This is a genomic window from Pseudactinotalea sp. (assembly GCF_048594945.1).
Classification (GTDB): domain Bacteria; phylum Actinomycetota; class Actinomycetes; order Actinomycetales; family Beutenbergiaceae; genus Pseudactinotalea.
Map to the genome: position 1 here is coordinate 1 of NZ_JBMDXJ010000357.1, position 45,835 is coordinate 45,835.

General features: G+C 71.4%; 33 protein-coding genes. 18 read left to right on the forward strand and 15 right to left on the reverse strand.

Annotated features, from left to right (window positions below):
• Positions 1 to 187: 187 nt before the first annotated feature.
• From ACOJSN_RS16105 to ACOJSN_RS16165, 13 genes are all read left to right on the forward strand, one after another.
• Positions 188 to 4,675, forward strand: a complete 4,488-nt coding sequence (locus tag ACOJSN_RS16105) for an FtsK/SpoIIIE domain-containing protein (protein ID WP_420113505.1) — start codon at positions 188 to 190, stop codon at positions 4,673 to 4,675.
• On the forward strand, positions 4,672 to 7,986 hold the full coding sequence (locus ACOJSN_RS16110; protein WP_420113506.1) for a fibronectin type III domain-containing protein: 3,315 nt from the start codon (positions 4,672 to 4,674) through the stop codon (positions 7,984 to 7,986). The genes ACOJSN_RS16105 and ACOJSN_RS16110 overlap by 4 nt, the downstream gene beginning before the upstream one ends.
• On the forward strand, positions 7,983 to 8,954 hold the full coding sequence (locus ACOJSN_RS16115) for an AAA family ATPase (RefSeq protein ID WP_420113507.1): 972 nt from the start codon (positions 7,983 to 7,985) through the stop codon (positions 8,952 to 8,954). Before ACOJSN_RS16110 ends, ACOJSN_RS16115 begins: the two co-directional genes overlap by 4 nt.
• A 133-nt stretch (positions 8,955 to 9,087) precedes the next feature.
• Entirely contained in the window at positions 9,088 to 10,251 is a 1,164-nt protein-coding gene (locus ACOJSN_RS16120; RefSeq protein WP_420113508.1) for a DUF58 domain-containing protein, read from the forward strand.
• Positions 10,248 to 12,431: a transglutaminase-like domain-containing protein gene (locus ACOJSN_RS16125; RefSeq protein WP_420113509.1), complete on the forward strand. Its 2,184-nt coding sequence runs from the start codon at positions 10,248 to 10,250 to the stop codon at positions 12,429 to 12,431. The genes ACOJSN_RS16120 and ACOJSN_RS16125 overlap by 4 nt, the downstream gene beginning before the upstream one ends.
• A 119-nt stretch (positions 12,432 to 12,550) precedes the next feature.
• Positions 12,551 to 14,329 (forward strand): protein kinase domain-containing protein, encoded by a 1,779-nt coding sequence (locus tag ACOJSN_RS16130; protein ID WP_420113510.1) that lies wholly within the window; start codon positions 12,551 to 12,553, stop codon positions 14,327 to 14,329.
• Between the two features lie 215 nt (positions 14,330 to 14,544).
• Positions 14,545 to 15,678, forward strand: a complete 1,134-nt coding sequence (locus ACOJSN_RS16135) for an ROK family protein (protein ID WP_420113511.1) — start codon at positions 14,545 to 14,547, stop codon at positions 15,676 to 15,678.
• Between the two features lie 23 nt (positions 15,679 to 15,701).
• Complete coding sequence (locus ACOJSN_RS16140; RefSeq protein WP_420113512.1) at positions 15,702 to 17,183, forward strand: sulfatase-like hydrolase/transferase; 1,482 nt, start codon at positions 15,702 to 15,704, stop codon at positions 17,181 to 17,183.
• A complete protein-coding gene (locus tag ACOJSN_RS16145) occupies positions 17,180 to 18,499 on the forward strand; it encodes an extracellular solute-binding protein (protein WP_420113513.1) in 1,320 nt (439 codons plus the stop codon). The genes ACOJSN_RS16140 and ACOJSN_RS16145 overlap by 4 nt, the downstream gene beginning before the upstream one ends.
• Positions 18,500 to 18,653: 154 nt before the next feature.
• A complete protein-coding gene (locus ACOJSN_RS16150) occupies positions 18,654 to 19,589 on the forward strand; it encodes a carbohydrate ABC transporter permease (protein ID WP_420113514.1) in 936 nt (311 codons plus the stop codon).
• Positions 19,586 to 20,431: a carbohydrate ABC transporter permease gene (locus ACOJSN_RS16155; RefSeq protein ID WP_420113515.1), complete on the forward strand. Its 846-nt coding sequence runs from the start codon at positions 19,586 to 19,588 to the stop codon at positions 20,429 to 20,431. The genes ACOJSN_RS16150 and ACOJSN_RS16155 overlap by 4 nt, the downstream gene beginning before the upstream one ends.
• A gap of 23 nt (positions 20,432 to 20,454) precedes the next feature.
• Positions 20,455 to 22,104 carry an alpha-L-arabinofuranosidase C-terminal domain-containing protein gene (locus tag ACOJSN_RS16160; protein ID WP_420113516.1) on the forward strand — a complete coding sequence of 550 codons (1,650 nt, stop codon included), beginning with the start codon at positions 20,455 to 20,457 and terminating at the stop codon, positions 22,102 to 22,104.
• Positions 22,105 to 22,164: 60 nt separating this feature from the next.
• Positions 22,165 to 23,142: a ribose-phosphate diphosphokinase gene (locus ACOJSN_RS16165; protein WP_420113537.1), complete on the forward strand. Its 978-nt coding sequence runs from the start codon at positions 22,165 to 22,167 to the stop codon at positions 23,140 to 23,142.
• 1 nt (position 23,143) lies between these two features.
• Here ACOJSN_RS16165 and ACOJSN_RS16170 read toward each other — a convergent pair whose 3' ends face one another.
• The 5 genes from ACOJSN_RS16170 to ACOJSN_RS16190 all read right to left on the reverse strand — a co-directional run bounded on the left by ACOJSN_RS16170 (position 23,144) and on the right by ACOJSN_RS16190 (position 27,311).
• Positions 23,144 to 23,992 (reverse strand): ABC transporter permease, encoded by an 849-nt coding sequence (locus ACOJSN_RS16170; RefSeq protein WP_420113517.1) that lies wholly within the window; start codon positions 23,990 to 23,992, stop codon positions 23,144 to 23,146.
• A complete protein-coding gene (locus ACOJSN_RS16175; RefSeq protein ID WP_420113518.1) occupies positions 23,985 to 24,803 on the reverse strand; it encodes an ABC transporter permease in 819 nt (272 codons plus the stop codon). Before ACOJSN_RS16175 ends, ACOJSN_RS16170 begins: the two co-directional genes overlap by 8 nt.
• Positions 24,800 to 25,768: an ABC transporter ATP-binding protein gene (locus ACOJSN_RS16180; RefSeq protein WP_420113519.1), complete on the reverse strand. Its 969-nt coding sequence runs from the start codon at positions 25,766 to 25,768 to the stop codon at positions 24,800 to 24,802. The genes ACOJSN_RS16175 and ACOJSN_RS16180 overlap by 4 nt, the downstream gene beginning before the upstream one ends.
• Before the next feature lie 344 nt (positions 25,769 to 26,112).
• Positions 26,113 to 26,712: a GNAT family N-acetyltransferase gene (locus ACOJSN_RS16185; RefSeq protein ID WP_420113520.1), complete on the reverse strand. Its 600-nt coding sequence runs from the start codon at positions 26,710 to 26,712 to the stop codon at positions 26,113 to 26,115.
• Positions 26,709 to 27,311, reverse strand: a complete 603-nt coding sequence (locus ACOJSN_RS16190; protein ID WP_420113521.1) for a TetR/AcrR family transcriptional regulator — start codon at positions 27,309 to 27,311, stop codon at positions 26,709 to 26,711. The genes ACOJSN_RS16185 and ACOJSN_RS16190 overlap by 4 nt, the downstream gene beginning before the upstream one ends.
• 71 nt (positions 27,312 to 27,382) lie before the next feature.
• On the opposite strand from ACOJSN_RS16190, the gene ACOJSN_RS16195 reads away from it, so the two are divergent.
• Positions 27,383 to 28,303 carry an LLM class F420-dependent oxidoreductase gene (locus ACOJSN_RS16195; RefSeq protein WP_420113522.1) on the forward strand — a complete coding sequence of 307 codons (921 nt, stop codon included), beginning with the start codon at positions 27,383 to 27,385 and terminating at the stop codon, positions 28,301 to 28,303.
• Between the two features lie 3 nt (positions 28,304 to 28,306).
• Here ACOJSN_RS16195 and ACOJSN_RS16200 read toward each other — a convergent pair whose 3' ends face one another.
• On the reverse strand, positions 28,307 to 28,555 hold the full coding sequence (locus ACOJSN_RS16200) for a hypothetical protein (protein ID WP_420113523.1): 249 nt from the start codon (positions 28,553 to 28,555) through the stop codon (positions 28,307 to 28,309).
• Positions 28,556 to 28,612: 57 nt separating this feature from the next.
• Between ACOJSN_RS16200 and ACOJSN_RS16205 the strand changes: the two genes are divergently transcribed.
• Positions 28,613 to 29,638 (forward strand): LLM class F420-dependent oxidoreductase, encoded by a 1,026-nt coding sequence (locus ACOJSN_RS16205; protein WP_420113524.1) that lies wholly within the window; start codon positions 28,613 to 28,615, stop codon positions 29,636 to 29,638.
• Between the two features lie 157 nt (positions 29,639 to 29,795).
• Complete coding sequence (locus ACOJSN_RS16210; RefSeq protein ID WP_420113525.1) at positions 29,796 to 31,130, forward strand: MFS transporter; 1,335 nt, start codon at positions 29,796 to 29,798, stop codon at positions 31,128 to 31,130.
• 155 nt (positions 31,131 to 31,285) lie between these two features.
• Here the strand turns inward: ACOJSN_RS16210 and ACOJSN_RS16215 are convergent, their stop codons facing one another.
• On the reverse strand, positions 31,286 to 32,641 hold the full coding sequence (locus tag ACOJSN_RS16215) for a Gfo/Idh/MocA family protein (RefSeq protein WP_420113526.1): 1,356 nt from the start codon (positions 32,639 to 32,641) through the stop codon (positions 31,286 to 31,288).
• Between the two features lie 67 nt (positions 32,642 to 32,708).
• On the opposite strand from ACOJSN_RS16215, the gene ACOJSN_RS16220 reads away from it, so the two are divergent.
• Positions 32,709 to 34,667 (forward strand): alpha/beta hydrolase family protein, encoded by a 1,959-nt coding sequence (locus ACOJSN_RS16220; RefSeq protein ID WP_420113527.1) that lies wholly within the window; start codon positions 32,709 to 32,711, stop codon positions 34,665 to 34,667.
• Between the two features lie 146 nt (positions 34,668 to 34,813).
• On the opposite strand, the gene ACOJSN_RS16225 is transcribed toward ACOJSN_RS16220, so the two are convergent.
• The 5 genes from ACOJSN_RS16225 to ACOJSN_RS16245 form a co-directional block, all read right to left on the reverse strand.
• Positions 34,814 to 36,676, reverse strand: coding sequence for an ABC transporter ATP-binding protein (locus tag ACOJSN_RS16225; RefSeq protein ID WP_420113528.1), 1,863 nt, complete (start codon positions 36,674 to 36,676; stop codon positions 34,814 to 34,816).
• A gap of 2 nt (positions 36,677 to 36,678) precedes the next feature.
• Positions 36,679 to 37,839, reverse strand: a complete 1,161-nt coding sequence (locus ACOJSN_RS16230) for an ABC transporter permease (RefSeq protein ID WP_420113529.1) — start codon at positions 37,837 to 37,839, stop codon at positions 36,679 to 36,681.
• Positions 37,840 to 37,842: 3 nt separating this feature from the next.
• On the reverse strand, positions 37,843 to 38,835 hold the full coding sequence (locus tag ACOJSN_RS16235; RefSeq protein WP_420113530.1) for an ABC transporter permease: 993 nt from the start codon (positions 38,833 to 38,835) through the stop codon (positions 37,843 to 37,845).
• Positions 38,836 to 38,871: 36 nt separating this feature from the next.
• Positions 38,872 to 40,812 (reverse strand): ABC transporter substrate-binding protein, encoded by a 1,941-nt coding sequence (locus ACOJSN_RS16240; RefSeq protein ID WP_420113531.1) that lies wholly within the window; start codon positions 40,810 to 40,812, stop codon positions 38,872 to 38,874.
• A 93-nt stretch (positions 40,813 to 40,905) separates the two neighbouring features.
• The gene (locus tag ACOJSN_RS16245; protein ID WP_420113532.1) at positions 40,906 to 42,129 is read right to left on the reverse strand and encodes a Gfo/Idh/MocA family protein; all 1,224 of its coding nucleotides are present in this window, start codon (positions 42,127 to 42,129) and stop codon (positions 40,906 to 40,908) included.
• Positions 42,130 to 42,276: 147 nt separating this feature from the next.
• Between ACOJSN_RS16245 and ACOJSN_RS16250 the strand changes: the two genes are divergently transcribed.
• Positions 42,277 to 43,260, forward strand: coding sequence for a LacI family DNA-binding transcriptional regulator (locus ACOJSN_RS16250; RefSeq protein WP_420113533.1), 984 nt, complete (start codon positions 42,277 to 42,279; stop codon positions 43,258 to 43,260).
• A gap of 88 nt (positions 43,261 to 43,348) precedes the next feature.
• Here ACOJSN_RS16250 and ACOJSN_RS16255 read toward each other — a convergent pair whose 3' ends face one another.
• From ACOJSN_RS16255 to ACOJSN_RS16265, 3 genes are all read right to left on the reverse strand, one after another.
• Positions 43,349 to 44,110 carry a copper homeostasis protein CutC gene (locus ACOJSN_RS16255; protein ID WP_420113534.1) on the reverse strand — a complete coding sequence of 254 codons (762 nt, stop codon included), beginning with the start codon at positions 44,108 to 44,110 and terminating at the stop codon, positions 43,349 to 43,351.
• Between the two features lie 72 nt (positions 44,111 to 44,182).
• Complete coding sequence (locus tag ACOJSN_RS16260) at positions 44,183 to 45,388, reverse strand: N-acetylglucosamine-6-phosphate deacetylase (RefSeq protein ID WP_420113535.1); 1,206 nt, start codon at positions 45,386 to 45,388, stop codon at positions 44,183 to 44,185.
• Positions 45,389 to 45,414: 26 nt separating this feature from the next.
• Positions 45,415 to 45,835, reverse strand: a 421-nt coding sequence (locus ACOJSN_RS16265; RefSeq protein ID WP_420113536.1) for a 6-phosphogluconolactonase, incomplete at its 5' end; no start/stop codon positions are given.

Genomic DNA, 45,835 nt, shown 5'->3' on the forward strand with positions numbered 1-45,835 from the left:
CCGGGTGGTCGAGACCGAGGCTTGCGGCCGACACCGAGTGGTGCGCCGCTCGGTCTCGGCGGTGAGCCTCGGTCTCGGCGGGAACGGGCACGGGAGATGGCGGAAGTTTCCACCCCTGCTGCGCTGGCTCCGGAGACCACCGCTCCCTAGCGTCGTGGTGTACCGACGATCGAGGAGGCCGAACGAGATGTGGCGACTGAGTGTGCTGCCGACACCGGAGAGCAAGCTGGCTCCGGTGGATGTCGTCGTGGACGCCGGCGAGGGCTCCACCGTGGCCGATCTCGCCGCCGGGCTCGGAGAGCACCTCGGCGGTCGCGGCACGCTGCTCGCCCCCACGAGCGAGGGCCGCACGTGGCCCGCCGACACCCCGCTCAGCGAGGCCGGCCTCCGCGACGGCGACGTTCTCGAGGTCAGCTCGGTGCCTGCCGACTGGCGCACCCGCCCGGGGCCGCGCCGCGCTCCGCGCGCCACGATCCATGTGGTGTCAGGGCCCGACGTCGGATTGGTCGCCGACATCACCGGCGATGCGTTGGTCGTCGGTCGCGCGGCCACGGCCGGGCTGCGGCTGCGGGACCCGCTGGTCAGCCGGGTGCACGCGCGCATCCTGCTCGCGGAGACGCCGGTGGTGCTCGACCAGGGGTCGGCGCACGGCACCGTGGTGAGTGGCCGCACGATCACCCGCTCCACACCGGTGGCGTACGGCGAGCGGATCACTTTCGGCGACACGGTGGTGGTGGTGCACGCCGGCGACGGCGAGGCCGCCCGGGAGCGCGGGGTGCTGCGCTCGCCCCGCTTCGGCGACTCGGTCGCCGACGCCGAGCTGGACACCCCGGCACCGCCGAGCTCGCAGCGCAAGACGCCGCTGTCCTGGCCGATGATGCTGATGCCGGTGCTCATGGGCGGCGCGATGTTCAGCTACACCCGCAGCCCGATCTCGCTGGTCTTCATGATCGGTTTCCCCTCGATGATGCTGCTCACGTGGCTGATGCAGCGCCGCGCCGCGAAGAAGGAGTTCGCGGCGGAGACGGCGATCTGGCGGCAGGACATGCGCGAGCTGCTCGCCGCGCTCGACCTTGCCGCCACCACCCAGCGCGCGAACGCCGAGGATGACGAGCCCGATCTCGACGTGGTGCTCGCCCGTGCGGTGGCGCGCGACCACCGGCTGTGGGTCCGGCGCCCTGACAGCGACGACTTCCTCACCGTGCGCGCCGGCCGTGGCCCGCGTGACGCGCTACTGACGGCAAAGAAGCTCAGCAACGGTGACCGCACGCTGCGCGCCGAGGGCAGCAGTGCGATCGCGGATCGCGCCACGCTCGCCGACCTGCCCGTGCCGCTCGAGCTCGCCGAGGCCGGACTGGCAGCGGTGACCGGCAGCCTGGCCGACGTCGACGCCTGGGTCCGCGCCGCAGTGCTCCGGCTGGCGGTCACGCACTCCCCGACCGATCTGCAGGTCGCGGCCGTACTCGGACCGAACCGCGCGCACATCGAGTCCTGGCTGCGCTGGCTCCCGCACGCCGCTCCCCGCAACGGCGGGATGGCGTGCGTGGGCATCGGCGCGACCGAGGGGCAGGCGCTGCTCGAGGAGCTTGCGAGCGCCGACGGCGGCACCGCCCACACCCTCGTGCTCGTGGACGAGGGCGCAGGGCTGCCACGCCGCCTGGTCGAGGCCGTCGCCGCGGACGCGGTGGAGCGCCGGCTGCACCTGCTGTGGATCGGCTCGGACGTGAACACGGTCCCGGCGACCACGGCCACGGTGGTCGACCTGCGCGCGGCGGGCGCCGCCGAGATCGCGGTAGCGGGTCGAGATCGCGGTTCTGAACCAGCGATCTCGACCCAGAACAGCGATCTCGGCGTTGGGGGACTGGGCGCCGGGGTGCTGCTGCACCGGGATCGTGGCGGGGTGGAGGTCCTCACCAGTGTGGAGGCGCTCGGGCTGACCGAGGTGTGGCGGGCGGCGCGGTCGCTGTCCGGCTATCGCGACGAGGCAGCGGTGCTCGCGGCCGAGTCGATGTTGCCGCCGCAGGTGCGGCTGCCCGGGCTGTCGGGCGACCTGTCGAACCCCGACGACGTCGAGCGCCTCATCGAGCGCTGGGCCACCTCGAGCGGGTTGCGCGCCCAGCTCGGCATGGGCGGCGAGGGCGTGGTCACGATCGACCTGCGCGAGGACGGCCCGCACGGCCTGGTCGCCGGCACCACCGGCGCCGGCAAGTCCGAGCTGCTGCAGTCGCTCCTGTGCTCGCTGGCGATGAACAACCCGCCGTCGCGGATCACGTTCCTGCTGGTCGACTACAAGGGCGGCGCCGCGTTCCGGGAGGTGGCAGAGCTGCCGCACAGCGTCGGCTACATCACCGACCTCACGCCCGCGCTGGTGCAGCGCTGCCTGACCTCGCTGCACGCCGAGCTGACCTCCCGCGAGCACCTGCTGGCCCGGTACGGGGCCAAGGACCTGCAGGCTCTGGAGCGCAGCAACCCCGAGGCCGCACCCCCGTCGATGCTCATCTGCGTCGACGAGTTCGCCGCCTTGCTGGCCGAGGTGCCCGAGTTCGTCGAGGGCATGGTCTCGATCGCGCAGCGCGGCCGCTCGCTCGGCATGCACATGCTGCTCGCGACCCAGCGCCCCGCCGGCGTGGTGACCCCGCAGATCAAGGCCAACACGGACCTGCGGATCGCGCTGCGCGTGGCCGCTCCGGACGACTCGATGGACGTCATCGACGCCCCCGACGCCGCCCACATCTCCCGCCGCACCCCCGGCCGAGCCTGGTTGCGGCGCACCGGGCACGGCACCCGCGAGCTGGTCCAGGTCGCCTGGGTGGGCGCGCGTGAGGAGATCCACACCGACGGCGGCAAGGTCCGCATCAGTCCGTTCACCGCGCGCGAGCTCACCGGCGGCAAGCGCGCCGGCCGCACCCGCGTGCACCACGACTCGGACCTGGACCGCATCGTGGCGACCACCGGCACCGCGTTCCTGCGCACCGGGCGCCCGGCGCCGAAGAAGCCGTGGCTGCCGCCGCTGCCGGAGCAGGTGCCGATGGTGTGCGCCGCCCCCGGCCGCCTGGTGCTGGGCGAGGGCGCCCACGACGAGGCGCTCGTCGCGGGCACGCACGCCGACACCCACACCGTCACGCAGGACTCCGGGCAGGCGACCCTCGGCCTGATCGACCGCCCGGCCGAGCAGACCCAGCTGCCGTTCGTGGTCGATTACGCACGGGCCGGCCACCTGCTGGCGTTCGGCGCCTCCGGCTCCGGCAAGTCCGAGCTGCTGCGCACCGTCGCCGCCGCGGTGACCGCCGGCACGGAGTCCGGCGTGCCGGCCTGCGTCTACGGGATCGACGCGGGCGGTGGCGCGCTGTCGGTGCTGGAGCGGATGCCGGCCGTCGGCTCGATCGTGCTCGAGCAGCAGCAGGAGCGGATGCTGCGCCTGCTCCGGATGCTGGCGAAGTCGATCGAGGAGCGCAACGCCCTGCTGGCCGCCCGGGGTGCCGCGGACGTCGACGCCCTCAGCGCGCTCGGCGTCCCGCTGCAGCGGATCCACCTGCTCATCGACAACCTGCCTGCCGTGCTCGACTCGCTCGACGGCGGTGGCCCGATCCGCCGCCAGCACGCTGAGCACCTCATCACGATCCTTCAAGAAGGACGCCGCTGCGGGGTGCACGTGACGGCCACCAGCCCGCAGCGCACCGGCATCACCTCACCCGTGCAGGCCACGTTCGGGCAGCGCCTGGTCCTGCGGATGACCGTGGCTGACGACTACGGGATGCTCGGGGTCCCGACCCACGTGCTCGACGGCGACTCCGCCCCCGGTCGCGGACTGGTGGGCAAGGACGAGGTGCAGATCGCGACCGTCGGCGGCGCCGGAACCCCGCTGCAGGCCGAGCGCCTCGACCAGCTTTGCGAGGTGGTCGCCAAGCGTTACGCCGAGCCGCACGGCGCCCCGTCGACCCCGGTGCCGGCGATGCCGATCCGGGTGCCGCAGCACCTCGCGCCCGCCCCGGAGCGCGACGACGTGTGTCTCGGTGTGGAGGACGGTTACGTCAGCGCGGTGACTCTGTCGCTGCTGGAGGCGCCGCTGCTGATCGCGGGCCGCAGCCGCAGCGGCCGCACCACGGCGCTGCTCGGCATCGGCCAGGTGGCGCGCCGCTCCGCGCAGCCGCCGGCGCGCGTCACCCTCATCGGCCCGCGCGCCACCGGCCCCGCCGCGATCCCGGGCGGCCTGCTCGAGCCCGGCGAGGTCGCCGACGAGGTGCTCACCGACCCCGAGGCCGTCGCCTCGTGGGCGGCGAACCTCACCCCGCCCGACGGCGGATGGCACCTCGTGCTCGTCGACGACCTGCACGAGTGGGAACGAGCCTGGGAGAAGAACGGACCCGAACGGGCCGCCGTCGAGGCACTCATGGCGAGCCTGCAGACCACTCCGGGAGTCGCCGTCGTCGTGGTCTCGGACTCCGACGACGCACGATCGCGACAGCACGTGCCCGGCCTGACCCAGGCGCTCCGGCGGCACCGGCGAATCGCGCTGATCGCGCCGGAGATGTCGGATGGTTCGCTCGCGTCGGTGACGATCCCGATGCACACCGCGGAACCGTTGTCCGGTATGGGCAGAGCTCTCCTGATCGCGGGCGGCATGACGCACGTGGTCCAACTACTATCGGCAAGTCGACCAGGGGATGCCCGATGAGCACGAAGAAGATGTCATGGTGGCGCCGTCGGCTGCGTAAGGCCGGCCGCGAGCGCGGGATGGTCGAGGCGGGGATCGCCGCAGCCGGGGGCCTGCTCGTGGTGGGCGCGGTCGTGGGCAACGGCGTCGCGGCCGCGGCGATGGACATGTCCGACGGCCAGACCTGGCTCGGCGGCGACGACGGCTCGGTGGTCCAGATCAACCCCGCGACCGGGCAGCCGGAGTACCGGCTGGTCATCGGGGGCGACGGCGACCGGATGGAGGTCACGCAGAACGACGGTCTGCTCGTGGTCACCAACCTGGAGACGGGTGTGGTCACCGCGATCGATCTCGCCGGCCTGGTCGCCGGTCAGGGGCGACAGACCGACGGCGAGACGATCGTTCTCGTGGGCGGTGGCCACGTGATGCTGGCGGAGATGGAGCCGGGCTTCGTGCAGGTGGTCGACCCGCTCACGATGGCGAGCCTCGGTGCGCCGTACCGCGCGGGTGTCGATCTGAGCGACGCGGTGATCGACGGCGACGGCACGGTCTGGCTGATGACCGAGACCGGCGAGCTGCGCGAGCTCGACTGGCTGGGCGAGGAGGGTGAGTTCTCGGTGTCGTTGGAGCGCCCGGTCGCCGGAGCGGGTCCGGGCACGCGGCTGGTGCCGCACGCCAGCGGCGTCACGGTGTTCGCACCCGACGGTGGCGCGGTGCTGCAGATCGGTGTGGGTGCCGACTACGTGCAGCAGGTGCCGGCGCTGCAGGGCGAGGTGCAGGCGGCGAAGAAGTCGCCCGCGGACCTGGCACCGGCGTCGGCGACCGATGCCGGCCTGGTGTTCATGATCAGCGGGCGGCAGCTGCTCACGGTCGACGTGGCCGGTATCGGCTGCGTGGACCCGTTGCGGCCGGCGGTGTTCGAGCGGCGTGTGTACGTGCCGTGCGGCGGCGAGGGCCGCGTGATCGTGCTCGACGAGAACGGCGGGCGGGCAGCCGGTCCGGACATCATCGTGCCGGGTGGCGGCGACCCCGAGCTGACGGTCGACGACGGCCGGTTGTTCGTGCACGACCCCGAGGATGGCCGCATCGTCATCGTGCAGCAGGACGGCAGCACCACCGTGACCGACGTCGACGGCGCCGAGATCCCCACGGGGGAGACCGAGCAGAACGAGCCGTTGCCCCCGGTCTCGACCGGCACGACCACCCCGCCGCCGGGCGACGGCAGCACCACACCACCGGTGCACATCGACCCGCCGTTCCCACCGGACCCGACGCAGGACCCGACCGACGACCCGACGGACACGTCGACCGGGGGTGGCGGATCGACCGACGACCCCACCGATGACCCGACCGACGGGTCGACGGATGGCGGTGGGTCGACCGACGGGACCGACGGTGACGAAGACCTGGCGCCCAGCGACGTCACCGCGGTGCTCGATGCGGACGGAACGGTCGTGCTGAGCTGGACCCCTGCCGTCGTGCAGCCCGATGGCTACGTGGTGACCAGCTCCGACGGCGGGAGCCAGACCGTGGCGGCCGGTCGGACCAGCGTGCGGCTGACGTCGTTGACGTGTGGCACCACGATCCGGCTGACCGTGTACGGCCAGCACGGTGACCAGATGGTCGGCGCCGGCACCGACGTGGAGACGGCGGCATGCGTGAACCCGCCCGAGCCGGAAGAGCTGACGCCACGGTCGGTGGTGTCCGAGCGCGCCGGTGAGGACGTGGTGGTCGGCTGGACCGCGCCCGCGGTCACGCCCGACCGGTACGTGGTGACCGGGATGGGTCAGACCCGCACGGTCTCCGGCACCGCGACGAGCGTGGTGCTGCCGGACGTGGCGTGCGGCGTGATCGAGGTCGAGGTGACCGCGGTCCACACCGAGGCCGGCGAGTACTCGGCCAACGGCTTGCGCACCACCGAGTCCTGTGCGCCCGAGACCACCGACCCGGCCGACCTGCAGCCGCGCACCGTGACGCTCACCCGTGTGACGGGCAACGACTACCGGCTCACCTGGCAGTCGCCGGTGGTCGCTCCGGAGAGCTACCAGGTGACGGGCAATGGTGTGAACGAGTCGGTCGCGGCGGGGACGCACCAGCTCGACGTGACGATCGCCTGCGTGGCCACCGTGCGGCTGACCGTGACCGCGAACCACGCCGACGGCAGCACCAGCCCGGTGCAGTCGAACCCGCTCACCAACACATGCACCACGACCACGACACCGCCGACGCTCACGGCACCGACGAACGTGACGGCGACGTACGACGGCGACAACCGAGTCGTCGTCAGCTGGAACGCCTCCAGCCCCGCCGCCGACGAGTACGTGGTGATCCCCAGCGGCGGTGGCGGCACGGTGTCGACCACAGGCAGCCCCGCCACGGTCACCGTGGCACGGGGTGCCGACTACACGTTCACCGTCGAGGCTCGTCTGACGGGCGCGGAGCCCGTGACCTCCGCCCGTAGCAACAGCGTCAACGTCCCGGCGCCCCAGACGGCTCCGGCAGCGCCCGGAGGCGTGAGCGGTTCGTACGTGAGCCACTCCGGCACGTCGTCCGTCACGATCTCTGTGAGCTGGACAGCACCGGCCGACGGCGGCTCACCGATCACCGGCTACCGCGTCACCCCCTCCGGTGGCTCGACAGTGACCGTGACCGGCACGTCGACGCAGGTCACGGTGCCGTGCTCGGGGTCGCTCTGCACCACCGGCGGCAGCGTGAACGTCAGCGTCGCGGCCGTGAACGGCGTGGGTCCGGGGCCGGCTGGAACCGGGAGCGCCAGCGTTCCCGCCAACACCTCGATCCCGCAGAACGGCGACGGGGTGCTGGTCTCGTCGACAAACATGAACGAGAACAGCGGAATGATCAGCGCGTCCATCGAGTATCAGCCGAGCGCAGCGTGGGCGAACTTCAGCGGGACCTGCACAGTCACCCGCTCGGGCGGAAGCTCCGAGGTGATCCCGTGCGGCACGCCTGCCACCGTGTGGACCGGGTTCGGACACGCCACCGCCGGCGTCTACGGGGAGGTCAGCATCACGGCGAGCGGGGGCGGCCACAGTGCCACATCCAGTGGCAGCGTCTTCGTCAGTGGGCAGTATTGGTGCCCGCCTGATGGGGGCCCGTGCCAGAACCCGGTCTCGCTCGATGACCCCGACGTCGAGATCGACAACCTCCCCTGGACCCCGCCGGAGCCGCCGAACCCGCCCGTGCTGGTGGCCGGTATCGGGCTGCTCCTGGGAGCCGGGACGATGCGCACGCTCCGTGCGCTGCGCCGTCGGGGCCTGTTCGAGACCCCGGCGCAGACACACATGACGGACCGCGAGAAGGAACACTCATGAGCACACCCTCGGCGCAGCAGGTGGCCGACTTCCGGCTGCTGCACACCGACATCGTCGACGCGGTGAGCGAGGCGGTGCAGGGCAAGCGGTCCGTCGTGGAGCTGACGGTCACGTGCCTGTTCGCGGGTGGCCACGTGCTGCTCGAGGACGTGCCCGGAACCGGCAAGACCACGCTGGCCCGCTCGATCGCGGCGGCGCTCGGCGGCAGCTCGCGGCGCATCCAGTTCACGCCCGACCTGCTGCCGGCCGACATCACAGGCACCGCGGTGTTCGAGCCGGGCAGCGGTGAGATCACCTTCCGGCCCGGTCCGGTGTTCACCAACGTGCTGCTCGCGGACGAGATCAACCGCGCGGCGGCGAAGACCCAGTCGGCGCTGCTCGAGGTGATGGCGGAGCGCACGGTCACGGTCGACGGCGTCGGTCACCCCGTGTCCGACCCGTTCGTGGTCATCGCGACCCAGAACCCGGTGGACCTCGACGGCACGTACCGGCTCCCCGAGGCCCAGCTCGACCGCTTTCTCATGCGGATCACCCTCGGCTACCCCGACCCCGAGCACGAGATCGAGGTGCTGCGACCGGGCAGCGGAGCGGGCGTCGTCGAGAAGGTGCGCGAGGTGACCGACCCGGATCGCGTGGCCGCGGTGGCCGCATCGCTCCGCGAGATCCACGTGGCCGACCCGCTGCTCGGGTACGTGCGCGCGGTCGGTGCCGCCACCCGCTCCGACGAGCGGCTCCGACTCGGCGCCAGCACGCGCGCGCTGCGCGGCCTGATCTCCGCCTGCCAGGCGTTCGCCGCCTCGCAGGGCCGCCACTACGTGGTGCCCAGCGACGTGCAGCGCCTCGCCCAGCCGGTGCTCGCACACCGCCTCATCCCCACCCGCGACGCCATGCTCGCGGGCGAGGAGCCGGAGGCGATCGTCGCCGACATCGTCGACTCGGTCGAGGCGCCTCGCCCAGTTCCGGCCTGACGAAGCGCCCGCCCATGTCCCCACACGTCACCCCGTTGAGTGCGCACCTCCACGGTGAGTGCGCACCGTGCACCGTGCGCACTCACCGGCGCGGTGCGCACTCACGCCGGATGGCGGGGTGGAGGGCGCGCTGATGGGTGCATTGAGCGGTCTGCGGCTCACGCGGCGGGGGGTGGCGGTGCTGGCGTGCGCGACCGTGCTGCTCGCGTTCGGGCTGTGGGCGTCCTACCCGGGCCTGATCGGTCTGGGGTTGGCGCTGGGCGTGGCGCTGCTCGCTGCTGTGGCGGGAATCGCGGTCCCGGTTCCGGTGCAGATCAAGCGCAGTGTCAAGCCCGCTCGAGTGCCGCGACTGGCGGACTGCGACGCCACGGTCACCGTGCGCAACACCTCGACCTGGCTGCCGATCACCGCGTCCGGGCACGACCGGGTGGGCGGCGAGGACCTCCCGTTCGACCTGCCCCGCCTCGCGCCCGGCAAGAGCGAGTCCACCGACCTCCCGATCCCCACCCAGCGGCGCGGCGAGATCAGCTTCGGACCGCTCACCCTGCACCGGTTCGCGCTCGCCGACCTCGCCGAGGTGCGGCAGACGTACGGCGAGCCCTCGACCGTGCTCGTGGAGCCGCGCATCCTCGATGCGCTCTCCTTGCCCGCCGGAACGCGCCGCGGCCACATCGGCGCCGACGAGCGGATCGCCCACGGCGGCACCGACCTCACCGGGCTGCGCGAGTACCTGCCCGGCGACGACCTGCGCCGGCTGCACTGGGCCACCTCCGCCCGCCGCGGCGCCCTCATGGTGCGCGAGGACGCCGACCCCTCCGCGCCGCACCTGTCCGTGCTCCTCGACGACCGCGCTGACTCCTACGAGGGTGACGGTTTCGAGGAAGCCGTGGACGTGGCCGCCTCGTTGCTCGCCACCGCCGCCGCATCGCAGAGCCCCCATCGCATCGTCACCTTCAGCGGCAGCATCGACGTCACCACGACCACGCCGCCCACCGCCGTGAGCACCGGCCTCGAACCCGCGCTGCTCGGCCGGCTCGCCACGGTGCAGACCACCGACGAGGGCAGCACCGGCGCCCACCTGTTCAGCGGCTCACCCGACATCTTCGCGATCGTGACCGGCTCGAACGCCGCGCTCGCCCCGCTGCTCTCCGACGCCGCAGCAGCCCCGGTCGGGGTCGTCGCGATCGTCGACGAGACCCCGGATCAGCTGGTCGGTGCCAGCCGCGGCGTCACCGTGCTGCGCGGCCCGCGCGCCGAGGAGCTCGTGCACGCCTGGCGGTCGGCGGTGGCCCGATGAAGCGCCCCGCCCCCGTGCTGTGGGCCGTCATCGTGCTGCTCACCGCGCTGCCGCCGCTCGCCTCCGGCTACGCCGCCGGCTGGGCGCTCGCCGTGCTCGCCGCATGCGCCGTGCTGCCGTTCGGGCTCGCCGCACTCGGTCGCCTCGCGCGCGTGCCCCGGTGGGCCGTGGCGACGGCGGGACTCATCGTCGGCGTGGTGGTTGCCCTGGTCTTCGCGGACCGGGTGGACCCCGCCAGCGGGGCCCTGCCGCAGTGGCGGTCCAGCCCGGCGTTCTCGGTGCTCGGCCCGCTGATCGACTCGGTTCCCCGGCTGCTCACCGCGCCGCGACCGGCCCCTCCGGATCCCTCGCTGCTGGTCCCCGCCGCGTTGCTGGTCTGGATCGTGGCGCTCGGGGTCGCGCTAGCGGTGGTCGGAGCCAAGCGCGCCGGCGTCGCCCCCTTGATCGGTGCCACCACCCTCCACGTCGCAGGAGCACTGCTCACGGCGGGCCGCGGCGACCTCGTGGGCACCTCGGCGCTCGCCACCGCCCTCGCGCTGCTGCTCGGCTGGGTGCTGCTGCCGGCCACCGAGCCGGCCGCCACCGGCACCTCCACGCGCGCCCGCTCCCTCGAGCACCGGCGGCGCCGCGGCGTGGTGCTGCCCGCGATCGTCGCTGCCGTGGTCGCGACCTTCGCGCTGACCGCCGTGGCCGTGCCCACCGCGCAGTCGTTCGAACCACGCACGCTCGTGCCGCCGCCGCAGCTCCCCACCGACGCGACCAACCCGGTCCCGCAGGCGGCCGTGTGGGCGCAGTCGCCGGGCACGGAGATGTTCACGATCACCGCCGTGGACGGTCAGCTCCCGGAGCGCCTGGCCGCCGTGGTGCTCCCCGACTACACCGGCGTGGCGTGGATGCTCGACGCTCGGCTGCGCGCCGTCGGCGTGGTCGCCACGCCAGACACCACACCGCCACGCACCACCCGCACCGCCACCTACGCGATCGCTCCGGGCGAGTACCGCGAGGCGTGGCTGCCCGCGGCAGGCACCGCCACGGAGGTCACCGGGATCCCCACGCTGCTCGACCTCGACTCCGGCACCCTTGTGATGCCCGGCGGCTGGATCAGCACCGACCCGGGCACCGACCCCGCCGCCACGATCACCAGCACGATCAACGACGCCACGCCGGAGTCGATCGGCAGTGCGAGCGTGCCGCAGGCGGCCGACATGGAGCGCTACCTCGAGCTCCCCCGGGTCCCCCCGGCGTTCGCCCAGGCCGCCCGCCGGATCACCGACGGAGTCTCCAGCCGCTGGGACCAGATCTCGCTGCTGGCCGAGGCAGTGCGCGTGGACAGCATCCGCGCCGGCGCCACCGGGGAGGAGCGCGTGCTCGACCACGGCGCCCGCTCCGGCTCCTCCTACGCCCGGCTGGCGCAGTTCCTCTTCGAGACTGCGGAGAACGGCGGCCAGGTCGGCACGAGCGAGCAGTTCGCTGGGTCGTTCGCGCTGCTCGCCCGCACGCTCGGCATCCCCACGCGCCTGGTGGTCGGCTTCGAGGTCCCCGATGAGGCCGGGACCGGCACCGCCACCGTGCTCGGCGAGGACGCACGGGTCTGGGCCGAGGTGTACCTGTCCCGGGTCGGATGGGTCGCCGTAGACCCCTCCCCCGATTCCGCGATCTCCACCGACCTGCCCACCCCGGAGGCCGAGGGTGAGGCGGGCGACGATCCGGAGCCCGATCCCGGCGATGACCCCGCCGAGGACCGTGACCTCGTCGACGAGGAGACCACCGAGAGCTCCGGCACCCGCATCCCTGCCGCCCTCGCGCTCATCCCGCTTGCGATCGCGCTGCTCGGTGTCGTCGGCCTGGCGATCGCCCGCGCCGCCCGGAGCAGCCGTTGGCGTCGCAGCGGCGACCTGGGTGCCTGGGCTCACGTGGAGGACGCGATGCGACTCGCCGGCGCCCCGCCGCCCCGCGGCGCGACCGCCGTCGACCTCGCGGCCTCGCTCCCCGAGGAGGTGACCGGCACCGCCGTCGCCCTGGCCGAGCGCGCCGAGGCGCGCGCCTACGCGCCTGAGATGCCCGACGCCGGAGACCCGGCTTGGGAGCTGAGCCGCGAGGTGAGCACGGGCGTGCGTCGGGCGGCCCCGTGGCCGCGTCGGCTGCTCTGGTGGGTCTCCCCCCGCGTCTGGCGCCGCTGACTCTCTGCTTTCAACGCTCTTCCGGCGCTCGAGGGCACTCCTGCCCGCGCCGAGGGCGCCGCGATCACGCCGTCACGGCCTATCCTCAGCAGGGGCGCGAGAGGCGAGGGAGGGCGCACGTGGCTGACGACGACTGGGCGCCAGCCTCTGCCAGCGCGCTCGAGGAGGTCACGGGCACGGGCCCGAAGCCGACCCCCACCGTCGAGGTGCCGGGGTTCGCCGACCTGCGCGAGGTGGCCCGCGGCGGAGACTCGATCGTGTATCGGGCGCGGCAGCTGAGCGTGGACCGGGACGTCGCGATCAAGGTCATCCAGGTCTCCGACCCCGCGGACGCGGCCCGGTTCCGGCGCGAGCTGGAGATCACGGTGCGGCTCGGGCGGCAGCACCCACACATCGTGACCGTGCTCGACACCACGACCGCCTCCAGCGGCGAGCCGTGCCTGGTGATGGAGTTCCACGACCTCGGGTCGCTGCACGACCGGCTGCGCGAGGTCGGCCCGCTCCCGGTCTCGGACGTGGTCACCGCCGGCACCGCAGTGGCCGATGCCCTCGCGTTCGCGCACTCGCACGGCGTGCTGCACCGCGACGTCAAGCCGCAGAACATCCTCGTGCTGCCCACCTCGTACGTGCTCTCCGACTTCGGCATCGCCCGTATGGCCGATGCCGGCCACACCGCCACGCTCGAGCGCTTCAGCTACCGCCACGCGAGCCCGCAGGTGCTCGACGGGCTCGCTCCCACCGAGGCCGACGACGTCTGGTCGCTCGGCTCCACCCTGTTCACGCTCCTCGACGGGCGGGCCCCATTCGCCTCGCTCGACCCGCACGAGGACACCGCGCTCTCCTACCTACGCCGCGTCCGCACCGACGAGCGTCGCACCCTCAGCCGTGAGGACGTGCCGCCCGACCTCGTCGCCTTTCTCGACGACTGCCTCGTGCCCGACCGTGACGAGCGGCTCGGCACCGCCGCCCAGGCGTTGCGTCGGCTGCGCCGCATCCGCACCGAGGACCGCTCCTGGAACCCGGCGCCGCCGAGCCTGCCCGAGGCCGATGTCGCCACGAACCCTCGTCCCGCGGGCGAGATGCCCGAGGGCAGGATGCCCGACGGCGAGAGCGCGGTCGGGTCTGTCGGGTCGCCACCCGACCCCTCGGGCGGGCTGCCCGTAGCCGACCCCGAGGACGTCTGGGCCCCGGGAGCGGCGGCCGCCGCCCAGGTGGCCCACCGCACGAGCGAGCCCGACCGCGAGGGCCGGCCGGACGCCGTCGGGCAGTCCGACGAACCCGCCGAGGTGGCGCCCTCCGTGCTCGCGCACGTGGAGCGCAAGCAGGCGCGACCCGAGGAGCCCGACGACGACCACACCGGCCTTGCCCCGGCAGAGCCGGAGACGTCCCGGCGCCGCAAGGACGATGGTGACGACGCCCCAGCCAGCACCTGGCGCCGAGTGGCCGCGTTCATCGGCGGCGCGCTGCTCGTGGGCGCGGCGATCGGCGTGGGGTCGGCGGTGATCCAGGGCATGCGGTCGAGCGAGGAGCCGACCGATCCCGAGACCGTGGACAGCGGTCCGGTGCCGACGTCCACCGACGTCGAGTCCGGGGATGCGGTCGACATCCAGGTTCTCGACCCCGCCATGTCGCCTCGGCAGCTGACGATCGACCGCGACAACGGCACGTCGGTGCAGCTCAGCTGGACGCATCCGGAGCAGGATGTCGACTTCTACACGGTCATCCTGGTCGAGGACCCGGAGGACATCACGCGACCGCCGGCGCTGGCCTCCGTGACGCCGCCGCTCTACTCCACGACGGTCGAGGGCCTCGACCCGGACGGGTCGGAGTGCTTCGCGGTGGTCGGGGTTACCGGAGGCGTCGAGGCGGCGGGCCTGTCGAACACCGTCTGCCGGTAACCTCCACCGCCCACCCGACTTCACTGCGCTATCGACCCTCCGACGATGTCACTGACGATTCGGCCCCCGCGCGGTGCGCCGGAACAGCGTTGAGAGTTCCGTGCGGGCGGAAGAGCGTTGAACGTCGGGGCGGGTTCTGTCGAAGTGGCGGGCGGGCTCGACAGAAGTTCTGTCAGTTCTTGACGCATTAGCGTCCCTCGCCGCACGATGCTGGTGTGCACGGACGCCCGCGCGCCGGAACCAGCCGGCGCGACGCTCACGAGGCCCAGCTCCTCGCGCACCTGCGCGCGCACGGCGCCACCGACCGCGCTGACCTGGCAGACGCGCTCGGGCTCTCACGCGCCACGGTCTCGACGCTCACGCGCGACCTGCTCGCTGCCGGTGCCCTCGGCGTCACCAGCAGCGGCTCGCGAAGGCGCACCGGCCGCCGCCCCGAGCTGCTCACGCTCAACCCGCGCGCCGGCGTCCTGGTGGGGATCGACCTCGGCCACACGCACGTGACGGTCGCCGCAGCCGACGCCGCACACGTGATCGTGGGCACCCGCACCCGCCCCTGCGCGGCCGCTACGCCGTGGGACGAGCGCGCCCGTACCGCCATCGCGATGGTCCGCGCTCTCCTGAGCTCGGCAGATCGGCCACGACTGCTGGGGATCGGGGCCGGTATCGCCGGCTCGATCGACCACCGCGACAACGTGGTCGCCGACACCCGCACCCGCCTTGAGACCGCCTTCAGCGTGCCGGTGCTCGTGGACAACAACACCCGCCTCGCGGGGCTCGCCGAGCACGTGTGGGGCGTCGCCCGTGACCTGCGTGACGCGATCTACCTGCGCCTCGCCGCAGGCGTCGGCGGCGCGATCATTCTCGACGGCGGGATGCGCCTCGGGGCGCGCAATCTCGCCGGCGAGCTGGGTCACGTCAGCGTCACCGACGAGCCGCTGGCGTGCCGGTGCGGCAAGCGCGGCTGCCTGGAGACGGTCGCCGGGCGGGGTGCACTGCTGAACGCCGCCGGAACCGAGAGCCTCGACCAGCTCACCGACGCCCTGACCGCAGGTGACGAACGCGCCGTCGCGGCGGTCGCCCGCGCCGGCGCCGCCACCGGGCGAGTGCTCGCCGGTGCGTGCACCACACTCGACGTCACCGATGTGGTGGTGGCGGGAGAGCTCACCGTGCTGGGTGAGGTGCTGCTCGGGCCGCTGCGAGCGGCGCTGACCGAGCACAGCCTCCCCACCGGCACCGGCACGCGCCTGCATCTCGCCCAGCTCGGCCAGCCTGCCGGTGCGCTGGGCGGTATCGGCGCGCTGCTGCGCGAGGAGACCCTCCCGCTCCCGCTGACCGCCGCCGCGTCCTGACCTTCATCGACCTGAGAGACCCGATGCCCACCAACGTCCTGTTCTTCCTCACCGACCAGCACCGCACCGACACGCTCGGTTGCTACGGCAACACCACCGTGCAGACGCCGAACCTCGACGCTCTCGCCGCCTCCGGCACCACCTTCGACCGCTGCTACACCCCGAGCGCGATCTGCACCCCGGCCAGGGCGAGCCTGTTGACCGGTGAGGCGCCGTTCCGGCACAAGCTGCTCGCGAACTACGAGCGCAACGTCGGCTATATCGAGGACCTGCCGGAGAACCAGTACACGGTCAGCGGCGACCTCGCGGCTGCGGGGTATCGGCTGGGCCTGGTCGGCAAGTGGCACGTGGGCACGCACCGCACCGCGGCGGACTACGGGTTCGACGGGCCGGCCCTGCCCGGCTGGCACAACCCGGTGGACCACCCGGACTACCTGCGCTACCTCGAGGAGCGGAACCTCCCGCCCTACCGGATCAGCGACGAGGTGCGCGGCACCTTCCCCAACGGGGAGCCCGGCAACCTGCTCGCCGCCACACTGCACCAGCCGCTCGAGGCGACGTTCGAGCACTACCTCGCCGACCGCAGCATCGAGCTGCTGCAGCGCTACGCCGCGGACCCGCAGGGTCGACCGTTCTACCTCGCCACCCACTTCTTCGGCCCGCACCTTCCGTACGTGCTGCCGCGGGAGTACCTGGAGATGTACGACCCGGACAGCATCGAGCTGCCCGCCTCGATCGCCGAGACCTTCGAGGGCAAGCCGCCGGTGCAACGCAACTACAGCGCGCACTGGACCTTCGACACCCTCACCGAGCAGACCTCGCGCGAGCTGATCGCCGCCTACTGGGGGTACGTCACGCTGGTCGACTCCCAGATCGGCCGGGTGCTCGATGCCGCCCGCGACCTCGGCGTGCTCGAGGACGCCGCGGTGTTCTTCTCCGCCGACCACGGCGAGTTCACCGGCGCCCACCGCCTGCACGACAAGGGCCCGGCCATGTATGAGGACATCTACCGCATCCCCGGGATCGTGAAGGCTCCGGGCACACCAGCCGGGCAGCGGTCGGAGAAGCTGGTCCACCTCATCGACATGAGCGCCACGGTGCTGGACCTGGCGGACCTGGACCCGACCGCCGTCGTCGACGGCACCTCGCTGATGCCGCTGCTGCGAGGCGAGCAGACCACCTGGAGCGAGGACCTGCTGGCCGAGTTCCACGGCCACCACTTCCCGTACCCGCAGCGGATGCTCGTGACCGACCGCTACAAGGTGGTGGTCAACCCGGACTCGGTCAACGAGCTCTACGACCTGCAGACCGACCCGCACGAGCTCCGCAACGGCTACGACGACCCCGCGCTCCGCGAGATCCGTGACGACCTGCTCGGGCGCCTGTACCGGCAGCTGCGCGAGCGCGGCGACAACTTCTACCACTGGATGACGTCGATGTACCCGGTCGGCGACAAGGACTACGACACCTCGCTCAGCTCGTTCGAGGAAGGCAGTCAGCTGTGAGTGCCCGACGGCGCCCGGTCACCTCGCCCTCACGGCGCACCTTCCTGGGCCTGCTGGGCTCGTCAGCCGTGCTCGCCGGTTGCGCGCCATCGATCGGCGCTGGCACCGACCTCGACCCGGCGCAGTTCCGCGAAGGCAGCTACACCGGCCCGCACCAGCGGCTGGAGTTCTGGAACCCCTTCACCGGCGGCGACGGCCCCGCGATGGCGGCGATGGTCGACGCCTTCAACGCCGAGCACGAGGACGTCGACGTGGTGATGACGTCGCTGGCCGCCGACTCGATGTACACCAAGGTGATGCCCGCAGTGGGTGCCGGGGTGGGCCCGGACGTCGCGATCATGCACCTCGACCAGCTCGCCACGTTCGCGGCCCGCAACACCCTGGTGCCGCTGGACGAGATGGCCACCGGCCTGGGCGTCGACGGTGAGGACTTCGTGCCCGCGGCCTGGGACAACGGCGTGTACCAGGGGGTTCGCTACGGGATCCCGCTGGACTTCTTCACGGTGGCGCAGTACTGGAGCACCGAGGCACTCGACGCCGCCGGCACGCCCGGGCCGGTCCTTGACGCAGCCGGCTTCGACGAGACCGCTGCCGCCCTGCAGGCGAGCGGCGTGGCCGAACCGTTCTGGGTGACGCCCTCCTGGCAGCTGTTCGTCACGCTGCTGGCCCAGTTCGGTGGGCGCCTGTACAACCCGGAGGGCACGGTGGCCGAGATGGGCTCCGACGCGGGCGTACAGGCGCTGAGCTGGATGGTCGAGCAGATCGAGCGCGGCATCAGCCCCGCCGGCGCAACCGACCCGCGCACACCCTTCAAGAACGGTTCCGCCGCACTGCTGGCCGATCTGCCGGCGGCGATCCCGGACCTGCAGCTGACCGCACCGGACCTCGACTGGCAGGTCGCACCGTTCCCGCAGATCGGCCCACAGCCGGGGGTGTTCGCGAACTCCCACAACTTCGTGCTGACCGGACAGTCTCAGCGCGACGAGAACGCCGCACACGCCGCCCAGACGTTCGTCGACTGGGTGAGCCGCAACTCCGCTCCGTGGATCGTGGGTGGTAACACCCCGGCCCGGGCATCGGTGCGCGAGCTTGAGGAGTTCCGGTCATCCCCGCAGGCTCCGCTCGCCACCGAGGACGTGTTCGACATGGCGGCGTTCCTCCCGCAGATCCCCGGGTCACGGGAGATCGCGGCGAACACATTCCAACGGGCGGTCGGCGAAGCCGTGCTGGGCGGCGTGGATCCGGCCGAGGCACTCGCCTTCGCGCAGCAGACCGCGCAAGACGAGCTGGACGACATGAACGAGCTGCTCGGATGAGCGCGCCCACCGCCGGGAGTTTCGTGGCGTTGAGGTCACGTGTGCAACGCACGGGGCACTCAGGGCGGGCGTTTCGTGGCGTTGAGGTCAGTTGTTCAACGTGTGACGAACACCGTAGGCCCCCGATTCTGACCGGACGAACGAGGAGGTTCGCATGAGTGCCGTCAGCTCCGCCGCTGCCGCGCCGTCACGCCGCGGCGACAACGGCCGGCTGCGCCGTGGATCGCCCTGGCCCGCGCTCGCGTTCCTCTCACCGTTCCTGGTGATCTTCACGGTCTTCGTGATCGTGCCGATCGTCGCCGCGGTGTGGGCGAGTCTGCACCGCTGGTCCCTGGGGCTGCCCGGCACGCCGTGGGTCGGCGCCGACAACTACGCCGAGCTGTTCGCGGGCAGCACGGTGATGAGCGTCGAGTTCTGGAAGGGCATGAAGGCCACCGGCATCTTCACCGGGCTCAGCGCGCCGCTACTCATCACGCTGCCGCTCGGGCTGGCGATGCTGCTCAACCGACGCTTCCCCGGGCGCACCTTCTTCCGCGCCGTCTACTTCGCGCCGTACGTGCTGGGCGTCGCGGTGATCGGGCTGCTGTGGCGGTACCTGCTGGACCGGCAGCTCGGGCCCATCAACCAGATCTTCGGCATCGACGTGGCGTGGACCACCACGCTGCCGGCGGGTTGGGTCTCACTGGTGGTAGCGACGCTGTGGTGGACGATCGGCTTCAACTCGGTCATCTACCTCGCTGCGCTGCAGGACGTGCCGAAGGAGCTGTACGAGGCGGCCACGGTCGATGGCGCCGGACCGCTACGACGCTTCACCTCCGTGACACTGCCGGGCCTCACCCGGGTGCTGCAGTTCGTCGTGGCGATCACGATCATCGCGTCCGCCAACATGTACGGGCAGTCCGCCCTGATCACACAGGAGCAGCCCGGCACCGACACCAGAACGGTGATCGGCTACATCGCCGAGACCGGCATCCAAGGGTTCGACATCGGAGCGTCCTCGGCCATGAGCATGATCCTCGCGGTCACGTTGATGCTGCTCAGCGCGGTCACCGTGCTGTTCTTCCGCGCGATCGGAGGGAGCGAGAAGTGACCGCCACCGCCGCACCCCGCCGCCGACCCCGCCGGCTCGCGCTCGGCACCACGCTGATCCTGCTGACCGTGGTGTTCGTGCTGCCGCTGGTGCTGATGATCTCGACGTCGTTCAAGTCGGTGCAGGAGGCGAACGCCCTCACGTTCACGCTGCTGCCGCAGGACCCCACCACGACCGCCTACGCCGAGATCCTCGGCAACGACCGGCTGCCGGTGCTGCGGTGGCTGGGCAACAGCCTGCTCACGGCGGTGCTGCACAGCGCGCTCGTGGTCGTGGTCGCCACCACCGCCGCCTACGCGCTCGCTCGGCTGTACCTGCCGCTGCGCAACGTGCTGCTCGGCATGGTGCTCGCCACGATGTTCGTGCCCGGGGTCATCTTCCTCATCCCGCACTTCCTCATCGTCAACCAGCTGGGCTGGCTCAACAGCTACGCCTCGCTCGTGGTTCCCTCGGCCGCGGGCGCGTTCGGAGTGGTGCTGGTGCGGCAGTTCTTCGCCGGCATCGACCCCGCCTATGAGGAGGCCGCCCGCCTCGACGGCGCGAACGCCTGGCAGGTGTTCCACCGGATCATGGTGCCGCTCGCGATGCCGGCGATCGCGACCCTCGCGGTGCTGGCGTTCCTGTCGAGCTGGAACGACTTCCTGTGGCCGGTGTTCGTGCTGTTCAGCACCGACATGCTCACGCTGCCCGCGGGGCTGGCGCAGCTGCAGGGCGAGTTCGCCTCCCGCTACGACCTGCTCATGGCGGGCGCGGTGATCGCCAGCGTTCCCGTGCTCGCCGTCTACATCTTCGCCCAGCGTTACGTCATCGACGGCGTCTCGCAGGGCGGCGTCAAGGGCTGATCCATCCGATGTCAGGAGCCACGTTGCCCAGCACCACAACCGACCATCCGACCGCCACCATCACACTCGACGCGACGCCGTCGAGCACGATCGATCGACGGATCTACGGCCACTTCCTGGAGTCCGCGTTCTTCGGCAACATCGAGGGCGGGGTGTTCGACGAAGGGTCGCCGCACGCGATCGCCGAGAGTGGCCCGCTACAGGGCTGCCGCGCCGACGTGATCGAGGCGTGCCGCGAGCTGGGGCTGCCGGTGGTGCGCTGGCCGGGCGGGAACTTCACCTCGCCATACCGGTGGCAGGACGGCACCGGACCGCGCGACGCTCGCCCGCGCACGCTCGAGCTGGCGTGGGGGTCGGAGGAGAGCAACCGGTTCGGCACGCCGGAGTTCCTGGCGTGGTGCCGGGAGGTGGGCACCGAGCCGTACCTGGCCCACAGCGCGCGCTCGGTCGACGACGCCGTGCGCTGGGTCGAGTACACCAACTACGGCGGCGACACCACGCTGACCCGCCGCCGCGCCGCCGACGGCCTGCACGACCCGCAGGACGTCCGCATCTGGGGCATCGGCAACGAGGTCTACGGCCCCTGGCAGATGGGGCACCGCCCGGTGGAGCAGTACACCCACGCCGCCCGCGAGCACGCCCGCTTCATGCGCGCGGTCGACCCGTCGCTGCAGCTCGTGGCGGTCGGGGACGAGCACCGCGAGTGGACCCGCGAGGTGGTCGCCGAGCTGGGCCACCAGGTGGACTCGGTCTCGCTGCACCTGTACGGCGCCAGCAGGCACCTCGTGGACCCGAGCGTGGCCGAGTACGAGGCCGTGGTGGCGCAGGCCCGCTACGTGGAGCAGGCGATCTGCGACCAGTCCGAGCTGATCGCCGCGACGCGACCTCGGCACGGCGAGCGCCGCCCGATCGGGATCGCGATGGACGAGTGGAACATCCGGCACATGGAGCCTGGGGCGTGGCCCGAGCCGCAGCCGGGCGCCGACGGCGGCTTCGCGGACCGCGAGCAGCCGGAGCTCGAAGGCGCGGCGGACGCCGACGGCCGGGCGCTGCGCCGCGTCAACCGCTACTCCTCCCGCACGCTCGCCGACGCGCTGTTCTACGCGGGCGTCTTCCATGCGATGCACCGCGCCAGCGCGCTCGAGGTGCCGGTGACGATGGCGAACACCGTCAACCTCGTCAACGCGAACGGCCTGCTCGCGGTGCGCCCCGAGGGCGTGGTGAAGACCGCGACGTTCCACGTGTGGGACCTGTACCAGAACCACACCGGCCCGGTGCACGTGCCCGTGCGCGTGGACGGCCCGTCGTGGACCCAGGCCGTGCGCCAGGGCGACGACCGCCGCGCCGACGGCTCCTTCCGCACCACTCCCGCGGTGGTCGGTCACCTCGATGCCTCAGCCTCCTTCTCCGCCGATGGCTCGACGGCGTATCTCGCCGTGATCAACCGGTCCGCCACCTCCGATGTCCGGGCCAGGATCGCGGTGCCCGGCGGTCTGCCCGCCCAGGTGACCGCCCGCACCGTGGGGGTCGGCGAAGCCGACCTCTTCGCGGTCAACACCCTCGAGGCGCCCGGCCGGGTCTCGCTCACGGGACCCACCGCCGTCGGGCTCGACGAGGGATGCCACACCTTCCCCGCGCACTCGATCACAGTGCTGAGCTGGACACGTACGTAAGAGCCTCCCAGGGTGGTTAGTGTGGGCACGACCCAGCGGACCCACTCACCGCGGAGCAACGTGCGCGAGATCGTCGTCTTCTCTGGCAATGCCCACCGGGCCCTAGCCGAGTCCATCTGTACGCACCTCGGTGTGCCGCTCGCTGGCGTGGAGATCAGCCGGTTCGCCAACGACTGCCTGCAGGCGCAGCTGCAGATCAACTGCCGCCAGCGCGACGTCTACATCGTGCAGCCGCTCGTGCCGCCCACGCAGGAGCACCTGATGGAGCTGCTGCTGATGATCGACGCCGCGCGCGGCGCCTCGGCGGCGTCGGTGACCGCCGTGATCCCGCACTACGCGTACGCGCGGTCGGACAAGAAGGACGCCTCACGCATCTCGATCGGTGGCCGGCTGGTGGCGGACATGCTGCAGACCGCCGGTGTGGACCGGGTGCTGACGATGACGCTCCACGCGCCGCAGGTGCACGGCTTCTTCAAGGTTCCGCTCGATCACCTGACCGCGCTCGGCGTGCTGTCGGAGCACTTCCTGCAGCAGGACCGCAGCGACTCCGTGGTGGTCTCCCCCGACCTCGGCAATGCCAAGACCGCCACCCAGTTCGCACGCCTGCTCGGGCTACCGGTCGCGGCGGGCAACAAGCAGCGGCTGGCCGACGACCGCGTGGTCATCGACTCGATCGTCGGCGATGTGAGCGGCAAGCGCGCGATCGTGCTCGACGACGAGATCGCCACCGGCGGCTCGATCGTGGAGCTCCTGGACCGGCTCGCCGACCAGGGCTGCACCGAGGCCGCTGTCGCGTGCACGCACGGCCTGTTCGCAGGCAAGGCGGTGGAGCGGCTGCGCGACCACCCGATGATCACCGAAGTGGTGACCACCGACACCGTGCCCGCCCCGGCCGGCTGGCCGCAGCTCGTCACCCGCTCGGTCGCGGGCCTGTTCGCCGAGGCGATCGCCCGGATCCACGCCGGCGAGTCGGTCGCGAGCCTGTTCGACGGCGTCGACCCCACCCTCGGCCCGCCCCAGCCCAAGCTCTTCGGCTGAGCTACTCGGCGAACTCGATCGTTCCCTCGCGGCGCCCCGCGGATGCCAGCCGCTCCAGAGAGACCGCGGCGATGACATACCAGCCCAGAGCCACCAGCAGCGCCAGCCCTACGTCGGTCAGCACCAGCGAGGCGACGGCGTCACCAGCCGCCAGCAGCCGGATCGCGTCCAGCGCGTGGGTGAGCGGGAAGACCTGCCCGATCACCTGCACCCACGAAGGCCAGAAACTCAGCGGCACCGTGACCCCGCACACGAGCATCATCACCGTGTAGGAGAGGTTCGTCGCCCAGTTGCGCAAGCGCATGTGCCGCAACACCAGCGCGGCGAGCGCCAGGCCGTAGCCGTAGGTGGTGACAGCCACCAGGAGGAGCACGCCGAACGCGGCGAGGCCTGAGGCGAGCGTGAACCTCACACCGAACACCGGCCCGACCACGAACAGCGCCACCGTGGCAGTGGCGACCCCGCTCGGCAGCCACTGCACACTGCGCCCCAAAAACACCGGCCACAGCCGGGTCGGTGAGGCCACCAGCAGCGGCAGCGTGCCCGAGTACCGCTCGCGCGTGGTCGTGGAGACCACCAGCAGAGACTCCATCGCCGTCGCCAGGACCGCCGCTCCGATGAACAGGTATGCCACCCGGTCGGGGCTGCCGAGCATGGTGCCGATCAGCGCATAGAACACAACCTGAGCCAGGATCCGCGACAGCCACCCGAAGATCCAGGTCAGCGGCGTGAAGGTCGCGGCGAAATCCGCCCAGGCGTTGCGCGTGCTCGCGAGGAACACTCGCCACACCGGCGAGCGCACCGGAACGGCCGGGGTCGAGGGACGTACCGGTCCCGGGATCTCAGGCATGGCCGATCGTCCCCGTCCTTCTCACGAGCACGAGCGCACGCCGCACCAAGAGCATGCCCACAGCCAGCCCGATCGTTCCCAGCAGCAGCACCACGGCCAGTCGCAGCAGACTGTTCTGCGGCGGTGCCTGCATCAACGCGTCGCGCATCAGATCGGAGGACCAGGAAAGGAACACCAGGCGGGTGACCGGCTCCAACCAGTCGGGCAGGTACGCGACCGGCACCATGATGCCGCCGAGCACGTAGAACGGGTACGTGAGCGAGTTCTGCAGCGCGCGCGCCGCCCGCGTGCGCACGAACAGCGCGGAGAGCACGACGGCGCTGCCCGCTGTCGCATAGCCCGTCACCAGCAGCGTGCTGAAGAACAGCTCGGGGTGATAGATGTGAACGCGCACCCCGAATACGATCGCCGCCACCAGCCAGGACTCCACGAATCCCAGCAGCGAGACCGCAGTGACCGCTGCGATCCGGCCGACGATCACGGCCGCCAATGGCGTCGGCGATGCGACCAGGGCCTCCAGCGAGCCGTTCTCCCGCTCGCTCTCCACCGTGTCACCAGAGGTCTGCAAAGCCATCTGCCACAGGACCAGCAGGGCAGGTGCGAGGACGGCGAACGGTGCCAGGTCGGTGCGTCCGGCGTGCAACATGATCGCGAGGAACACCAGCGTCAGCGTCGGCGCAGTCACCAACGCCATCAGCCGGTCCGGCGAGCGCCGGAGCTCGCGGACCTCCCGCCACCAACCGGCCGAGAGACCACGGGCGAGTGACCTGAACGGGCCCGAGCGCCGAGAGCCCGGCTGCGTCGCGGTCACCGATCGATCCGCATCCCTCGGTCGCCGATGATGCGCAGGTACACCTCGGCGAGATCGGGCCGCGTCGTGGCCACATCGGACACACCGAGATCCAGGAGCGCGCGCAGCACCGCCGTCGCGGCGCCGTCGGCATCGGTGTCGACCAGCAACGCACCGGAACCGGTCTGACGAACCTGAGCGACGCCGTCGAGCGTGGATACCGCCTCGACGACGGCGTCCATCATGTCGGCGGGGATCTCGGAAGCGCGCACGCGCGCGTAGCGCGTGATCCAGGTCCCGAGGGTGCTGGGCCGCTCGGTGGCCAGCAGCGCGCCGCTGTCGATCAGGCTCACCCGGTCGCAGATCGCCTCAGCCTCGGCCATGTCGTGGGTGGTCACCAGGATCGTGCGGCCTTCGTCGCGCAGTGAGGTGACCAGCTCGCGGAAATCGACGGCGGCCACCGGGTCCATCCCCGTGGTCGGCTCATCGAGGATGAGCACCCGCGGGTCGCCGATCAGACCGCGTGCCAGGTGCAGGCGCTGCTTCATGCCGCGGCTGAAGGTCTCCACACGCTGGTCGGCGCGGTCCTCCAGGCCCAACCGCTCGAGCAGCTGCGAGACGCGCCGGTGGGCCGATGCCCCCGCGAGTCCGTAGATGGCAGCCCAGAACTCCAGGTTCGCGCGGGCGCTCAGCCGCGTATACAGGCCCCGCTCACCCCCGAAGACGATCCCTATCAGCGAACGCACCGTGGCTGTCTCGGTCACGACATCGTGGCCGCAGATCGCCGCGGTCCCGCTGGTGGGGAGCAGCACGGTCGACAGGATCTTGCACAACGTCGTCTTGCCGGCGCCGTTGGGGCCGAGCAGGCCGTGAATCTCGCCCTCGGGGATCGCCAGGTCGACACCCTGCAGCGCCGCGACGACCGGTTGCCCCCGACGGCCCCCGAATTCGCGGTACAGCCCAGCCACTGCGACAGCGGATCCCACGGATTGACCGTACTCCACGCGCGAGATCTCGCGGCTGCCGCTTCCACACCTGTCACCTGATCGTGACCCGGTGAGACCGGGTCACGAAATTCCGGTGGCGACACTCCGCCGTCGGGCATACCGTGGTGATACACGCGAAAGGAGGTGGTCCGAGACGTGAAGAATCTTGGGACTCGTGAGGTGACTGCCCGCTAGGGCATCACAGCCGACAACGGACGGCTTCTGCCCGAACCCGACGGCGCGTGATGCGCCTGCGAGAACACGGCAGTCACCCGAAGACCCGCGGGTCGCACCCTCGTCCAGTGCGACGCCCCGAGCCAGGCGCTCGGGAACGCGGGTCTTCGTCATGCCCCGGCACCCGGGCGCCGCATCGAGACATAGGCGGAGAAGCCTGCGCGCTGAGCGCCCCTGACAGGCCGTCTGGCCGACTCCGTGAAGCCGAGCTTGCGGTACAGACCCAGCGCAGGCTCGTTGGTGTCCTTGATGTCGCGGAGCACGAACTGCTCGATCCCTGGCAGCTCCAGCAGGTGCCGGATCAGCGCGGTGGCCACCCCGCGGCCCTGGTGAGCGGGGGCCGTGGTGACGAACCCGATCTCCGCGAGTCCGGGCCGCGCCTCGGGCGGCGCGCCCAGGAACTGGCTGCGCACCACCAGGGTCGTGATGGTGCCGTGGACCAGGCCGAGATGCCGGCGCATGGGTGCCCATTGCGGAGCGAAGCACTCCTGGTCCCCTGAGGTCAACGAGGCGATCGCCGCCGGCTCGCCGTCCACGAGGGCCGCGTAGAAGCGGTCGAGCAGGAGCATGTGCTGGAACGCGTCGGCGAGCCGGTCGGGGTCGGTCGAGAAGTAGGCGAAGTCCTCGGCGAACCCCCGCACGAGCACCTCGGTGATCCGGCGCCGGTAGTCCTCGCCGAGCGCGTCGCCGCGGCTGATCGTCAGTGTCATGAAGGGTCTCCCAAGATCGGGCGCAGCAGGATGTCGGCTGCTGGTACGGGCAGCGCGGGGCCGAGTGCCGCTCGCAGCGTCACCAGGCCGGAGATCGTGGCGAAGTAGCAGGTGGTGAGCTCGGCGGGGTCGCCTGGCGGGAAGCCTGCCTGCTGCCCGCGCCGGATCAGCTCGGTGGTGGCCTCCCAGAGCGCGGCGTGTTCCCGGGCGAGCCGGGCGGCGGTCCCGGGCGGGTCGTCGCTGGCGAACCCCTGGCTCATCACGAGATAGAAGGCATCGGCGCTGCCCTCGGAGCTCAGGTCGGCGAGGATCGCGGCGGTGACGGACCGGAGCGTCTCGGCCGGGTCTTCGGCGCTCCGGAGGACGACGACCAGACCAGCCAGTCCGTTCACCGCCTGCGCCAGGAGCTCGTCGTAGAGCGCCTCTTTCGTGGCGTAGTGGCGGTAGATCAGGCCGGCGCTGATGTCGGCAGCGGACGCGATCTGCCGCATGGTGGTGGCCGCGAATCCGTGGCGCGCGAACAGGTGCACGGCGGCGGCCTGGACGCTCTCGCGCGTGGCGTCGCGCATGCGTTCGTATTGCTCAGGCCTGCGCGGCATCCGCTCCCTCTTGTTGAATGAACGAATGTTTACCGTACCAGATCGCCCCCGCACCCTGGCAGGCTGGCCGTATGGACTTCCGGATCTTCACCGAGCCGCAGCAGGGCGCCGGCTACGCCGACCAGCTCGCCGTGGCGCAGGCCGCCGAGTCGCTCGGCTTCAGCGCGTTCTTCCGCTCCGACCACTACCTGTCGATGGGCGAGGGGGACGGCCTGCCCGGACCCACCGACTCCTGGGTGACGCTCGGCGCACTCGCGCGCGAGACCTCCACGATCCGCCTCGGCACGCTGGTCACTTCCGCGACCTTCCGCTGGCCCGGGCTGCTGGCGATCCAGGTGGCGCAGGTCGACGAGATGTCGGGCGGGCGCGTGGAGCTCGGCCTGGGCACCGGCTGGTTCGAGGCTGAGCACGCCGCGTACGGCGTGCCGTTCCCGGCCAAGCGGTTCGGTCCCTTCGCCGAGCAGCTCGAGATCCTCACAGGACTGTGGGGAACGCCGGCCGGGGAGCGGTTCTCCTTCGACGGCGAGCACTACCAGCTCACCGACTCCCCCGCGCTGCCCAAGCCGGTTCAGCAGCCGATCCCGATCATCATCGGCGGGTCAGGTGCGAAGCGAACCCCCGCGCTCGCCGCGCGCTACGCATCGGAGTACAACGCGAACTTCGACTCCGTGGAGGGCGCGGCCACGAAGTTCGAGCGCATCCGCACCGCCTGCGCCGACGCCGGCCGCGACCCGGCGACGATCACGATGTCACTGGCCCACACCACGGCGATCGGCCGGGACGAGGCCGAGTACCGCCGTCGGGCGGAGGCGATCGGGCGCGAGCCCGACCAGCTGCGCGAGCAGGGCCTCACGGGAACGGTGGCCGAGGTGGTGGACAAGCTGGGCGCCTACCGCGACGCCGGCGCCGAGCGGTTCTACTTCCAGGTCATGGACCTCGCCGATCTCGACCACCTCGACCTGATCGCCCGCGAGGTCGTCACGCAGCTGTGAGACTCAGTCGCGCCCGTCCCTGACCTGCTGCCACTCGGCCCAGCAGTTCTCGGGGTCGATGTCCTGATAGCCGCGGGCGGCCGTCATGGCCTCGGCCACCGACGGGTCGAGCGCGATACACGTCGCGGCGTCACGGATCCCGAGCACCTCGACCTCCGTGAGCGTACGGCCCGCTGCCTGCTCGGCGCTCCGCAGCAGAGCGACGAGAGGGGGCGTGAACGTCAGGGCGAGGCGCTCCGGGCTCTGAGACATCGCGACTGAACCTACAACCCCGAGGTGCGGTAGCGTCGCCGGCGTGGTGAGACAGCGATGAAGCTCGGATTCCACACCGGCTACTGGTCGGCCGGCCCACCCCCCGGCGCGGCGGCAGCGGTCGCCGCCGCCGACGAACTCGGCCTCGATTCGGTCTGGCCCGCCGAGGCCTACGGCTCCGACGCGCTGACCCCGCTCGCGTGGTGGGGCGCGACCACCTCGCGCGTGCGACTCGGCACCGGAATCATGCAGATGTCGGCGCGCACGCCGACCGCCACCGCGATGGCCGCGCTCACGCTCGATCACCTCTCGGGCGGCCGATTCGTGCTGGGCCTGGGAGCGTCCGGACCGCAGGTCGTGGAGGGCTGGTACGGCCAGCCGTACGCGAAGCCGCTCGCCCGCACGCGCGAGTACGTGTCGATCGTGCGGGATGTGCTGCGCCGCGAGGCCCCGGTCACCGCGCCCGGACCGGCGTATCCGTTGCCGCTGGCCGGTGGCGAGGGCAAGCCACTCCGCTCCACCGTGCACCCGCTGCGCGCCGACCTCCCCATCCACCTCGCCGCGCAGGGCCCCAAGAACACCGCCCTCGCGGCCGAGATCGCCGATGGCTGGCTGCCCGCCTTCTTCTCGCCCCGGCTCGACGGCGCAGCTCGGGAGCATCTCGACGCCGGCTTCGGTCGCCGGTCTGGTTCACTGCGCTCGGCGGCGGAGTTCGAGGTGTGCGCGAGCGTTCCGGTCGCCGTGGGGGCGGACGTCGAGAGTGCCGCCGCGCTCCTCAAGCCACACCTCGCGCTGTACATCGGCGGCATGGGTTCGGCGAGCACGAACTTCCACCGCGAGGCGATCCTGCGGCTCGGGTACACCGAGGCGTGCGAGGCGGTCACCGCCCGCTACCTTGCCGGCGACAAGGCCGGCGCGGCCGCGGCAGTCCCCACCGAGCTGGTGCTCGATGTCGCCCTGGCCGGTTCGCCGTCGGACCTCGCCTCCCAGGTGCGCACCTGGGAGGCCACCTGCGTGACCACGCTGATCGTCCAGACCGACCCTCGCGCCCTCCCTGCCGTGGCCGCGGCGCTGACGCCCTGACCCACCCGCCCCCGGTCTCGGTTACCGCCGAGACCGAGGCTCACCGCCGAGACCGAGGGGGGCGCCCCTCGGTCTCGGCGTAGGGCCTCGGTCTCGGCATGAGATTCCTGGCCGGAGGGCTCGCCCGCGGGGGTCGGGATGTGGGAGGTTTCATCCCGTGTCACAGCCCACACCCGAGCCCACGTCCCTGACACGGACCGAACGCCTGGACCGGCTGCCGTTCACCCGGCAGCACGGGAAGCTGCTCGGCGGTTCCGGCATCGGCTGGGCGCTCGACGCGATGGACGTCGGGCTGATCTCGTTCATCATGGCGGCACTGGTCAGTGAGTGGGCGCTGACAGGCACCGAGGTGTCGTGGATCCTGTCGATCGGGTTCGCCGGGATGGCAGTGGGGGCGAGCGTCGGCGGGCTGCTGGCCGACCGGATCGGGCGGCGGCAGGTGTTCGCGCTGACGCTGCTGGTCTACGGACTGGCGACCGGAGCGTCGGCGCTGGCGGGCGGCGTCGGGGTGCTGCTGGTGCTGCGCTTCGTCACCGGGCTGGGGCTGGGTGCCGAGCTGCCGGTGGCCTCCACGCTGGTCAGCGAGTACGCCCCCACGAAGATCCGTGGCCGCGTAGTGGTGCTGCTGGAGGCGTTCTGGGCCGTGGGCTGGATCGCCGCGGCGACGATCGGCTACCTGGTGGTGCCGGCCGAGAACGGGTGGCGGTGGGCATTCGCGATCGGCGTGATCCCGGCCCTCTACGCGCTGGTGGTCCGGCGCGGACTGCCCGAGTCGGTGCGGTTCCTCGAGCGCAAGGGCCGCGTCGACGAGGCCGAGGCGGCCGTGCGCCAGTTCGAGGAGTCCGCGGGCATCGCCGCCGTTCCCTCGACTCCGGTGCCGCCCGAGCCCACCCCTCCCAAATGGCGCGAGCTCTGGAGGCCCGGCCTCCGCCGTCGGACAGCCGCCCTGTGGGCGGTCTGGTTCGGCATCAACTTCGCCTACTACGGGGCGTTCCTGTGGCTGCCCACGATCCTGCTGAACTCGGGCTTCACCATCGTGAAGTCCTTCGAGTACACGCTCTACATCACCCTCGCCCAGCTGCCGGGCTACGCGCTGGCCGCGTTCCTCATCGAGCGCTGGGGGCGCCGCCCCACGCTGATCACCTTCCTCGGCGTCTCGGCCGTGGCGGCGTTCGCGTTCGGGCAGGCGGGAAGCGTGGCCACGATCCTCATCGTCGGCATGGTGCTGTCAGCCTTCAACCTGGGCGCCTGGGGTGCGTTGTACGCCATCACACCCGAGATCTACCCGACGTCGATGCGCGGGTCCGGCGCCGGAGCCGCCGCTGCCTTTGGCCGGCTCGCCTCGATCGCCGCACCGCTGTCGGTGCCGCCCCTGCTCGCTGCCGGAGGCAACGGGCTCGTGTTCGGCGTGTTCGCCATGGCGTTCGGGCTCGCGATGGTCGCCACCCTGTTCCTGCCCGAGCTGCGCAACAAGGTGCTCACCGAGACCTGAGCGGATCCAGGCAACCCAGCTTTCAACGCTCTTCCGGCACGTGCCAGGCTTCGTTGCTGTTTCGGCAGCGCGACCGCCGGCAAAGACGTCAGAAGAGCCCGGCAGCCGCTGCCGAAAGAGCGTTGAAATCTCTGTGGCGTCGAAAGAGCGTTGAATCAGGGAAGCAGCTCGCTGATCTCGATCGCTCGGCCCTGCTCCGCCGACCGCCAGATCGCCTCGCCCGTGGCGACCGCGAGCGCACCCTGGCGCGCGTCGGCCATCAGGCCCATCGCCACCGACTCGGCGTCGGGACCCACGAACAGGTCGCGGCGCATGAGCGGGTCGGCGCCGTCGTGGCCCCCGGAGCCCGCAGACACCTCGATCGACTCCGCGGCCGCGAACAGCGGGCGCAGCACGAGCGAACCTGATCCCGGGAGCGCCTCGCCGCCCGGGAGCCGCCCCACGAACGCCTCGATCGATCCATGCGTGCCGGTGATCGTCAGCCGGTACCCCTCCCACGGTGCGGAGAACTGCACCGAGTAGGCCGCGGTTGCTCCGCCGTCGTAGGTGATCAGGCTGGCGACGTGGTCCTCGATGTCGATCTCGTCGTCGTACAGCGTCATCTCAGCCTCGGCCGGGTACTGCACCTCGTACGGCAGGTCGAACAGACCCGTGCGCGCCTGCCCCGTCGCCTCGGGGAACGTTCCGCTGCCGGCCTGCGCCTGGTGATACGGGTCCCGCTCGCGGACCTCGGCCGGCGTGTCCGCGCCGCGCGGCCGGTGTGGGCTGTCCGGCCCGTAGAAGTCGCGTCCACCGACGGCGTAGACCCGGGTCGGGTCGGCGCCGAGCCACCACGCGATCAGGTCGAGGTGGTGCGTGCTCTTGTGGATCGTCAGCCCGCCCGACGCCGCGCGCGACCGGTTCCACCGCAGGAAGTAGCTCGCGCCGTGCCGGGTGTCCACGTAGTAGTCGAGCGCCACGTGCAGCGGCCTACCGATCGCGCCCTGCGTCAGCAGCTCCTTGATGCGCCGGTGCCGCGCCGGGTACCGGAAGTTGTGCGTCACGTGCACGCGCGCGCTGCTCGCCCGCTCGGCCTCGACCACCTCGGCCGCCTCGGCCGAGGTCGCGACCATCGGCTTCTCCGAGATCACGTCGACGCCGGCCGCCAGCGCTGCCTGGATGTAGTGCCCGTGCGTGTGGTCGGGTGAGGCGATGACGACGGCGTCGGGCCTGGTCTGGTCCAGCAGCTCGCCGAGCTGGTCGGGCTCGTAGACCGCGACCGGACCGTAGCCCTCCGGCACCAGTGTGCGCACGAACGCCTCGGCGCGCATCCGGTCGACGTCGAGCACGGCCACCAGCTCGGCCACGGCCGAGAAGTCGTCCTCGCTCGCCCCGTACCCGAGCGCGCCGTCCTGGCCGCCGGCCACCCCGATCATCGGCTTCGCGAAGCTCGCCACTCCCCGGTTCGAGGCCCCGATCAGGGCGTAGCGTCGCCGCCGCGTGCTCGACGGCGGAGCGTGTGTCTCGCTCATCGGGAACCTCCGTGGTGAGTCATGACCGCAATTGCCGCAACCGCATGCATGGCTCTAGCGTAGCGGGATGGACACGACCTCGCTGGGGTGGCGCCCCAACCTCGACGGTCACCACGACGTCTCCCTCGACCTGCTCCTGCACGTCAACCGGCGCACCCAGGCGGTGCTGGCCGAGACCGCTGCCGGACTCGACCAGGCGACCACCGCCCGCGCGGTCCACGCCCACCAGCGGGCCACCCGCGAGGCGGTGCTGGCCGGGATCGGCGGGCTGCCGGCGCGAGGTGACGGACCCCCGCCCACCACCTGGCGAGGGTCGGAGCAGATGGCGGGCTACGCCGTCGAGAACCTCGTGTTCGAGTCCTCGCCAGGTGTGCCGGTGACCGCCACGCTCTACCGCCCCGACGGCGCCGACGAGCCGCGGCCCGCCGTGCTGTTCGTGTGCGGACACACCCCGGACGGCCGCGCCAACCCCGAGTACCAGCGGGTGTGCGCCACGCTGGCGCAGGCTGGGCTGATCGTGCTGGCGATCGACCCGTTCGGGCAGGGTGAACGGCTCGACTACCTCGATGAACAGGGTCAGCCGCAGGTGCCGGTGGGAACTGCCCAGCACACGTATGCGGGGATCCCGGCCTGGCTGCAGGGGCAGAGCATCATCCGCTGGTTCGTGCACGATGCGCGGCGGGCGGTCGATCTGCTGGTCTCGCTTCCGGAGGTCGATGGGAGCAGGATCGGCGTCACCGGGAACAGCGGTGGCGGCACCCTGACCACCTGGCTGCTGGCACTCGAGGACCGGTTCGCTGCGGCGGCTCCCGGCACGTTCGTGACCAGCCGCGGCGTGTACCTGTGGTCGGGGCAGAGCCAGGATGCCGAGCAGGTGCTGCCCGGTGGCACCGCGAACGGTGTGGATCACGCGGACCTGCTCGCGACGTTCGCGCCGCGCCCGCTGGCCGTGCTGGCCGCCGAGTTCGACTTCTTCCCGATGGAGGGCACGGTCGCTTCGTTCGAGCGAGCGCGCGCGGCGTACCGGGCGCTCGGGGCCGAGGAGGCGATCTCGCTGCGCACCGCACCGGTGACGCACCAGTACGCGCCGCCGCTCGCGGCTGCCGCAGCCGCGTTCTTCTGCGAGGCGTTCGGGTTGCCGGTGCCTGGTGCCGCTCCAGAGATCCAGGTGCTCCTCGCTGAGCAGATGCGTGCGGTGCCGAGCGGCCAGGTGGGCGTGGACCTGCCCGGCTCGCTGTTCCTGCACGATCTGATCCGCGATGACGCGGAACGCCGCGAGCGTCCCAGCCCAGAGCGTGCACGGGTATGGCTGAACGCGCGCGTCCGCGCTCACCGGTGGCGTCCCCGTGCGCCCTACACCCGGTGGCTGCCCGGACCGGTCGACGGCGTACTGCACGGCATGTGGCGATCCGAGCGTGACGTGTGGGGTGCAGGCGTGCTGCTGCCCACCGACCCGGCACCGACCGACGGACCGCGCCCGCTGCGGCTGCTGCTGCTCGACGGCGGCACCGACTCCCTGACCATCCAGCACCCCGCGATGCTGCGCCCCGGTCGAGAGGCAACTCTCGCCGTCGACCTTCGTGGTCGCGGCGCACTCGCGCCGCACGACAAGGACGGGCTCGACCCGCGGAACCACAAGTCCGGCGTGTTCAAGCTGCTGTGCGACCTGCTGTGGCTCGACGACTCGCTCGCTGCCGGCCAGGCGTTCGACATCACCCGCGCGATCGACGTCGCGCTGCACGACCCCTTCCTCGCCACGCTGCTCCCGGGCCTCCGCCCCGAGAGCCCGGTGCAGATCGAGGCCGACGGCGTGATGGCGTTCGTCGCCAAGGTCGCGGCCGCCGCCGACGATCGGATCACCACCGTGACCGTGACCGACGACGTCGTCGATCCGAACCGGATACTCACCGAGCGCCTCTACGACACCGGCCGCGGCGAGTGGCAGGCCGTGATCCCCGGTCAGGCAGCGAACGCGCCGCTTGACGCCGTTCACGAGCTGCTCGACCACCGGCTGCGCCGCCGCTGAGCTCGCCGCGCTGGGGATGCGAGCGGGCAGCCGTGGGCCGGCGTTGCAGAACCCGCCATACGAGTCACTTCGACTACGCGGCCGGCCGATTCACGTGGCAGAAGCCACCCTGATGGACACTTCTGCTACGCAACGACCACGCGTCGTTACGCCGCCTCCTCCGGGCGGTAGACGATCCTCGGGCGGGTGCCGCGCAGGCGGGGGTCGGGGACCGGCACGGCCGACAGCAGCGCGCGGGTGTAGCCGTGCTGCGGGTCCGCGAACACGGACTCCGCCGGTCCTTCCTCCACGAGGTTGCCGTAGTACATGACCGCCACGCGGTCGCAGATCCGTTCGACCACGGACAGGTCGTGCGAGATGAACAGGTAGGTGAGCCCGAGCTCGTCCTGCAGCTCCGCGAGCAGCTCGAGGATCTGCGTGCGCACGGAGACGTCGAGTGCGGACACCGCCTCGTCGGCGACCACGAGCTTCGGGTTCGTGATCAGCGCCCGGGCGATTCCGATCCGCTGCCGCTCACCGCCGGAGAACGCGTGCGGGTAGCGGCTCGCCATCGCCCGCCGCAGGCCCACGCGCTCGAGCATCTGCTCGACCCGGTCGTCGACCTCGGACCCGTGCGCCAGCCCGGCGACCCGCAGCGGCTCCCCGATCACCTCGCGCACGGTCATGCGCTGGTTCAGCGAGCCGTACGGGTCCTGGAACACCATCCGCACCAGCCGCCGATACGGGCGCAGCTCCTTCTTCGACAGCGCCGCCAGATCGACCGCGTGCTCGCCGTCGTCGTAGTGGATCTGGCCCGCCGTGGGCTGGTAGGCACGCATCACGCACCGCCCGAGCGTGGTCTTGCCGCAGCCGGACTCGCCCACGAGGCCGAGCGTGCTGCCGGGCGCGATCTGCAGGCTGACGTCGTTGACCGCCACGATCCGCTTCTTCGTTCCTCGCGAGAACATGCCACCCGAGACGCTGTCGAACTCCATCCGCAGACCCTCGATCCGCAGCAGCGGCTCGCCCCGGATCTCGTCATGTCGCACGGCCTCGTCGACGGCGTCGCTCACCTCGATCCGCTCGGGCGCCTCGGCCTCGCTCGGCTTCTGGCCCGCTTCCTCACGCTGCGGCAGGCTGGCGAGCAGCTCCTTGGTGTAGTCGTGCTGCGGGTCGTGGAAGATCTGCTCGACCGGCCCGGTCTCGAGGACCTTGCCGTGCCGCATCACCACGACGTCGTCGGCGATCTCCGCCACCACACCGAGGTCGTGGGTGATGAAGATCATCGTCATCGACAGCTCGCGCTTCAGCTCGGCCAGCAGGTCGAGGATCTGCGCCTGGGTGGTGACGTCGAGCGCGGTCGTGGGGGGGTGGGCGGTCAGCCGCGAGGGCCGGGCGCTCAGCGCCCTCGCGATCATCGCGCGCGGGCGCATGCCGCCGGAGAGCTGGAAGGTGTAAGAGTCGATCCGCTCGGCCGGCTGCGGGATGCCCACGGCGTCCAGCTCGGCGATCACGCGCTCACGGATCTGCTGCTCGTCGAGCTCGGTGTGGAGCTCGAGCACCTCCGAGATCTGGTTCCCGATCGTGTGAACCGGGCTCAGCGAGGACATCGGCTCCTGGAAGATCAGGCCGATCTGGCTGCCGCGGATCGACCGGATCCCGTCGCCCTTGTCGCTCAACGCGGCGATGTCGTGGATCGTGCCCTCGGCCTCGGCGCGGAACAGGATCCGCCCGCCTTCCACGAGACCCGGGTTGTCGACGACCTGGATGATCGAGCGCGCGGTCGCCGACTTGCCCGAACCCGACTCGCCCACGATGCAGGTGGTCCGGCCACGCCGCACCGACAGCGAGATGTCGTCGACAGCGTTGACCTCGCCCTCGTCGGTGCGGAACGTGGTGCGCAGGTTCTGGATGTCGAGGATCGCCTCGGGATCGGTCATCTCTCCCGGGTCGGCCTCGACTGCTGCCAGCTCGCGGGGGGCCTTGGTCGGCACCATCTTTCGACGGCGGCGGTCCAGCAGGAATCCCATCGCTACCTCTTCCCGTAGGGGTCGGCCGAGTCGCGCAGACCGTCGCCGACGAAGTTGAAGGCCACCACCGCGAGCACGACTGCGAGACCGGGGATCAGCAGCCAGGGCGCGGTGGCGATCACGTTGACGCTCTGCGCGTCCTGCAGCAGCACGCCCCACGACACCGCCGGTGCGCGCAGTCCGAGCCCGAGGAAGGACAGGGCGGTCTCCGACAGGATCATCGCCGGCACCGCGAGCGAGACGGTGGCGATGATGTGCGACGTGAAGGCGGGCACCATGTGACGGAAGATCACCCGGGACGTCGGGACGCCGTCGAGATTCGCGGCGAGGACATAGTCCTCGTCACGGATCTGAAGCAATCGCCCTCGGATCACCCGCGCGAGCGAGGTCCAGCCCAGCAGCGACAGGATCACGGTGATCATCAGATAGGTCGGCACCGGACCCCACTGCGGTGGCACCGCAGCGGCAAGACCGAGCCACAGCGGTAGCGTCGGGATCGACATGAACAGCTCGATCACACGCTGCAGCACGGTGTCCACGGTGCCGCCGAAGTAGCCGGAGATGCCGCCGAGCAGCAGCCCCAGCAGCAGCGACACCGACACACCGACCAAGCCGATCGACAGCGAGATCTGCGACCCGTAGATGATCTTCGACAGCAGGTCGGCGCCGGTGCGGTCGGCGCCGAGCGCGTACCAGCGCTCGCCCGGCTCACTCGGTCCGAACAGGTGGATATCCGTGGTGAACAGGCCGAGCAGCTTGTACTCGTCGCCATGCACGAAGAAGCGCAGGTGGATGAACTCCTCGGTGTCCTCCTCGAAGACCGGGGCGAGCGTCTCGATGTCGGTGTGCCCGGTGGTCGGGTGGACGTACAGCCCCTCCTCGAACGAGAACTGCGGCACCTGCGGTGGGTGGTAGGCGTGCTCGCCCACGTACGAGCTCGTGTTGAAGGGGGCCACGAAACCCGCGAACGCGGCCACCAGGTACATGAGGACCAGCAGCCACAGACCGATCATCGCCAGGCGGTGCTTGCGGAACCGCCACCAGATCAGCTGCCGCTGGGAGGCGGAGGCGACGTCGCTGCTGCTCTGACCGGTCTCGGTGGCGAGGTCGTCGGTGGTGCCGGCCTCGGTATCGGGGTCGGATGCAGGGAGTTGTTGGGTCATGGCTCAGGCCTTCCCGAACCGCACGCGCGGATCGACAGCGGCGAGCAACAGGTCGGAGATGAAGGTTCCGATGACGGTCAGCACGGCGATGATGAGGATGATCCCTCCTGCCAGGTACATGTCCTGCGAGCGCAGCGAGGCCAGCAACAGCGGTCCGGTCGTGCCGAGCGCGAGCACGGTCGCGACGATCACCTCGCCGTCGAAGATCGACGGGATGTTCCACCCCGCCGTGGAGACGAACGGGTTGAGCGCGATCCGCAACGGGTACTTGCGGATGATGCGGCCCTCCGGGAGGCCCTTCGCGCGGGCGGTCGTGACGTAGGGCTTGTGCAGCTCGTCGAGCATGTTCGCGCGCGTGGTGCGGATGATCCCCGCGGTGCCGGCGAGCGCGATCACCACGACCGGGATCCACAGGTGCCCGAACAGGTCGAGCACGCGCCCGAGACTCCACGGCGCGTTGACGTACTCGGCAGAGAACAAGCCACCGACGCTCTGACCGAAGAAGCGGAAGCCGATGTAGGCGAGAGCGAGCGCGGCGAGGAAGTTCGGCACCGCGAGCGCCACGAAGCCGAGGATCGAGATCGCGTAGTCGGCCGGCTTGTGCTGCTGGATGGCCGAGACCACGCCGGCGGGGAGCGCGATCGCCCAGGTGAGCACCAGCGTGGTCACACCCAGCAGCACGGTGAGCCCCAGTCGCTCACCGATGAGGTCGGAGACCGGTCGCTGGTACTGGAAGGACAACCCGAAGTCACCGTGCAGCACGATGTTGCTGATCCACTTCCAGTACTGCACCCAGAACGGGTCGCCGATCCCGTACCGCTGCCGCAGCGCCTCCAGCTGGGCAGGGTCGAGACTCTCGCCCTGCGCCTCCATCCTCGCGACCTGCGTGGTGAGGAAGTCACCCGGAGGCAGCTGGATGATGAAGAACGAGATGATCGAGATGATGATCAGGGTCGGGATGACGTGCAGGACCCGGTACAGGGTGAACCGAAGCACGCAGCCTCCTCTCGTCGCCCGACGGCGCGTTGACGGTCAGGAAGCGGCGGTGAAGGAGATCTGCTCAGGCTTCGTGATGCCCTCGCGCCCGTAGTAGAAGGACAGCTTGGGCTCGTCGTCACGGACGCCGCGCACGTCGTCCGTCACGATCACCGGCTGGAACGGCAGCCCGAGCAGGCCGATCGCGTACATCTGCGTATCGTGCTGGGTGACGATCGCGTGGCCGGCCTCGAGGCGTGCCTCGTCGGACTCGGCACCACGCAGCGCGTCCCAGTTGTCCATGAGGTCCTTGATCTCCTGCGGCGGCTCGACGCCTTCGGCGCCGCGGGTGGCGTACCACTGGCCGTAGCCAGGAGCGGAGTGGCTGTTCGCACCGGTGGGGATCAGCCACACCGGCTCCAGGTCGAAGTCGTCGCTGGGCATCGTGGTGCCGTCGAGGTCGAAGTCGTTGGCAGAGCGCAGCTCGGCGTACAGGGTCGGGTCGACCGGGCGCAGGCTCAAGCCGACGCCGATCTCCTCCCAGTACCGCTGCACCATCGTGAACGCATCGCTGGTGGCGACCCCGGCCGTGCTGTCGACGTAGACGATCACGAGCTCGAGCGGCGCGCCGTCCGGTCGCTGCCGGGTGCCGCTGCCGCTGCGGGTGAGCCCGAGGCCGTCCAGCAGCTCGTTGGCCCGGTCGACGTCGTGCTCGAGGTTCCGCTGCCCCAGCCCCTCGAGGTAGTACTCCGAGGCCTCGGTGGGCACGGGCTGGCGCAGCTCGCCGAGCCCGCCGAGCATCGTGGTGTTCATGTCCTCGCGGTCGATCCCGAGCGAGAGCGCCGCCCGGAAGTCGGGCTCAAGGAAGAGCTCGCGCAGCACCTCGTCCTGGTGGGAGAGGTTCGGGCAGATCGACAGCAGCGTGGCGTCGTTGTGCCACCGGAGCATCCGATACCCGTTGGCCTCCTCGTTCTGCAGGAACACCTGCGCCGAGTTGTAGCCCAGGTTGTGGCCCTGGAAGTTGAGGTCGCCGTTGGCGGCGCGGAGGTCGATCGCGTCCTGCGTCAGCACCTGCACCTGCACGCCATCCATGTAGGGCAGCTGCCGGCCGTCGCCATCGGTCTTCCAGTAGTACGGGTTGCGCTCGAGCGACGCGGTGCCGCTCTGAGCGTTGGCGGGGCTGGTGACCATGAAGGCGCCCAGCACCGGGCGCTCGGGGTTGGTCCACCAGTTGTCGCGGTCGGCGAAGTACTGGTCCCAGGAGTCGAAGCCGGCTTCCGAGGTGGCGGCGTCCACCTCGTCGGGGTCGGCGTGGTCCGGGTGGAACTGCTCCAGGTAGTGCGCCGGCTTGAGGAACTGGTTGCTCACGGCCGGGTGACACATGTACTTCTCGAACAGCGCGAACGCGTTGTTGTACCTGAAGATGATCGTGAGCTCGTCGGGCGTCTCGATCGTGGGGCGGTCGTCGCCGTCGCTGAACCAGAACGGCGCCGCGGGGATCGTGGTCGTGTTGCGCAGCACGTCGTTGACCGTGAACGCGAGGTCGGCCGAGGTGAAAGGCTCACCGTCCGACCACTTGAGCCCGTCGCGGAGCACGAACGTGAACTCGGTGTTGGTGTCGTTCTTGCTGAACTCGGCCGCGAGGCTCGGCTCGGCGGCGTCGGCGGCCCAGTTCCACTCCAGCAGCCCCACCGACGCGAACGCCGTGAGGGCGCCGGCGTCACCGACGTCGAGCTGGGCGCGCTGCAGAGTGCCGCCGAAGGTGCCCGGCCCCTCGTGGACCTCGACCACCTTCGGATCAGCCGGCAGCCGCTCGGCCAGCTCGGGCAGGTCTCCCGCCTCGACACGCTCCGCCAGCATCGGCGACTCGAGGGCGCCCTCGCCCCCGTCGAACGGGTTGGGAGGCTCCTCGCTCGAGCAGGCGGTGAGGATCGCGGCGGCAGCACCCCCGCCCATCAGCAGCAGTGTGCGTCGGGTCATGTTCGGGGACAGGGACATCGGCTCTCCTCAGGTCACGGCAGCTGTGCGGTGCTTCCTACTCGCTCTCGACCATAGCACCGCAAGCGGTTGCGGCAATGTCAAACTTGTGTGTCATCGAGGTTGCCCGGCGTCGAAGTAGGCACGCAGCTCGGGGTCGAGCACGGGCACGTCGAGGGCCGAGGACTCGCCCCGCATCGAGCTGGTGGCGGTCGCCGCGGTAGCCACCGCCTCGCGCGCAGCGACCACGGAGGTGCGGGTGGGTGCACCCGTGCGCACGAACGCGAGGAACTCCCGCAGGAGCGAGGGGTCGGCGCCGTGGTGGCCACCCGGAGCGTCCGGGATCGGGAACTCCTCGTGCCCGTGCTCGGCGTACTCCGAGCGGCGGTTCCACAGCCGCACGACGCCACCCTCGCCGAGTCCGAAGTTCTCGATCCTGCCCTCGGTCCCGATGATCGTGTAGTTGCGCCAGTAGTCGGGCGTGAAGTGGCACTCCGAGTATGTCGCGTAGACGCCGTTGTCCAGCTGCATGGTCATCATCGACAGGTCCTCGACGTCGATGACCGGGTGCAGCCCCTTCTGCTCCAGCGGCGGCCAGTTCTTCTCGCGGTCGAGCCACTCGGTCACCACCTGGCCGGTGCGGTCCTCACGGTCGGTCACCTCGCCGTAGACCGTGAGCCCACCCATCGCGCTCACGCGGCGCGTGTAACCGCCGGCGATCCAGTGGATCACGTCGATGTCGTGGGCGCCCTTCTGGAGCAGCAGCGAGTTCACGTTCGCGCGCTCGGCGTGCCAGTCCTTGAAGAACCGGTCGCCGCCGTCGCCCACGAAGTAGCGGCACCACACCGCCTTCACCTGCCCGACCCGCCCCTCCGCGACGAGCTGCTGCATCAGCGAGATCACCGGCATGTGGCGCATGTTGTGACCCACGTACAGCCGACTCCCAGTCGCGTGCGCCGTGCGGAGCATCCGATCGGCGTCGTCCACCGTGGTCGCCATCGGCTTGTCCACGAACACGTCGACACCCGCCTCCATCAGCGCGATCGCGTGCTCGGCGTGCTGGTGGTCGAGCGAGGTGACGAAGGCGGCGTCGAGCTCGTGATCGAGCAGCCCGGCGACGTCGTCGTGCACGGCGACGTCAGGGCCGAACCGCTCGGCGGCACGTGCCTGTGCGCGGGGGTGTGGGTCGGCCACGGCCACGACCGTGGCGGCCGGGTCGCCCTGCGTCGCCGTCCGGGCGATCACGCCACGGTTGCCGTTCCCCACCAGGCCGAGCCGCAACGGCCGCGCCTCGGGGTCGCTCTCATGGGCAGGGGCCGGACTCGCATTCGTCACCATGTGTGGTCACGCTACGGAACGCAAGCGCTTGCGGCAAGGTCCCGGCGACACCTGGTGCACCGCCGTCGAGCAGGACCGTCCGCCGCCCTGCTGCGATAGCCTCGTGCGCACGTTGCAGCACGAACGGTGCCTCACAAAGGGGATTTCATGGCGGTCACCCTCGCCGACGTCGCTCGCGCGGTCGGCATGTCCGCATCCACCGTCTCGCGCGCGTTGTCCGGGACCGAGAAGGTCAACGAGGCCACCCGGAAGCGCATCCACCAGGTGGCGCGCGAGATGGGTTACGAGCCGAACCAGGTGGCGCGCTCGCTCACGTCGGGGCGCAGCGACATCCTCGGGCTGATCGTCCCCGACATCGCGAACCCGTTCTTCCCGCCGATCATCAAGGCCGTGCAGTCGCGCGCTGCGAGCCGCGGCAAGACCGTGCTGATCGCCGATGTCGACGAGCACCCGGCTGACGAGATCAAGCGCGCACGGATCATGCGCAAGCGCGTGGACGGACTGATCGTGGTGTCGCCGCGCACGCCCGCGGAGAACCTGTCGCAGCTGGTCGAGCTGGCGCCGATCGTGTTCGTCAACCGCGAGGTCCCCGGCGCCACGAGCGTGCTGGTCGACGCCTCGGAGGGCATCCAGGAGGCGGTCGAGCACCTGGCCTCGCTCGGACACACGCGCATCGGATACCTCAACGGGCCGCGCCGGTCCTGGTCGAACGGCCAGCGCCGCACCGCGGTCCAGGCCGCGTGCGCCGATCTCGGCATCGAGCTGGTCGAGCTGGGCCCGTTCGAGCCGCAGATCCAGGCCGGCGTACGCGCCGCCGATCTCGTGCACAGCAAGGATCTGACGGCGGTGATCGCCTACGACGATCTCATCGCCCTCGGGCTGATGGCCCGGATGACTGAGCGCGGCGTCAAGGTCGGCCCCGACATCTCGGTGATCGGCATCGACGACAGCCCGATGTCCGGCATGGCCTACCCCACCCTCACCTCGATCCACGTGCCGGGCAGCAGGAGTGGGATGACCGCCGTCGACCTGGTTCTCGACCTGGCAGAGCACCAGGGCGACACACCACCTCAGGTGGTCCAGCTCGAGACCCGGCTGATCATCCGCGGCAGCACCGCCCCCGCGCGGTAGCGGTCGGTGCAGAACCGGCCCTGAGGGACACTTCTGCTACGCCAACCCGTGCGAAACCGGGCACAACGCACCCTCGGGGACACTTCTGCTACGCCTGGCGAGCGGGCGGCCCGTCCGCGAGCGCGGCGACCACGGCAGCGACCTCGGCGGCGTCGGTGGTCTCCACGGGCTGTCCGTAGGCGCCGCTCGCGGCATCCGACTGTGGCAGCGCACGGGGAGCGCGCAGGTGCACCCGGCGCGCGCCGGTGGCGGCGACCACCTCCGCAACCTCGGCGGAGCGGATCCCTCCGGCCGGCACGACCAGCAACTCCCCCGCACTCCCGACGAGCGCTCGCAGGGCAGCCAGGTTGTCGCGCGCGGCTCCGGAACCCCCGGCGGTGAGGACGCCCGAGTAGCCCAGGTCGGCGAGCTCGGCGAGGCCGCGCGGCGCGTCGACGAGTGCATCGAAGCCCTTGTGGAAGACCAGCGGAATCGCGCCGGCGGCGGCGCGGACCCGGCGCAGCGTCGCCGCGTCCAGCTCACCCGAGCTCGTCAGCGCGCCCGTGGTGATCTCGAGTCGGGCGGCCGGACCCGCACGCTCCCGTTCCTGGGCGAGCGTGGCCAGCCACGCCACGTCCGCGAGCAGCACCTCGGCCTCGGAGGCGGAGTAGCAGAAGTCGCCGACCCGTGGCCGCACCAGCACCGTCACGGTCAGCGGACCTGCGCGGTCCAACGCGGCGGAGACGAGCCCGGCGCTGGGCGTCACGCCGCCGAGCTCAAGCGCGGAGCACAGCTCGACACGATCGGCACCACCCTCGCGCGCGGCGTGAACGCCGGCCACGTCGGCGACGCAGATCTCTACCGACGTCATCGTTTCCCTCCGGCTCGTGTCACGGCCGGCTCGCCGCTCGGCCGCGCCGCGACATCGTACGACGCGTCGGCCTCACCGTGGCGTCAGCGCCGGCACACCGCGGACCCAGGTGCGCCACGGCCGCAGGCGCTCGTCGAGCACCAGCAGGTCGGCGTCGTACCCGGCCGCGAGCCTGCCCTTGCGGTGGCCCACGCCGGCGATCGTGGCCGGCCGCGCGCTGAGCATCTCGATCACCTCCGGCACTGGCCATCCCAGGTCGAGGCACAGGTGGGCGAGCATGCCGTCGAGCCTGGTGGTGCTGCCGCCGAAGGCGGGTTGCCCGATCACCATGCCGACGCCGTCGCGCACCTCGCAGCGCACGGTCGCCAGGTCGTAGGTGTAGCCCTCGGGCATGCCCGCGCCCTCGGTCGCGTCCGAGACGGCGATCAGGCGGTCGCCGAGGCACCGGCGCGCGATCTCGAGCAGCTCGGGCGGCAGGTGCCTGCCGTCGGCGATCACCTCGGCCGTGAGGTCGGCGCTCGCGAGCGAGGCCTCGAGCAGCCCGGGCACCCGCCAGGGCCCCGACCGGGTGGTGGTCGACTGCCCGCTCCACAGGTGCGTCAGGTGCGTGGCACCCGCCTCGACGGCGGCACTCACCTCGGTCGGTCCGGCCTCGCTGTGCCCGATGGCCACGATCGCCCCCGCGGCAGCGAGACCGCGCACCGCCTCGATCGCGCCGGGCAGCTCGGGCGCCAGCGTGATCATCGCCGGTGACGCCGCCGCCAGGGTCGCGACGTCCGCGGGTGTGGGTGCCCGCAGCAGCGCCGGGTCGTGGGCGCCGCACTGGGCATGCGCGAGGACCGGGCCCTCGAGGTGGGTGCCGAGCAGCTCGGCGCCATCGGTGAGTGGGTGGTCGCGCCAGTCGTTGAGAGCGCCTGTGCGCGCTGCCATCGTCCCGACGGCGTCGCTCGCCAACGACGCGAATGTCGCCGTCACGCCCGCGCGCGCCAGGTGGCGGAGGATCCGCGGGATGGCCGAGTCGCGTTCCGGGTCCTCGCCCGGAGGGACGACGGCCTCCGCGCTCGCCCCACCCGCGCCGTGCAGGTGCAGGTCGACGAGGCCGGGGACGACCAGCCGCCCCTCGGCCTCGACGACCGCGGCACCTCGGCGGCGCACCGGCCGCGTGGTGACCTCGGCGATGGCGCCGCCCTCGATGACGACGGACCCGGGCTGCACCCGGCCATCGGCCATGAGCACGGCGGCACCGGCGATCACGGTGGTGCGCTGGGTCTCCGACACGCGTGGCTCCGATCCGAGCCGGTCGGTCAGGCGGTGGCGGGCAGCAGCCCCGCCGACGACGGCTCGAGGAACAGTGTGGCGTGCGGTGCCTCGCGCAGCTTCGTGGACGGGACCGCGGGGCTGATCTCCTGGGTCACGGTGGCGGCCACGGCGGCGGCCTTGCGCTGCTCAGGCGCGCACACCTGCACCGACGCCGCGGACAGCAGCGCCGGGATGGTCAGCGAGATCGCGGTGCGCGGGGTCGAGGCCTCGTCAGGGAAGTGACCTTCGCCCACCTGCTGCTGCACCGACTCGTCGGTGAGCGTGATGATCCTCGCCCAGCGGTCGTCGTCGAAGTCCGCGACGTGCGGCTCGTTGAACGCGAGGTGGCCGTTCTCACCGATCCCCATGCAGACGAGGTCGAGCGGCGCCTCGCGCAGCAGCGCCTCGTAGCGCGCGGCCTCGGCC

Excerpts from the sequence above, each read along its gene's own strand:
- ACOJSN_RS16105 (WP_420113505.1), top strand. The coding sequence starts at position 188 with ATGTGGCGACTGAGTGTGCTGCCGACACCGGAGAGCAAGCTGGCTCCG.
- ACOJSN_RS16110 (WP_420113506.1), top strand. The coding sequence starts at position 4,672 with ATGAGCACGAAGAAGATGTCATGGTGGCGCCGTCGGCTGCGTAAGGCC.
- ACOJSN_RS16115 (WP_420113507.1), top strand. The coding sequence starts at position 7,983 with ATGAGCACACCCTCGGCGCAGCAGGTGGCCGACTTCCGGCTGCTGCAC.
- ACOJSN_RS16120 (WP_420113508.1), top strand. The coding sequence starts at position 9,088 with ATGGGTGCATTGAGCGGTCTGCGGCTCACGCGGCGGGGGGTGGCGGTG.
- ACOJSN_RS16125 (WP_420113509.1), top strand. The coding sequence starts at position 10,248 with ATGAAGCGCCCCGCCCCCGTGCTGTGGGCCGTCATCGTGCTGCTCACC.
- ACOJSN_RS16140 (WP_420113512.1), top strand. The coding sequence starts at position 15,702 with ATGCCCACCAACGTCCTGTTCTTCCTCACCGACCAGCACCGCACCGAC.
- ACOJSN_RS16150 (WP_420113514.1), top strand. The coding sequence starts at position 18,654 with ATGAGTGCCGTCAGCTCCGCCGCTGCCGCGCCGTCACGCCGCGGCGAC.
- ACOJSN_RS16170 (WP_420113517.1), bottom strand. The coding sequence starts at position 23,992 with ATGCCTGAGATCCCGGGACCGGTACGTCCCTCGACCCCGGCCGTTCCG.
- ACOJSN_RS16185 (WP_420113520.1), bottom strand. The coding sequence starts at position 26,712 with ATGACACTGACGATCAGCCGCGGCGACGCGCTCGGCGAGGACTACCGG.
- ACOJSN_RS16190 (WP_420113521.1), bottom strand. The coding sequence starts at position 27,311 with ATGCCGCGCAGGCCTGAGCAATACGAACGCATGCGCGACGCCACGCGC.
- ACOJSN_RS16195 (WP_420113522.1), top strand. The coding sequence starts at position 27,383 with ATGGACTTCCGGATCTTCACCGAGCCGCAGCAGGGCGCCGGCTACGCC.
- ACOJSN_RS16200 (WP_420113523.1), bottom strand. The coding sequence starts at position 28,555 with ATGTCTCAGAGCCCGGAGCGCCTCGCCCTGACGTTCACGCCCCCTCTC.
- ACOJSN_RS16205 (WP_420113524.1), top strand. The coding sequence starts at position 28,613 with ATGAAGCTCGGATTCCACACCGGCTACTGGTCGGCCGGCCCACCCCCC.
- ACOJSN_RS16215 (WP_420113526.1), bottom strand. The coding sequence starts at position 32,641 with ATGAGCGAGACACACGCTCCGCCGTCGAGCACGCGGCGGCGACGCTAC.
- ACOJSN_RS16220 (WP_420113527.1), top strand. The coding sequence starts at position 32,709 with ATGGACACGACCTCGCTGGGGTGGCGCCCCAACCTCGACGGTCACCAC.
- ACOJSN_RS16225 (WP_420113528.1), bottom strand. The coding sequence starts at position 36,676 with ATGGGATTCCTGCTGGACCGCCGCCGTCGAAAGATGGTGCCGACCAAG.
- ACOJSN_RS16230 (WP_420113529.1), bottom strand. The coding sequence starts at position 37,839 with ATGACCCAACAACTCCCTGCATCCGACCCCGATACCGAGGCCGGCACC.
- ACOJSN_RS16240 (WP_420113531.1), bottom strand. The coding sequence starts at position 40,812 with ATGTCCCTGTCCCCGAACATGACCCGACGCACACTGCTGCTGATGGGC.
- ACOJSN_RS16245 (WP_420113532.1), bottom strand. The coding sequence starts at position 42,129 with ATGGTGACGAATGCGAGTCCGGCCCCTGCCCATGAGAGCGACCCCGAG.
- ACOJSN_RS16250 (WP_420113533.1), top strand. The coding sequence starts at position 42,277 with ATGGCGGTCACCCTCGCCGACGTCGCTCGCGCGGTCGGCATGTCCGCA.
- ACOJSN_RS16255 (WP_420113534.1), bottom strand. The coding sequence starts at position 44,110 with ATGACGTCGGTAGAGATCTGCGTCGCCGACGTGGCCGGCGTTCACGCC.